Source organism: Microbacterium sp. (assembly GCF_048259935.1).
In the GTDB taxonomy this organism is placed as follows: Bacteria; Actinomycetota; Actinomycetes; order Actinomycetales; family Microbacteriaceae; genus Microbacterium.
In genome coordinates this window covers 169,344-225,703 of record NZ_JBLXHF010000003.1, presented here as the reverse complement: position 1 = coordinate 225,703, position 56,360 = coordinate 169,344, and the positions used below count along the sequence as shown (strand labels likewise).

The following is a 56,360-nucleotide window of genomic DNA, read 5'->3' as shown; positions in this document are numbered from 1 at the left end:
CACGCTGACGGTCTTCACTCCACGACCGAGGGGATCTCGAGCGGGGCCCGCCAGTTCGCAGGGTACAGGGGGTCGAGGGTGTCGCCGGCAACATCGGGCCGGCTGGCCACGACAGCCGCCATCGAGCGCGGCAGTTCGAAAGGCAGACGCCCTTCGGCTGTCACCACCCCGGTGATCGCATCGATCAGCGCCGCGTCGGACGCCCCGTAATCGGCGACGACGGCGGTCGCGAACTCGATGATCGGCGTGAGGATCGCCGGGCGGCTGAGCGTCACTGCGACGATGAGCGGCGTTCGGGCCGCCATGTCACGCAGCTCGTCGATGACCGCGACCGGGAACTCCAGCGACCCCTGCTCCATCCCACTCTCCAGGAAGAAGTGATCGCGCGCCTCGAACGGCGCCGCCAGACGGACGATCACGACGTCAGCCTCTGACGGTGCCACCGCAGCCCAACCTTCCGGCAAGGCAGATTCGTCGATTCCCCGCAGATGGGCACGCCGCGAGCCCACCAGGGGAAGGGCTTCCTGATCGCCGAGACGTCCGTTGTGAAGAACAGTGATTGCTCGGGACTGGGCGAGCCTGCCGAGTGCAACGTGTTCTCGCAGGGGCAGGTCGCGAGGGTCGCGGACCGGCGTCGTTTCGGTCGCGTCGTCCATGAGACGCAGATTCAACTCCACGACCCGTGTGGCGGCTTCCTGGACGCGCGCCGGAGAGACCCGACCGTCCTCGAGGAGCGAGACAAGAAGAGGTGTGTCGCTCTCGCCGCCAAGCTGATCGACACCTGCGTTGAGCAGTCGGGTGACGCGCTGTGCGGCATCGAGCTGCTCGACGCCCCACGCTCGGGCCGGGAAGGGCTTGCCGAACACAACCGCGTCGTGAACGAGCCCGAAGTCACTTAGCACCAGACCATCGAATCCGAGCTCATCGCGCAGGAGATCGGTGATGAGCGCTCGGTTGAAGGCGAAGCCGACTTCTTCCACTGCCCGACCGTTGCGAGTGAGGCCGACCGGCATCCCGTAGTAGGGCATGATCGCCGAGGCGCCCGCCGCGATCGCTGCTCGGAAGGGCATGAGGTGATCTTCGAATCGACCGCCCGGGTAGATCTGCTCGCGCCCGTACGGGAAGTGCGGGTCCTCGCCGTCCTTCTGCGAGCCGCCGCCCGGGAAGTGCTTGACCGTCGCCGCGACACTGTCGCCGCCGAGGACGGGACCCTGCAAGCCCTCGAGGAAGGCAGTCACAAGGCGCGAGGTCAGCAAGGGGTCGGCCCCGAAACTCTGCGCCTGGCGCGCCCAGCGGGGTTCGGTTGTCAGGTCAACCTGCGGGTGCAGCGCCATGCGGATGCCCATCGCGCGGTAGTCCTCACGCACGATCGCCGCGAACTCCCGCACGAGGTCGGGATCGTCCAGCGCCCCGAAACCCACGGGCTCGGGCCACTGCGAGACACCGTCCGCGCGGTGCGTGGCTCCCATGTTCTGCAGGAAGGAGTGACGGGGGTCAGTCGAGAAGATGATGGGCAGTCGAGACCCGTGGGTCGTGGCGATCTGCTGCAGGCCGCTCAGCACATCAGCGGTCTGCGCAGGGGAAGGGATGTCGGCGAGGCAGAAGTGGCGGATGCCGCGCTCGACGATCAGCTCTCGCGTGGAGGGGCCGAATGGTGAGGCTTGGTCTGGATCGTGGTCGGCGGTGAGGGCGACGATCGGGTGAAAGAGCAGCCCTGCGAGGTCAGGGGCGCTGAGACCGGCGACGACCTCTCGAGCGCGGCTGCGAACGCTGGGTGAGGGCGAAGCTTCGAGTGTCATGCAATTCCTTCTGGTCGGGCTCGGGTGCAGCACTGTTGAGGGCAGTTGACTGCAGAAGCGTGCGCCGCTCCGCCTGCGTCGCCGGGTCGGCGACAGGAGACGCGAGCAGCAGCCTGCGGGTGTAGGGATGAGTGGGGTTCGACGTGACGATGTCACCGTCGCCGCATTCGACGATCTCGCCGGCGCGCATCACCGCGACGCGATGGCAGAGCACGCGAACGACGTTGAGGTCGTGCGAGACGAACAGATACGCGACGCCCGTGCGCTCCTGCACTTCGAGCAGGAGATCGAGGATCCGCGCTTGCGTCGTGAGATCGAGGGCGGAGACCGGTTCGTCGCAGACAATCAGTCTCGGCTCGAGGGCGACGGCCCGCGCGATGGCCACACGCTGTCGCTGACCACCGCTGAACTCTCGCGGGAGTCGCTCGGCGGCATCGACCGGCAGATGGACCATGTCGAGAAGGTCGCGCACTTTGCGGGCCGCGTCCTTCCCGCTCACTCCACGTGCGCGAAGCGGTTCGGCCAGGGTGTCGCCGATGGTGAGCGACGGGCTGAGCGAGGAGTAGGGATCCTGAAAGATGACTTGGAGGTCGACGGACAGAGCGCGTCGCCGCGCCCGCGAGGCGTGGGCGATCTCTTCGCCGTCGAGCGTGATCGATCCGCCTGTCACCGGTGCAAGACCAAGCGTGGCACGGCCAAGGGTGGACTTGCCCGATCCGGACTCGCCCACCAGCCCCACGGTTTCGCCCGCGCGGACGTCGAGGCTCACGCCGTGGAGGATCTCGATCGGACGCTTTCGGAAACCGCGCCCGGGATAGGCGACGCGAAGATCGCGGATTTCCAGGAGCGGGTGATCTTCGGTGGGCGCGTTGGTAGCGATGTCGTTCATGGGTTCAGCGCTCCTCTTGCGGGGGCTCCGTCGAGGAGTGCGTCGAAGAGGCCGCGTGTGTACTCGTGGCGTGGATCACCGAAGACGTCGGCGACGGAGCCGGTCTCGACGATGCTGCCCGACCGCATGACCGAGACCCGGTCGGCGAGGTCGGCGACGACCCCGAAGTTGTGGGTGACGATCAGGATGGAAATGCCGGTTTCACGTTGCAGGTTGCGCAAGAGTTGGAGGATCTCCGCCTGCACCGTGACGTCTAGCGCGGTTGTCGGCTCGTCGGCGATGATGAGATCGGGCTCGGTTGCCACGGCGCCGGCGATGAGAACGCGCTGTGCCATCCCGCCGGATATCTGGTGGGGATAGGCGGCGAACGTCCGCTCAGGGTCCGGAATACCCACGCGTGCCAGGAGGGACAGGGCTCGTGCTTTGGCGTCCCGTCGAGACAAGCCCAGCGTGATCTGGAGCGGCTTCACGAGCTGGTGGCCGACGGTGTACGACGGATCCAGGTTGGACATCGGCTCCTGCGGAACGTAGCCGATCCGTCGTCCGCGCAGTTTCTGCAGCTGGCGGGAGCTCATTCCCAAAAGGTCGCTGCCCTCGAACCGGATCGCGCCCGCCACGCACCTTCCCCCCTCAGGGAGCAGGCCCAACACGGACCAGGCGGTTTGTGTCTTTCCCGACCCAGACTCACCGATCAGAGCGTGCACTTCGCCGCGGCGGACGGTGATCGAGACGTCGTCCACGACGGTCTTCCATCCACCGCTCCCTCTATAGGCGACCGACAAGCCTTCGATCTCCAGAAGAGGCTCACCCTCAGCCGGGTCCTCGTGTTGAACAGCTGCATCCGGCGGAGGGTTGGGTGCCGTCCATCGCGTCGGCCCGGCCCCCCTGTGTTCGCTGGAGTGCTCCAGGACGTCGCGCAGGGCTGTGCCGAACAGCGAGAACGCGATACAGGTGAGGGCAATCGCGATGCTCGGCCACACCATCAGCCAGGGGGTGCGCGACAGATTGTAGAAGCCTTCGCTCAGCATCCCACCCCATGTGGGAAGCGACGGGTCACCGACACCGAGGAAGTCCAGGCTGGCTTGGACGGCGATGGCTACGGCAAACAGGCCGGCGGTCAGAAGGATGACGGGCGCACGGACCGCAGTGAGAATGTGGCGTCCCACTATCCTCAGATCAGTCAAACCCGCGACGCGGGCCGCGTCGATGTAGAGCTCCTGACGCACGCTCCGGACCGAACCGTAGACGATCCGGTAATACGACGCCGACAAAACAACACCGAAGATCGCCATGATCAACCAGATCGAGGGTCCGAGTGCCGCCCGCGCGGCGAGCAGCACGACGATCGCCGGGAGCGACAGAATCACACCGGTCATCCAATTGGACGCCGTGTCGAACCACCCGCCCCGATAGCCAGCGATGAGCCCGGCGGTGATGCCGATCAAGGCCGCGACCACGACTGCGACGAGTGCGCCGAGCAGACTGATGGACGTTGCGTAGATCAGTCTCGAGAAGATGTCACGCCCGGCGCTGTCACCACCGAGCAGGTGTTCCGGGCTCGGCGGAGCGAGCACGTTGGACAGGGATGTCTCCGCCGGCCCGTAGGGAGCCAGGAACGGGCCCACGACCGCGACGAACACGAGAGCGATGAGGTAGATGGATGAGAGGAGGCCCAATGGGGTTCTCAGCAACCGCCCCGCAACCGAGCGGCGGGTGCGTGTGGACGGTGTCATGACAGTCGCACCTTCGGGTTGAGCCATCCTTGCAAGAGATCGATGGCGAGATTGACGAGGAGCACGATGACCGCCGTGAGAACAATCAGCCCCATGACCAGCGGGATGTCGCCCTGGATGGTGGCTGATACCGCGGTCTGTCCGAGCCCGGGCAGGGAGAACACTTGCTCCACCACGACCGCCCCGCCGAACATGACGATGAACTGGATGCCGAGCACACTGAGGGCTGGTCCCGCGGAGTTTCGCAGCACGTGACCGTAGATGACATGGCGATCGGGGATGCCTCGTGACCGCAGCGTGCGGACGTAGTCGAGTCGCACGGCATCGAGCATCGACCCGCGCACCTGCTGCGCGATGCTGGCGATCGCGCCGATCGAGAGGGCGATGATCGGAAGGATGATCGTGGAAAGCCAGCCGGTGATGGAGGTCTCAGCTTTGATATACCCGGTGGCGGGAACCCACTGAAGTCCGATCGCGAAGACCAGCACCAGGACGAGTGCCACGAGGAAGCCGGGAATCGCTGCCCCGACAAACGAGGTGATCTGGATGCTGCTGTCGAGCCAACCGCGGCGCGTGGCTGCAATCACACCCAGAATTGTGCCCACGACGGCGGTGAGCAGAATGGCTCCGATCGTGAGCGAGAGAGTCACCGGAAGTCGACTGGCCAGAGCTTCGGTGACAGGCTGGCCGGAGAACCACGAACGGCCCAGGTCGCCTGTCAGCGCACTGCCGAACCAGTCAAGGAACTGCACGATGATCGGCCGATCGAGCCCGAGTTCCTCCGCCTTTCGAGCGACGATCTCGGGATCTGCCGTGTCTCCGACGATGCGCCGCGCCGTGTCGCGCGCGCCGAGGTAGAGGAGGAAGAACCCGAGCACACTGATGGTGAGAACGGTGAGAACACCGGCCACGAGGCGGCGGAGGATGAATGTCAGCATTGACCTGGTGTCGCGCGCGGGGCCGGGTGTGCCAGCCCCGCGCGCGATCCTTCCTGGTTATTCGGTGGGTCGGATGTTCCAGAGGTAAGGAACGGCATTGCCGACCTGAACTGTCGCCTGAGTTCCCTCCGCTGTGATGAATGCGGACGTGGGCCGGTACAGCGGCGCGTACCAGGCCTGCTCAACAACGTAGGTGTTGAGATCCTTGGCCGCAGCATCTGCCTCAGCCTCGTCACCTGTGCGCACGACTTCTGCGAGCTGAATCACGGTCGGGTCCGCGACGTGGGAAGTGTTCCACGCGGACTCAGGCAACATCGAGAACTGGATGGTCTGCCATGAAGTGGGGTCGGTCTGAAGGAGGAACGGGAAGGCCGCCCACGACCCGCCGAGCATGCGTCCGAACAGGTCATCACCGGTCGTCTCCCACTCGACGGTGATGCCGACGGCGCCGAGCTGCTCCTTGTAGATCGCGAACACCGACTCCGGGACGAAGTTGTTGCTCGGCATCACCAGGGTGAACCCATCCGCATAGCCAGCTTCTGCAAGGAGCGACTTGGCCTGCTCCGGGTCGTACGGGTAGCGGTCGTTGAGCGACTCGTCGTACGCGGACGTGTCCGTGCCGAAGACCTGTGTCGTGACGGTGCCCAGGCCGTTGTCCAGGGCCTGAAGGAGGCTTTCGCGGTCGAGTGCGTAGTTGATCGCCTGGCGTACACGAACATCGCCGATCGCCGGGTTGATTGTCCCCTCACGATCCACGAGGAGGAAACCGCTCCAGCTTTGCTCAGATGTCTCTGCGGTGAATCCGGCGGCCTCGGCCTCGGCGATCTGCGTTGCGCTCTGCAAGTTGGCGGCATCGACCTGGCCACCCTTGACCGCGTTCATGAGTGCGGTCGGGTCCCCGTAGAACGCCATCTCGATGGTCTCGTAGTGCACCGATTCGGTGTCCCAATAGTCCGGGTTCGCGTCGTACACGTACTTGGAGCCGACGACAGTTTCGTCGGCATCGAGGACATAGGGCCCGCTGCCGATCGGCGTGGTCTGCGCGTCGGGAGAGTCGAACATGGCCGGGCTCCCCACGATGCCGGCGTTCTGACTGAGGTAGACGGGCAGGGCCGGGTCGGGCTGAGCCAGCGTGATCACGAGCGTGCTGTCGTCGGGAGCATCTGCTGCGGTCATGCCCGCGAGGAAGGAAGCATTGGAGCTGGTGCCGTCACGGAACCGAGTCAGGTTGTCGGCAGCAACCTGCGCCGTGAGGGCGGTGCCATCGCTGAACTCCACGTCGTCACGCAGTGTCAACGTCAGAACGGTCTTGGAATCGTCCCACTCCCAGGCTGTCGCCAGGCCTTCGACAATGGTCCCGTCGGGTTCGGCACGAAGGAGAGTGTCATAGACCGCCTGGAGGTACGGCGACTCGTTGGCCCACGCGGATTCCCACGGTGCGAACGAGGTGAGCTGCGTGATGAGGCCGAGACGCAGAGGCGGCTGGTCCTCTGCCTCGGGTGCGGCGGGGGAAGAGCAGGCTGTCAAGGCGAGGGCTAAAGCGAGCCCACCGGCCGTGACAACGCTTGCAAGCTTGGTGCGGTGCATCGTTGCACGTCCTTTCGGAACGAACGGGAGTGCCGACACGGAACTATGGCGACGGTGCGAACGTAGCACGAAACTCTTTTGCCCCAAAAGTTTTTTATCATCAAAGGTTTTGATATCGTGTATTGATGCCCAGAACACCAGGTCCACGCGGCGCTTACGCGAAGACGCCACAACGGCGCGCGGAGATACTCGGCGCGGCCTTCGAGGTGTTCGCGCACTATGGGTACCTGAACAGCTCGATGACCGAGATCGCAAAGCGCGCCGGCATGACCATGCCGGGGGTGACCCACCACTTTCCGACAAAGGCGGGGTTGCTCGAAGCCGTGCTTCGCGAGCGAGATCTTGACGCCGCTCGCCATCTGCAGGGGCGCCGAGGCGTGGACATGCTGAGAGGGCTCCTTGAGATCGCCGAGCGAGACGAACACGATACGGGGCTCACGCAGCTCTTCGCGATCCTGTCCGCCGAGGCGACCATTGATGATCATCCCGCTCACGCCTACTTCCACGATCGCTATCTCCTGATCCTCGGAACCGTGCGCAGGGCGTTCGAGGAAGCAGCCGAAGATGGTGATCTCCGCTCTGATGCAGTTCCATCGGAGGCAGCCCACACGTACGCCGCGCTGTCAGACGGCCTACAGCTCCAGCGACTTTACGGTGTCATCGGCGGGCGACAGACAACCGCGATTCGACGTTTCTTCGAGAGCGTCCTCACCGTCTCCGTCGACTCCTGATCCTCGATCACTCGCGCCGCCGGGGGTCGCGAGGGGAAGCGGTCAATGATGAGTAGGGCTCTTCGCTGGCCCTACGCTACAGAGCCCTACTCATGAGGCACTGGGGATCCATCGCTCAACAGCCGCGCTGACGCGGTAGCCATGTGCAGCGCCATTGCGGAGGCAGCGGCATCCTCATCACGCGCGACGAGTGCCGCATGCACCGACTCGTGTTCTGTGATCGCCATACTTGCCTCGGCGTCGTCGTGCACTGCGCGGTCCGAGTAAACCTGCAGCAGAGATCGGACCACGTGCAATTGATCGATGAGCACTCGATTGTCGGCGGCTTCGGCAAGGGAATGATGGAAACGCAGATCGGCGCGAGCGAAGGCGTGAAGGTCGCCCACGCTTGTCTGCATGTCTGCCAGGTGCGAGGCGATCTTGTCCAGGTCAGGCGCTGATGCTCTTCTCGCCGCGAGACGAGCGACGAAGATCTCCAGACCAGAGCGCAACTCCAGCAGTTCAACCGTGTTGCGTTCGCCGATGAGAAGCCCCCACCGCAGCGTCTGAGGGAGTAGCTCGCTTGCAGCTCCGCGCAAGTAGGTTCCAGAGCCCGCTCGAACGTCGACAATGCCCAGGATCTCGAGCGCCGCGAGAGCTTCACGCACCGCCGATCTGCCCACAGCCAGCGATGCGGCAAGCTGACGCTCGGGCGGGAGCCGCGTGCCGGCTTCGATTGACCCGCTGGTGAACAGGTCCATGAGCCTCCGCGCAACTTCCGATGCGGGCGTGCCGCTGGGCAGCATCCCCAGCGACGCGGAAATCTCCGCAGTGCGGTCATCGGGGTAGGCGGGCATTCCGCCAACATACCGCGAACGACGACACCGAGACTTGCATTTTGGTCAACCGGTTTGTCAATATTGAGGGAGACGCGAACACCAGAGCGTCGATCAGGATTTAGAGGAGTCAGAGTGGACACCATTCCCGTCCCGTTGGGAGCGGTCGTCATCGTCTTCAGATGGCATCACGAGGTTGTGACAGGCCGATGACGAGGCTGTGGAACGATCCGGCCGACTTCGCCGAAGAGATGATCGCGGGCTTCGTAGCCGCCAACGAACGGTCTGTCCAACGTGTCTCGGGTGGCGTGATCCGCAGCACCGTCGTGCCCGAAGGCCAGGTCGCTGTCGTGATTGGCGGTGGCTCCGGCCACTACCCCGCGTTCGGTGGATTGGTTGGACAGGGCCTCGCGCACGGTGCTGCGATGGGCAACCTGTTCGCGTCGCCGTCAACGCAACAGGTCCACGCCGTTGCCAGGGCTGCGCACCGGGGCGGCGGGGTCTTCTTGACGTACGGAAACTACGCCGGCGACGTGCTGAACTTCGACGCCGCCCAGGAGCGGCTGCGTGCGGACGGCATCGCCTGCGAGTCGGTCGCGGTGACCGACGACATCTTCAGCGCACCACCTTCTGAGAAGCACAAGCGGCGCGGTATTGCTGGCGACCTGACGGTCTTCCGCACGGCCGCGGCTGCCGCTGAGGCCGGGTATGACCTCGCCGAAGTGGTCGAAGTGGCGAGGGTTGCGAACGAGCGCACCCGCTCCTTCGGCGTCGCGTTCAGCGGATGCACTCTCCCCGGCGCGGAGCAGCCGCTGTTCTCCGTCCCGGAGGGACGAATGGCAATCGGTCTCGGCATCCACGGCGAACCTGGAATCGATGAGACTGACATCCCCACCGCCGACGGGCTCGCCGAGTTGCTCGTATCGCGGCTGCTCGATGAGGTGCCCGAGGGTGTCGAGGCCTCAGGCGCACGAGTGGTTCCGATCCTCAATGGACTCGGCTCACTGAAGTATGAAGAGATGTTCGTGGTGTTCCGGCGCATCGCCGAACTTCTCCGTGCCGCGGGCATCGAGATCGTCGACCCTCACGTCGGCGAGTACTGCACGAGCTTCGATATGGCCGGGACGTCGCTCACCCTCTTCTGGCTCGACGAAGAGCTCGAGCAACTCTGGAACACACCGGTCGACACGCCGGCGTACCGTCGCGGGTCGGTCGCCGTCACAGCGCGAGCGGAACCCACGCCCCACGCTGAGCTCGTCGACGAAGAAACCCCGCCTTCCGACGAGACGTCCCGCGCCGTCGCCGCGACCGTCGTCGCGGTTGTCGAGTCCATCGCCGCCACGATCGACGCGCACGTGGACGAGCTCGGACGCCTGGACTCGATCGCCGGCGACGGAGATCACGGAATCGGCATGCAGCGCGGGTCGCACGCCGCGCGGGACGCAGCCATCGCCGCGCAGACTGCTGGTGCTGGCGCTGAGACCGTGCTCGCCTGCGCCGCCGATGCATGGTCCGACCGCGCCGGGGGTACTTCCGGAGCGCTGTGGGGACTCATCCTCGCGGGAGTCGCCGGCAAGCTCGGCGACCAAGGCGCCCCCTCCGCGTCGGACGTGAGTGCGGGCGTCGGAGACGGAGCGCAGGCCGTGATGAAGTTCGGCAAAGCACAGGTTGGCGACAAGACACTGGTGGACGCGCTCGTGCCGTTCAGCGACGAGCTCGCCCGTGCGATCGACAGCGGCGACTCTCTCGCAGCCGCGTGGGAGAGGGCGGCGGACGCCGCCACACGGGCGGCGGCGTCCACCGCCGACCTACTCCCCCTCAAAGGGAGAGCCCGTTCGCACGGGCAGAACAGCGTCGGCACACCGGACCCCGGTGCGCACTCCCTCGCACTCATCGCGACGGCCATCGGCGCCGTCCTCGAAAGGAAATCCTCGTGACGAACGCACTTCGCCTCGTGATCGGCAGCGACGACGCTGGGTTCGACTACAAAGAGATCCTTAAGAAGGACCTTGAGGGGAACCCGGGCGTCGCGTCGCTCGTCGATGTCGGGGTCGATGCCCACGGGCACACCGCCTATCCGCGCGTGGCGATCGCCGCAGCCGAACTCGTCGCGTCTGGCGAAGCCGACCGTGCGCTGCTCATCTGCGGCACGGGGCTCGGTGTGGCGATCGCCGCGAACAAGGTGGACGGAATACGCGCCGTGACCGCGCACGACAGCTTCTCAGTCGAACGCGGCGTGCTCTCCAACGATGCACAGGTGCTCACCATGGGCCAGCGAGTCATCGGTATCGAGCTGGCTCGCCGACTTGTGCGGGAATGGCTCACGTACCGCTTCGACCCCGCCTCAGCATCTGCGGAGAAGGTCGCAGTCATCGGCGAGTACGAGAGCACCGGCAGCTGCTGATGCCCTCCGTACAGGTGGGGGTGAGCCTCAAGATGTACTTCGGTCATCGCGAGGCGCTGGACTGGTTTGCGCGGGTCGCCGATATGGTGCGCACGCATCATGCTGTGACATCAAGTGCGGTCAGTCTTTTCGTGATCCCCACCTACCCGCAGCTGATCCCCGCGGTCGCCGCGTTCGCTGGCACGCCGGTGCGCATCGGAGCGCAAGACGTCGCGACGCATGACAAAGGCGCCTTCACCGGCGAGGTGAGCGCCGTCGAACTCGCCGAAATCGGCGTCAGCCTGGCCGAGATCGGCCACGCTGAGAGGCGACGACTCTTCGGCGAAACGTCGCAGATCACTGCCGCCAAAGCCGCCGCATCTCTCAGAAACGGACTCACGCCGGTGCTGTGCGTCGGCGAGTGGGAGCGACGTGGGACGGAGGATGCCGCCGCAGCGACCGTCGCGCAAGTGTCGGCCGATCTCGCCGGCGCTGCCTCCGGTCCAGTTATCGTTGCCTATGAGCCTGTCTGGGCGATCGGCGCGCCCTCGCCTGCTCCCGTCACCCACATCAGCGAGGTCACGACGGCGATCCGGGCCGCCCTCGACTCCGATCCTCAACGTGCGGGGAGTTCGGTGATCTACGGCGGCTCGGCCGGCCCCGGTCTGCTCACACAACTCGGCGACACGGTCGACGGACTCTTCCTCGGTCGCTTCGCCCACGATCCCGACGCGCTACTCGCCGTGCTGGACGAAGCAGCGGACCTGGCGCGGAGCGACCGATGATCGGGCTGGGAACGTACGCATTCTTCTGGCAGCACTCCGAGCGAGCCGAGCATCCACTGACGCTCGTCGGTGCGCTCGAGGCGACCCGCGCCCTCGGCGTCAGGCTGTTCCAGATCTGCGACTACGCGCCGCTCGAACACATGACGGAGGTCGAGCTGAAGGGTGCCGCCTCTACCGCCCGCGACCTCGGCCTCACCATCGAGCTCGGCACCAAGGGAGTGAGCTTCGCTCACCTGACGCGGTTCCTTCGGATCGCCGACATCTTTGATGCACGGCTCGTACGCAGCATGCTGTACGGCCCCGACTCGCGGCCGAGTCTTGCTGAAGCTGAGCGTCAGCTGCGCGCTGCACTGCGCGCCTACGAGGCATCCGATGTCATCCTTGCTCTCGAGACGTACGAGCAAGTCGCAACCGCGGATCTCGTGGGACTTGTCGCTTCTTTCGACAGCGCGCACTTGGGCATCTGCCTCGATCCCGGCAACGTCGTCGCCCGGCTCGAGAAACCACGTGACGCCGTTGAACTCGCCGCCCCGCAGGTCGCGAACGTGCATGTGAAGGACTTCGCGTTTGCGCGACATGACGGCTGGGTGGGCTTCACCTACTCCGGAGCGCCGATGGGCACCGGCCTGCACGACTATCCGCACTTGCTCGAATCCGTCCGTCCGCGTGAGCGCGGGATCAACGAGATCGTCGAGCACTGGCTCCCCTGGCAGGGCGATGCCGAGAGCACAATCCGAACCGAGCGGGAGTGGACCCGCACCACACTGGAATACCTAAGGAGCACCCTGTGAGCACCGATACCTACAAGATCGCCGTCATCGGCGCCGGCGGCAAGATGGGCATGCGGGTGTCGAACAACCTCGCGAAGACAGCCCACGCTGTCTCCTACGTCGAGAACTCCCCCGCCGGCGCGCAGCGCACGATCGACGCGGGTCGCGAGTTGACGGATGCCGCCGCCGCGGTCGCCGCCGCCGATATCGTCGTGTTCGCCGTACCCGACCTGGCGCTGGCGTCCGTAACCGCCGACATGGTGCCCCAGATGAAGTCAGGCGCGATCGCGCTCACTCTCGACCCGGCCGCCGCATACGCGGGTCTGCTCACCGACCGAGATGACGTCGTCCGCGCCGTCGCGCACCCGTGCCACCCGTCGATCTTCCTGCAGCGCCAGACTCCTGAGGAATGGGCCGACACCTTCGGCGGCATCGCCGCCCCGCAGGACGCGATCGCCGCCGTCGAGTCCGACGATCCGGCTAAGGCGGCGATCGTCGAGGCCACCGTCCGCGCGATCTACGCGCCGATCATCGACGTTCACTTCGTCACCATCAAGCAGCTCGCCCAGCTCGAGCCCACTCTCGTCGAGACCGTCGCGTGCATGATCGGTGCACTGCTGAACGAGGCACTGCACGAGACCATCCACACGATGGGGGTTCCCGAAGCCGCGGCGCGTAGCATCCTGTACGGCCACACCCAGGTGGCACTGGCCAATGGTCTTCGCGGCGACAACCCGTTCAGTGATGCGTGTCTGATTGCGATGGACTACGGGCGCGAGAGCATCATCAAGGACGACTGGAAGAAGATCTTCCGCGACGACGAGCTCGACAAGAACCTCGCCCGGATGCTGCATCTCGAGCACATCGAGCGGTGAGGACGAACCCATGACCAGGCTCGAAGGAAAAACCGCCCTCGTCACGGGAGCGGCCACCGGAATCGGGTACGCCGTCGCCGCGCGCTTCGCCCGCGAGGGGGCCCGCGTCGTGATCGCCGACCGTGACGCAGAGGCCGCACAGCGCGCAGCCAAGGAGATCGGCAGCTCAGCTCGGGCATCCGTCTTGGACATCTCCGACGAACCCTCCGTCGAGGCCGCGTTCGCGCAGCTCTCGGCCGAGGGGTGGGCGCCCGATGTCGTCGTAGCGAACGCCGGTGTCCAGCTGTTCGGACAGGATGCGCCGGCGGCGGATCTGGACCTCGACGTGTGGAAGCGCACGATCGACATCAACCTCACCGGAACCTTCCTGACCGTCAAGCACGCGGTGCGATCGATGCTCTCGACGGGCACGAAAGGCTCGATCATCCTCACCGGAAGCCCGACCGGACTGAACGGCGAAGGGCGCGACTTCACCGCCTACAGTGCGTCGAAGGCCGGCATGCACGGCCTCGCCCGCACGGTCGCGGCCGCCTATGCCGACCGCGGCATCCGCGTGAACACCGTGGTACCCGGATACACCGAAACCTCCCTCGTCACGGCGATCTCATCCGACCCCGACTCCCGTGCTGCCATCATCGGTCGAATTCCCCTCGGACGGGCGGGCTCCCCCGCCGACGTCGAAGGCATCATGGTCTACCTCGCCAGCGACGATGGCGCCTTCGCGACGGGGGCGCTGTTTGCCATCGACGGCGGCATGACGACACTCTGAGGTGTCGCGGCCTGAAAGAATCCCGACATGACCTGGCTCTCGACATCCCGCTCGTGGCAGAACGGACCATGGTCTTTCGATGTCCGTGGCGACGAGATCGCCGACATCACCTACAGCGGGCGCCCTGTCTTGCGTTCCGTCCGCGCGGTTGTGCGCGACCGCAATTGGGATACCGCGGACCTCGTCGTAGACCGAGTGAGAGACTCAGGCACGACGCTCACGCTGCATGTGAGGTCGCAGGGACTGGGTTCCAGCTTTCGCGGTATCGTCCGCGTCGAAGCGCGGCACTCGCGGCTCATCGTTCTCGCCGACCTCGAGTCGGAGCGGGATTTCGCGACAAACCGCACGGGGTTGGTGGTGCTTCACCCACCCCAACTTGCCGGCGAGGCGCTGAGGGTCACCCACACAGACCGAACGGTCGAGGAGTCTGTGTTTCCGGCGCAGATCAGCCCTCACCAGCCAGTGTTCGACATCGCTCAGTTGTCATGGTTGCGCGCGGGTTCTGAGGTTTCCGTCGCGTTCGACGGCGATGTGTTCGAAATGGAAGATCAGCGGAACTGGTCGGATGCATCGTTCAAGACGTACAGCAGACCGCTCGCGATGCCATTCCCCTACTCGATCCCGGCCGGCACACGCGTCCAGCAGAGGGTATTGATCGATGTGCGCGACGTCGCCGTCGCGAACGAAGCGGCCGAGGCGGACGTGGTGCACCTCGAGCTGGGCGGCCCCGTTTTCGAGCTCGGACTCGGCGCTGCGACCGCGCCGGATCCGGATCCGGCTCCCGAAAGGGGTGAGGTCACGCCGGCCTCGGTGCTGGTAGAACTGGACCTTCGAACGTCGAACTGGCAGGCCGCCCTTGATCGCGCCGCTGCCTCCGGCGCCCCGCTCGACATACGCGTCATCGCGTCAGCGGGCGCGCCATGGGACGAGGTAATCACATCGCTGGCGCCATTCGCGGACTCGCCAGGAGTGGTGCGCGTCGGCGTTTTCGACTCGAGTCGTCACGTGACGGATGCTGCCGTCTTGAACGCTCTGCGCACGGCACAGCGTGCCGCGGGCGTCCACGTCCCCATCGTGGCCGGTTCCCGCGCACACTTCACCGAGCTGAACCGTGAGTGGGACATCACTCCGCCCGAGGTCGACGGCGTCACCTTCAGCACTACCCCGCTGTTCCACTCGCTCAGCACGGAGCAGCTCATCGAATCCGTCGCGATCCAGCGGACGATCGCACGTCAAGCCGTGCGACTCGCCGACGGGCGACCGGTACACGTCGGACCGATCACCCTGCGGCCTCGCTTCAACAGCGTGGCCACCGAACCCCCGCCCGCGCACGCCGACACCGACCTCACGCACGGTTATGGCGCCGAGCTCTCGGGTGAGGATGATCAACGCCAGAGCTCACCTGAACTCGCGGCGTGGACAGTGGCGAGCGCAGCCGCCGTGGCCGTCGACGGAGTCGCGAGCATCACCTTCTTCGAGGAGTGGGGCCCGAGGGGCGTTCGTGACGCGCGTGGCGAACCCTTCCCCGTGTCGGAAGCTGTTGCCGCGCTCTTGTCGCTCCGCGTCCCGGGCGCGCTAACCCTGTCCGGAAGTAGCCCCGACGGGCTCGTTTGGGCAATTGGCGCGCGTCTCTCCGACCGCGAGACCGTTCTCGTCGCGAGTCTTGATCGAATCACGCGGACGATCACCGTGACCAGCGACCGGTCGGCCGCCGTCGTCTCAGTATCGCCCGGCTCGTTCCGCACGATCGATCTCGAACCCGTTAGCGCCAACTGAAATGTCCGCTGACTGAGCTCAGCCGCCGAATATGGGGAGGCCTAATGCGATCGGATGCATCGACGGCGTACACCGAAGGCTCAGTACTGGGCTCGCCCTCCCGAGAGGTCATACGCGAACCCCGTCGTGAAACCTGACTCCACGGATGCCACATAAGAAATGAGCGCAGCAGCTTCATCCGGAGTGCCAAAGCGACCTACCGGGATCGATTCACGGTCCGCCAACCGTCGCTCCGCCGGAGTGTCCTTCATCATCGGCGTATCAATAGTCGCTGGGGCGATGGCGTTCACGGTAAGTCGAGTACGCGCGAACTCCATCGCCAAACTCTTGACTAGACCGATCAAGCCAGCCTTGCTGGCACTGTACGCAGCCAATGCATGATCTTCCAACTCATCGACGACCACTCCCGCTACCCCGTCGCGTCCCACGCCGCCGTCGGCGAAACCTCCCGCGGCGCCGTCCGCGTTGTCCGCCGAGCCATCAAACGCCACGGCGTCCCGCAACGGCTGCTCACCGACAACGGCCTCGCGTTGAACCCCTCACGGCGCGGCTTCATCGGACAGCTCGTCGAATACGTCTACCGGCTCGGAGTCGATCCGATCACCGGGAAGCCGTACAAGCCGACCACGCAAGGCAAGAACGAGAGATTCCATCAGACCCTGTTCCGCTACCTCGACAGCAGCGCATCGCCCGCAACCTCCGAGAGCTGCAGACCCAGATCGACCAGTTCGACCACATCTACAACACCGAACGCCCCCACCAGGCACTACCCGGCCGAATCACCCCCTTGCAGGCGTGGGAAGCGACACCGAAAGCGACACCGCCCCGGCCACGGCCCCTACCGCCACGGAAGCCTGACGAGCCGCTACCCCCGGCACCCTCCCCGAACGGTCGCGTGCTCGACGGGATCCGGATCGCGACCGTCCACCCGAACGGATCGATCAAAGCCCGCGGCTGCGTCTTCAACGTCAGCTACCCCATGCGCGGCAAGGACGTCTTCGTGCTCTACGACGCCGGCGGAATCATGGTCTTCGACGACCGCGGCACCCTCATCGTCGAACACAACTGGCCACCACCCGGCATCAAGTACGTCGGTAACGGCAAACCCCGCGGACCCCAGAAACAGGAAGTGTCACCGATGTCCTGATACACAAACCGTCACCGAAGTCCAGACACAGAACTGTCACCCATGTCCCGAGACATCACACTCGGTCTCCCTTTCTCACTTCTTTCTCGTTTGCCTCGCGGCAGCTGATCGAGACGCCATTAACTGCGGAATCTCGCGAGAGCACGAACTCGAGAGCGGCAGCGAGAAAAAAACCCTCCGTCTCCGCTGATAAAAAATGCTCAGTGAGAAACGGGGAGAATCAGCAGATCGCTCAAAAAACGTAAGCAAGTGCAGCTGGGGAAAGTGGTGCACACCCGGGAAAGGTCAAATGCGGAGACGGAGGGATTTGAACCCTCGGTCCCCTTAGAGAGGACTCCACCTTAGCAGGGTGGTGCACTAGGCCACTATGCGACGTCTCCAGGCATCTGGCTCGAAGCCACGGATGCGCTTATTCATCATAACCGGTCTGACGATGAGGAACGAATCGTGTCCCTCAGCGACGGCGACTCCTCGGACGCGGTCGGGCAGATGGGAGCGGCGGTGCCGGCACCTGCTCCCCGACCGTGTTGACGAGTTCGCCGATGCCCTCGATAACCATCCGCACCTCGTCGCCTTCGCGCAGCGGGGGCGGGGTGAGGGCCTGGTTGCGACCCCAGAGCTCGCCGAGGCATCCGCCGTTACCGACTGTGCCTGATCCGAGCACGTCGCCGGGCACCACACGCGAGTTGCGCGAGGCGTAGGCGACGAACTCTGGGAACGGCCAGCCCGCGTTCGACAGCAGGTCCTCGCCGATCAGCTCGCCGTTGACGTACACCTCGGCGCGGAGCGCCAGGAAACCGTCGTCATCGAGATACGGCGCCACCTCGTCGGCGGTGACGATCCAGGGTCCCAGCGTCGTGCCGAAGTCTTTGCCCTTCGCCGGCCCCAGACGCACCTTCATCTCACGGGCCTGCAGGTCGCGAGCCGACCAGTCGTTCATGATCGTGTAGCCGAAAATGACGGATGCCGCAGACTGCGCGTCGAGGTTCGACTCCCCCACTTCTGCGTCCGCGCCGATGACGAGCGCGAGTTCGAGCTCGAAGTCGAGCTTCTCGGTGACCGGCGGGCGCATCACGTCGCCAGGACCCGAGATGGTGTGCGGGTTGGTGAAGTAGAACGTGGGTGCGTCGTACCACTCCGCGGCGACGTCGCTCTTGCCCTCAACCCCGGCGCTCACTCCTTCGACGTGCTCCTCGAACGCGACGAAGTCCCGCACCGAGGCGGGCACAACTGGAGCGAGCAGGCGCACGTTCGCCAGCGGTTCGCCGGCGCCCTCCACTCGCTCGTACAGAGCGTGCGTCTCGGCGAGACCACGCCGCAGCACGTCGGTGACGGTGAGTCCGTCGGGGAACGGCACCACATTGTCTGCAATGATGAACCCCTCGCCGACGCCCTGTCCGCTCTCCCAGCGGGCGATTCTCATGCCTGCACCTTTCCCGTCAGCAGATCAGCGGCGTTTGCGCCCAAGATACGCGGGACGACCTCGGCGGAAAGCCCTGCGTCCTGCACGAACGCCACCGGGTCGTCGAGCCCCATGTCGAACGGGAAGTCACTGCCGAGGACAACCCGGTCAGCCCCGGCGACCTCGATCAGGTGCCGCAGAGACGTGGGATTGTGCACGACCGTGTCGAACCAGATCTTCTTCAGATAGGTCGATGGTGCCTCGGCGCAGCGCTGCGCGTCGGGCCGCACGGCCCAGGCGTGGTCGGAACGGCCGATCGCGAATGGCAGGTAGCCTCCACCGTGCGCGGCAACGATCTTCAGGTTCGGATGCCGATCGAGCACACCCGCGAAGATGAAGTGCGAGAGCGCCACCGCGTTCTCCGTCGGCTGCCCGACCGTGTTGGCCAGGTAGAAGCGGTCAAGCCGCTCGTCCAGGCTGCAGCCGAACGGGTGCAGGAAGATCACGCAACCGAGTTCGGCGGCACGTGCCCAGAACGGCTCGAGCCGCTCGTCCGAGAGCTCGACATCGCCGGCGAACGAAGAGATCTCCACGCCGGCCAGTCCCCGCCCGAGTACGGCGTCATCGAGGCACTCCACAATCCGCTCCGGATGCTGCAGCGGAACGAGCCCGAGCCCGACGAGCCGGTCCGGGGCCTCAGCCACGTGCTCGGCGACGAGCCTGTTCGCCTCGTTCGCCGTCCAGACCGCGAGACCCTCCGGCGCCCAAGGATAGAAGTGGTTCGGCGATGCGCTCACCCACTGCACCTGAACACCCTGCTCGTCCATCACGGCGAGCCGCTCGGCGACCGACGTGAGTTTCGGGATGCGGGCGCCGACCATGGGGCCGGACACCGCTGCACTCTCGGCGCCGTTGCGCTTCAGATCCAGCGCGGCAGCCTCGGCGACAAGCTCTGGTACTCGCGCCTCCACCGCCGCCTGGATCGACGGCAGCAGGACATGGGCATGCACATCTGTCACGCGGACATCTGCGGTCCGCTCGTTCTCGACGGTCATGCTGGCTCCGCCATCTGCTTCGCGATCCCGAAGATCAACCCGCCAGCGTCGGCGTCACGATTACCGTCGATCTGCCATTGCGCGAGCTGTGAAGACGCCTCGACAACAGCAGTTGCCCGCGGGAGCCTGCGGCGGTGGAACTCATCCCACAGTGCCTCGTCGACGGCATCTGCCGCGACCAGCAGCTCGGTGAGCACAACGGCATCCTCCAGCCCCTGCGCGGCGCCCTGGGCGATCGTGGGAGGGCAGGAATGTGCGGCATCTCCGATGATCACGACGCGTCCGCGGTTCCACGGGGCGTCGACGATGTGCCGCGTGAACCACGTGTAGTTCGCGTGCGCGCCCGTCTCCAGGTCGGCGCGAATAGAGTCCCACGGGCCGGCATACGCTCGAGACTCCTCGAGCATGATGCGTGTGGCCTCCTCATCGGAGTGACCGAATCGGTCCTGCGCCTTCTCGACCAGGAACGCATACATCGAGTCTTCGCCGGTGGGCGTGTAGCCCGCGATGTACACCGGTCCGCCGTAGTACAGCTCACTGCGCTCGACCTCGGCCGGACGTGACACGAACGTGCGCCAGATGCCCATCCCGTTCTGCTCGGGCTTGGTCTCGATCCCGATGAGTCCGCGGACGGTCGAGTGCAGACCATCTGCACCGACCAGCAGATCGTATGCTCCGGCGGATTCGCCATCCACGAATACCTCGACAGAGTCCGATGCGCTCGCGTCGATCGCCGTGACCTTCGCGCCGAAGACGATGTTCACGCCCGCCGCCTGTGCATGGGCGAGCAGAATGCGCGCCAGTTCGGCACGCGGCATCCCCATCGCGGCGGGGTAGTCGGGGCCACCAGTCTTGACGTCGGGAAGAGAGGCGACGATCGGTGCGTCAGGTCCGGGAGCTCGGAGGTTCAGCCCCTCGAACGCGTAGCCGGCATCCCGGATGTCGTCCCACGCGCCAAGCGCGTCGAAGCAGCGCAGCGCGTTCCCCTGCAAAGAGATGCCCGAACCGAGGCCGGTCAATTCGGGCAGGGCTTCGAAGACGTCGACCTCGACGCCCGCCTTCGCCAACTGGATCGCTGCGGCGAGTCCCGCGACGCCGCTGCCGGCGATCGCGACTTTGGATACTGCGGTCATGTCAGAACCTCTCTGTTCTGGTGTAGTGCATGGGAAAGTTAGAGAAGGGCGATGGGATTGATCGGAGAGCCGACCGCACCCGTGATGGGCAGAGGCGGGGCAGAGAGCAAGAACTCCCAGCGGCCGAGCTCTGCGCAGGCTTCCGCGAGCTCGTCGAGGTTCCACATCTCGCCGATCGTGAGGCCTATGTTCGGGATCACGACCTGGTGCAACGGCTGGAAGGCTGCGGCGTCGAATTCGTTCGGGCGCACCTCGAAGCCCCAGGTGTCGGTCGCGATGGCAGCGATCTCCGTGCGATGCAGCCAACCGGCGGTGGTGAAGGAGAGCCCGGGTGCGGGTCCCCCTGCATAGTCACCCCAACCGTCGCGGCGGGTGCGCGCGTACTGACCGGTGCGGACCAGCACGATGTCGCCGCGGCCGATGCGGGCGGAGTCGCCCTGCGCTGCGGCGGTCGCCTCGAGGTCGGCGACGGTGATCGCGTGGCCGTCGTCGAGCTCGCCCGTCTCGGGACGCAGATGCCGACCGACGTCGAGCAGCACGCCGCGAGAGACGACGACGGATGCCGCGTGCTCAATGCCCGTGACGAGGTCGCCCTCACTCGTGACAACGTCGCCGGCACGCCGACCGTTCCACGCGTTGCCGTGATCAAAGATGTGGCCGAGACCGTCCCACTGAGTCGAGCACTGCAGTGGCATAGCGATCACGTCATCCGCGCCGCCGATCCCGTGCGGGAAACCCTGATTGCCGCGTTCGGCGTCGGTGCCGGTGTCGGTCATCGTGTGCACTGGGTTCGTGCGTCGGCGCCAGCCCTTTTGCGGACCCTCGGTGTCGAAGGACTGCGCGAGCGAGATCGCCCGGCCGTCGCGAACCAGGCCCGCGGCCTGCACCCGCTTGGCCTGGTCGATGAAGTTCAGCGTGCCGAGTGCATCGTCCTCGCCCCAGCGACCCCAGTTGCGAAACGCCTCGGCACGCAGTGCGATCTCTGCCTCTGGATCCTGGCGGTCAAGGTCAGCGGGGTTCTCGGATGGAGCCGTCACGACGCATCCTCCGCGACGCAGCGGATGACCTGGGTGCCGAGGTTACCGATCGTCCCCGTCATGACGTCGCCGTCGCGCAGGAACCTCTTCCAGTGCTGACCATTACCCGCGGGGCTTCCGGTCAGCAGCAGATCACCGGGCAGCAAGGGCATGTTCTGGGATGCCGCCGAGATCAGTGCCGGGATGTCGAAGAGCAGGTCGGTGGTAGAGGCATCCTGCATCACCTCTCCGTTCAGTTCGAGTCGCACCGCCGCGTTGCCGGCATCCACGAACTCGGCCGGCACCAAGAACGGGCCAGTGGGCAGGAAGCCGGGGGCATTCTTGCCGCGGTACCAGTCGGTGCCGATGTCTTTCATGTCCTCGCGGAATACGAGGTCACGCGTGGTGACGTCGTTGACGATGGTGTAACCGGCGACGTGATCAAGGGCATCCTCGCGAGTCACCCGGAACGCTTCCCGACCGATCACTACGGCCAGCTCCAGCTCCCAGTCGTGCACCTCGCTGTAGGACGGCAGAACGAGCGGTACGTCGTCGCCGACGACGCACGCGGGCAGACCGATGAAGAAGTAGGGCTCACCGTTCACGGCCCGATCGTCCATCAGCTTGGCCGCGAACTCGCGAGCTTCTTCGATTGTGCGATCGCTGTTCTTCGACACTCCGGCGGCGACCAGTTCGATCACGTGCTGACGGTAGTTCGCACCCGTCTGCAGCACCTGACGCGGCTCGACCGGCGCGGTGAGGACAACCTCGTCCAGCGGACGCCAGGAACCATCGGTGCTTTTGGCGAGCGCGCCGAGGCGATCCCAGTCGGGGGCTGCGAGGAACGCGTTCAGCCCGGCTGCGCCGAGGTCTTCATCGTCCAACGGGCGGATGCGGTCTCCCGCCACCAGCCCGAGACGCGCAGCATCGCCGTCCCGGTAGCGGGCCAGCGCGAAGGGTGCTGTCGTGGTCGTCATCGATCGTTCTCCAGTTTCGTTTCTCAGTCTGCGGGATGGCGGGAAAGGGGTGCGGTATCACCGCACCCCTTTGCACTCACCCTTAGCCGTGCTGGGTGTACGGGTTCAGCAGCAGGTCCTTGATCTCGTCGGGCACGCCCTCTTCGGTCGCGGACGGTCCGTCAGCCGGCGGGAACGACTCGGTCATCGACATCGGCATAGAGCCGTTGCGATAGAAGTTGCTCGAGCCCTGCGACGGACGCCACGTCCGGGCTTCCCAGTCCGGAACGTAGTTGCGGTAGCCACCGGTGTTCACTTCGATACGCATCGTCGACGGCTCACGGTAGTACAGGAACGTCTGCTCACCAATACCGTGGATGTTCGGGCCGTACTCCATCGGGGTGCCATTTTCCATGAGCGTGTCTGCCGCGATGAGCAGCTCCTCACGGGTGTCGACCCAGAACGCGTAGTGATTGATGCGCCCTGCGACGCTGGAGCTGTCAAGGACGACACCGAGGTCGTGTGACTTCTCGTTCGTGGTGAGCACAGAGAACACCGAGATAGGCGCCTCGTCCAGAACGGTGCGTGCCATGAACCGGAAGCCGAGCACATCGACATACCACTTGACGAAGCCGTCGACATCGCTCGCCGCGATGGTGACGTGGTCGAGCTGGCGCGGTGCACCGGCGACCTTCGAGCGCTTCTCGGGACGGTCGGGATAGATGGATGCCGTGTCGCCCTGTGCCTGGTGACGGGTGACGTCCCAGTGCAGGGTCATGGGGTGTCCGTAGGGCCCGGTGAAGCTGTACGCCCGGCCGATCAGCGGCAGGTCGTCGATCCATTCGCCCTGCACCCCCGCGGCCTCGATGCGCTTGGCGGCCTCTTCGAGCGCCTCGGCGCTGGTCGTGCGCCACGCCATGGTTTCAAGGGCGGGCTCGTCGCCGGGCTTCACGACGACGCTGTAGGCGTAGTAGTCGCCCCAGCATCGCAGGTAGACAGCGCCGTCGATGCGGTCTACGACCGTAAGGCCGACCTGCTCCTCGTAGAACTTGACCGACGCCTCGACATCAGGCGTGGTGATCGCCACGTAGGAGAGGTGGGAAAGCAATTTAATCATCGTTGATTCCTTCTGAGATGGGGCTCGTCGTGTTCCCACTCTGCAGCGCGCCACAACTATCAGGGAATCCGAATTCAGCTATCTCCGCTATCAGCGCGGCTGATACGATGGGTGTCGGCTCGCCCCGAGCCTGTCCCACCCGAGAAAGACCCACCCGTGTCCGATCAGCCCCTGCTCTCGCGCCTCGACTTGAACCTGCTCGTGTCGTTGGACGCGCTGCTCACCGAACGCAGTGTCACCAGGGCAGCCGAGCGACTGCATCTCAGCCAGCCAGCCCTCAGCGCCTCACTCGCGCGACTGCGTACACACTTCGACGATCCGATTCTCGCCCGCCGTGGGAACTCCTACGACCTGACCCCGCTTGCCATCCGACTCACGGACCACACCACCACGGCGCTCGAAGCCGCCCGGCGAGTGTTCGAGAGTCAGGCGGCGTGGAACCCGGAGCTGTCGACACGCGAGTTCTCCATCTACGGGTCGGACTATTCCTTCGTGACCGTCGGTCGACATGTCAGCCGGTTGGCCAGAGAGCAAGCACCCGGAGTGCGCTTCCGTTTCATGCTGCACAGCCCGGCAGTCGTGGAGGATGCCGCTTCTCGGCTGCGGTCCGCGGACGCGATGCTCATCCCGCACGGCTTCCTCAGCGACCTGCCGTACGCCGATCTCTGGCAGGACCACTGGGTGGGGATCACCAGCACGCACGACACGACGATCGGTGAGCAGGCCACGATGGCCGATCTCTCTGCGCGCCCCTGGGTCTTCACCTATCAGTCCCGCGAGGCGTTCACTTCGGCGAGCCGTCAGATCCAGCAACTCGGAATCGAACCGAGGTTCGAGGCGGTCGTTGAGAGCTTCCTCGCCCTGGCCTATTTCATCGAAGACACCGATCGACTCGGCCTGGTGCACGCCTCGGTCGCACCCGCTCTCGAGCGTTCCGCCGATGTGCGCACCTTCGCGCTGCCCTTCGACGCGACCCCGGTGCTCAACGCCGTGTGGTGGCATCCTGTGCACGATCGCGACCCTGAGCACCAGTGGATGCGCGGGCTTTTCGCGCAGGCCGCGGCCGAGCTCCGCGACGCCGACTAGTCTGCACGGGGTGCTATCACCCTTATCGATAAGCACATCACAAGAAGCCCCTTTCCTGTTGCAGCGGCGTCGAGTCTCATTGCAAGAGAACAAGGGAGTTCTTGATGACGAAATCACCCGCACCCGCGCTCCGACTCATCGACGTCGGGATCGGCTTCCGCGGTGTGCGCGCGCTCGACTCGGTGACCTTCGATGTCCCCCAGGGCGGCGTCAGCGCCGTGATCGGCCCCAACGGCGCAGGCAAGACCACGCTCTTCAACTGCGTCAGCGGCATCTACAGACACGAAGGCTCGATCCTCCTTGAGGGCACAGCGCTCGACGGCAAGCGCGCGTTCCGCCGGTCGGGCGCCGGCATCGCCCGGACGTTTCAGACCCCGGTGCTGCTCGACGATCAGGACGTACTCACGAACGTGATGCTCGGTTCCTACACCGACACGCACGTCGGCATCTTCACACCCCTCTGGGCCCCCGCCGGCGCGCGCCGCGAAGAACGCGCGGTTCGCGAGAAGGCGATGACAGTCATCGAGCGCGTCGGGCTGGGTGCCCACGCGTGGACTCCGGCCGGGGCTCTCGCACACGGTGACCGACGCCGGGTCGAGATCGCTCGCGCGCTCATCGCCGAGCCCCGCTTGCTCATGCTCGATGAGCCGGCCGCTGGACTGAGCGAGCAGGAGGCGAACGCTCTCATGGATCTCGTCGTCGCGCACGGCGCCGAGACAGGGATGACGTGCGTGCTCGTGGAGCACGATGTCGCCCTCGTCATGCGTTATGCGTCCACGATCGCCGTTCTCGATGCCGGTCGGCTCCTCGCTGTCGGCGCTGCCGCGGAAATCCAGAAGAATCCCGCGGTCGTCGCGGCGTACCTCGGAAGCGACGTGGAGGTCGATGCAGCATGAGCCTTCTGAGTCTGCGCGGCGTCACCGCCGCATACGGGAAGGTCGAAGTGCTGCACGGCATCGATCTCGACATCGACGAGGGCAGCATCGTGGCGGTGCTCGGGCCGAACGGCGCCGGCAAGACCTCGCTCCTTCGAGCCATCAGCCGCACCATCACCGTCAACGGCACCCGCACCTTCGCCGGCACCGACATCGCACGGCTGCGCACGCCCCAGATTGCACGACTCGGCGTCGGGCACGTTCCCGAGGGCCGCGGCACCTTCTCCGACTTCACCGTCGAGGAGAACCTCCGTCTCGGCACCGTCGCGAGGCCGTCTGCACGGCGCACCGACAGCGCGGACGACCTCGCGCGAGTCTTCCGCTCGTTCCCGATCCTCGAGGAGTTTCGGAAGCGTCCCGCCGGAGCACTCTCGGGCGGGCAGGCGCAGATGCTCGCAATCGGCCGGGCTCTCCTGGCTCGGCCGCGGCTGCTGCTCGTCGACGAGCCCTCCCTCGGACTCGCGCCTCTGACCACCAAGGAGCTGTTCTCCCAGTTCACGGCACTGCGCACGGAATGGGACCTCACGGTGCTCCTGGCGGAGCAGAACGCACGGCTTTCGCTGGCCGTCGCCGATCGCGTGGTGCTGCTCAGCCGCGGTCGCGTCGTCCACGACGGACCGGCCGCTGAATACCAGTCGACCGATGCTCTGCAGGCCCACTACCTCGGCGGCGCAGCGTCGCCCGCCGACCAGAAGGAGGGCTCCGCATGATCGAGTTCATCCAGATCTCACTCGACGGCCTGATGACCGGGCTGGTCTACGCGGCTCTCGCACTGGCACTGAGCGTGATCTTCCAGGGAACCGGGATGCTCAACCTCGCCCAGGGAGAAATGGCCGTGCTCGCGGCGTACATCTCCTATTCGGTTCTGCTCTTCGGGCTCCCGCTGTGGCTCGCCATTCCGATCGCGATCGTCGTCTCAGCGGCTATCGGCGCCGCGATCTACTTCTTCATCGTGCGATGGGTGGACCGGCGCAACCAGACGGCGCTCACCACGCTCGGTGTCACCCTGCTACTGGGTGTCAGTGCCGTGATCAGCATGATCTGGGGCACGGATCCACACAGATTCCCCCCGCTCTTCGGAACCTGGGTCTTCCACCTCGGCGGAGTGCGGCTGACCAGCCAGCAGGTGGCAGGAGTCGTCCTCGTCGGAGGTGCGATGCTCGCCATGGCGCTCCTGCTCACCCGGACGAATTTCGGACTGCGCCTGCGCGCAGTGGCGCAGAACCAGTCATCGGCTGCACTGCTCGGGCTCTCGGGCGGCCTCTGGCTCGCAACAGGATGGGCGGTCGCCAGCGGCGTCGGCACAATCGCCGGCGTCGTGGCCGCTCCCACGCTGGGGTTGTCACCCGGCATGATGACGGTGCCGCTACTGATGGCACTGGCAGCGACGAACCTCGGCGGGATCACCAGCCGCGTGGGCGTCGTCCTCGGTGGACTGATCATCGGCGTACTGGCGGCTCTGGGCGGGCGTTACGTGCCGGGGCTGGGCGGAGACCTCAATGTGCTCCTCGCGTTCGCCGTCGTGATCGTGGTCGTGCTGTTCAAACCCGCCGGCTTGTTCGGCCGTGAGAGCACGGTGCGCGCATGATGTCTTCACTTCGTACCTGGCTGCCGCGCGGCATCGTCGCCGTGGCGATCATCGTCGGCATCCTGATGCCCTTCCTCGTCAGCGACTACGACCTGTTCTCGATGAGCCGCGTTCTCGCGGTCGCCCTCGGAGTCGTGAGCCTGAACCTTCTGATGGGCTCCTCCGGCCAGATCAGCCTGGGACACGGCGCAATCTTCGGTATCGGCGGCTACGCCGCGATGATGCTGATGCGCTACCTGGAGTGGCCGGTCGGCTTGGCCGTTCTCGGCGCAGTCGTCCTGTGCATCGTGCTCGGCATAATCCTCGGGTTCCCCGGCGTGCGTCTGGGCGGGTTCAATCTCGGTCTCCTGACGATCGTCATCGCCGCTCTGTTCCCGATCTTGCTCTACCGCTTCTCCGACTTCACTGGCGGTCAGGCCGGCATCACCCTGAGCGACGCAGGATTGGCCTCCCCCACGGATGCGCTCACTGACGCGCAATGGGCCTATCTCGTCATCCTCCTCGTGCTGCTTGTGTGCGTGGGGATGCTGCGGGTGATCGTCTCGGGACGCACAGGTCGGGCACTCGCCGCAGTACGGGCTTCCCCGATCCTGGCAGCGTCGATGGGTGTCAACGCCGATCGGCTCAAGCTGGTCGTGTTCGTCCTCAGCTCGGCTCTCGCCGGCCTTGGCGGCGCCCTCTACGCGTTCGTGCTCGGACTCGTCGTGCCCGAGTCGTATCCGCTCGTCTTCTCGATCACGCTGCTCGTCGCATCCGTCGTCGGCGGCAGCCGCTCATGGTGGGGCGCGATCGTCGGCGCCGCCGTCATCGTCTACCTGCCGACCTGGTTCAGCGAAGCGGTGCCGGGTGACACCTCGGCGTATCTCGCGCAGCTGATCTTCGCGATCGTGCTCGGCGTGTGCATCATCGTCGCCCCCGGCGGTATCGCCGGTCTGGTCTCGCGTCTGTATCGCTCGGTCTGGCGGTCTCCCGCCGCCGAACCGCATCCTTCCCTTCCCACCCAACCCGACACACAGGAGATTCGATGATGAAATCCATCCGCCGCGGTGCGCTCACGAGCGTCGCACTGCTCGGCGCCGCAGCCCTCGCCCTGACCGCCTGCAGTCCTCGAGGCGGTGACGCAGGACCGTCGTCGGACGACGGAGACAAGGCACCGATCGTCGTCGGCGTCAGCTGGCCGCTGAGCGGTCCTGCCGGTTCCGTCGCACCCGGTCTGGCCGGAATCGAGACGTACATCGCAGAGACCAATGACAACGGCGGGATCAACGGGCACCCCATCGAACTCGTCACCGCGGACGATGCGTACGACCCGGCACGTCTGGTCGAGAACCAGCGCAAGTTCGTCGAGAAGGACGACGCCATTCTGGTCGTCAACTTCGGCGGCATCTCCATCGCTGGCCGCGACTACCTCAGGCAGAAGGATGTGGCCGGTGTATCCCTGGCGGGCAACTCCCCCCTCAGCGACATCGACAACTATCCCCTCCAGCGTGCCTTCTGGCCGGATGTCGCGTGGGAGGGCGAACTCCAGGCGCAGTGGATAAAGGAGCAGAAGCCGGATGCTGTCGTCGGCTACGTCGGATTCAACAACGACCTGAGCGAGAGCCAGCTCGCGGGCCTCGCCACCGGCGGGGTGGTTCCTGCCGAGCAGGCGCTGGTCGCGCCCGGCACGTCCGACCTCAGCGCTCAGGTGAGTCAGTTCCAGGCCGCAGGCGTGGACACGCTCGTCGTCAACATCGGCGCACCGACCGTCGGCGCACTGCTCGGATACATTCACCAGATCGGGTGGGAGCCGACGCTGATGCTCGGATCGACGACGTCGGACTTCACCGCCGCCATCAACCAGGCAACGCCCCCGGCAGTCGAGGGAGCGTACGCGTTCAAGTGGTACATGGACCCGTCTGACCCGCTCTTCGCTGAGGATGAGCGCTATCTCGCGTACGCCGAGGCGATGACGGCGCAGGGCCACGAGGCCGAGATCGGTGACTCGCTGGCGTTCAGCGGATACGGGCTCGCGGCGGCGATCGTCGGCGCGCTGGAGCAGGCGGAGTCGCTCGACAGCGAAGGATTCATCGCGTCCTGGGACTCGCTGTCCGACCTGGAGAACCCGCTGACGCTCCCCGGTATCAACTTCGATTCCGGTCCTGACGGGCGTATCGTCTTCCAGTTCCAGCTGAGCCGGTTCGATGGCACCAGCTGGCAGCCCGAGGGCGAGATCGTCGACGTCCGGGAAGTCGGGATCGTCAAGTAACTGAATTGCTGAATTGATGGGGGCGCCGGCACTCAGCCGGCGTCCCCATCAATGCTGTCAGCGCTCGAAGTCGACTGCCGAATCACGAGCTCGGGCTGGAACCGAACGTTGCGCTCGTAGTCACCGTCCGGGTCATCGATGAAGCGCAGCAACAGGTCTACGGCGGTGTGTCCGATCAGCCGCGCGGGCTGGCGGATTGAACTCAGCGGCACAACGGTCGCCGCTGCGAAGTCGATGTCGTCGTAGCCGATCAGGGCGATGTCCTCGGGCACTCGCACCGTGCTGAACATGGTCAGGGCCTGCAGCACCCCCACCGCGAGCAGGTCGTTCGCGGCAAACAGGGCATCCGGGCGCTGAGATGGCTCACGACGCACGATCTCTTCGCCCGCGGTGCGACCGTTCAACACTGTCAGCGCCGGTATCTCGATCAGTTCGAGCGCAGCATCCGGAGTCTCCTCGACAGCACGCCGCGCTCCGCGCAGACGGTTCGCGACCTGCGCGATCGATGACGGTCCCCCGATGAACGCGATCCGGCGTCGACCGATGTCGATCAGATGCCGCACGGCGAGATACCCGCCCTCGACATCGTCCACCGACACCGAGCAGAAGCGACTCCCCGGCAGCTCATGGTCGACGAGGACCACCGGGATGCCGGCATTCGCTACCTGTTCGAGCTTGTTGACGCCATCGGATGCCGGGCTGATCAGCACCCCGTTGACGCGCTGCTCCCGGAACAGATCGAGATAGCCGGCTTCACGCGAAGAATCATCATCGCTGTTTCCGAGGAGCACGGACAGCCGATCCTCTTCTGCTCTGGCCTCGGCCCCGCGAGCGACATCGGCGAAGAACGGGTTGCCGGCGTCGAGTACGACGAGGCCGATGCTCCGGCTCCGCCCCGCCCGCAGCTGACGGGCGGCATCGTTACGCACGAATCCCAGTTCTTCGATCGCCGCGAGTACGCGCGTGACCGTCTCTGCCGCGACTTTGTCGGGCCGGTTGAGAACGTTCGAGACCGTGCCGACAGAGACTGATGCCGCGACCGCAACATCTCGCACACTCACTGACACCTGACACTCCTCATCCTTCACGCTGACCGCGAGTGTACGGCATCGGGTGTTCTCCTCAGCTGGGCAGCCGTTCATCATGTTGACTCGGACCGGAACGACCACCTAGCATGAAGGTTGAAACGATTCATAAATCCCACGCATCCGCGTCAAGGCCGATCGAAGGAGCATCGCCGTGACCACGCTCTCCCCCGCCATCCTCACTGAACTCGAGAAGCAGTCGATCGAGCTCCCTTCGTGGGCCTTCGGCAACTCCGGAACCCGTTTCAAGGTGTTCGGCACCCCCGGCACGCCCCGCGACCCGTTCGAGAAGATCGCGGATGCCGCGCAGGTGAACAAGTACACCGCGCTCGCGCCGGTCGTCGCGCTGCACATCCCGTGGGACATGTGCGACTTCGGTGACCTGCGCAAGCACGCGGAAGATCTCGGCGTCTCGCTCGGCACGATCAACTCCAACACGTTCCAGGACGACGACTACAAGTTCGGTGCTCTCACGCATGAGGACGCTGCGGTTCGCAACAAGGCGATCGATCACCACCTCGCGTGCATCGATGTGATGGACGCGACCGGCAGCCGTGACCTGAAGATCTGGCTTGCCGAGGGTTCGAACTATCCCGGCCAGGCCGACCTGCGCGGACGCCAGGACCGCCTGCAGGAATCGCTGCAGAAAATCTACGCCCGCCTCGGCGACGACCAGCGCCTGGTGCTGGAGTACAAGTTCTTCGAGCCGGCTTTTTACCACACCGATGTTCCGGACTGGGGCACCTCGTACGCCCAGGTGTCCTCGCTCGGCGACAAGGCGATGGTGTGCCTCGACACCGGCCACCACGCGCCGGGCACCAACATCGAGTTCATCGTCATGCAGCTGCTCCGGCTCGGAAAGCTCGGCTCGTTCGATTTCAACTCCCGCTTCTACGCCGACGACGACCTCATCGTGGGTGCCGCTGACCCGTTCCAGCTGTTCCGCATCCTCTTCGAGGTGGTGCGCGGAGGCGGGCTGAACAACCCCGACGTGGCGTTCATGCTCGACCAGTGCCACAACGTCGAGGACAAGATCCCCGGGCAGATCCGTTCGGTGCTCAACGTGCAGGAGATGACGGCGCGCGCGCTGCTCGTCGATCGGGATGCTCTCACCGCAGCCCAGAAGTCGGGCGATGTGCTCGCGGCGAATGCCGTTTTCATGGACGCGTTCTACACCGATGTACGCCCGGCGCTCGACGAATGGCGCGAGTCGCGCGGCCTCGCCGGCGACCCGATGGCGGCGTACGCGGCATCCGGCTACCAGCAGAAGATCGCAGCCGACCGCGTCGGCGGCACGCAGGCCGGCTGGGGGGCGTGATCATGACGAACCCCACCGCCGCCGCCCTCATCGAGCGCAGCAACCGTCTCGGCGCCGACCCGAAGAACACGAACTACGCCGGAGGCAACACCTCGGCCAAGGGCACCGAGATTGACCCGGTCACCGGTCAACCGGTCGAACTGCTGTGGGTGAAGGGTTCCGGGGGAGACCTCGGAACGCTCACGGAGCAGGGCCTGGCGGTGCTGCGCCTGGACCGCTTCCGCGCGCTCACAGGCGTCTACCCTGGCATCGAGCGTGAAGACGAGATGGTCGCCGCGTTCGACTACTGCTTGCACGGCAAGGGCGGTGCCGCGCCTTCGATCGACACCGCGATGCACGGCCTGGTGGATGCTGCGCACGTCGACCACCTGCACCCCGACTCTGGCATCGCGATCGCGACCGCCGCAGACGGCGAAGCGCTGACTGCGAAGATCTTCGGCGAGAAGGTCGTATGGGTGCCGTGGCGGCGCCCCGGTTTCCAGCTCGGTCTGGACATTGCCGAGATCAAGAAGCAGAATCCCGGTGCGATCGGCTGCATCCTCGGCGGCCACGGCATCACTGCGTGGGGCGACACGTCGGATGCTGCCGAGGCGAACTCGCTGTGGATCATCGACACCGCCGCCGCCTACATCGAGGAGAACGGCAAGGCCGAGCCGTTCGGCGGCGTGCGCGCCGGCTTCGAGGCGTTGCCCGAAGCCGAACGCCGTGAGCGCGCGGCTGTCCTCGCCGGCACTGTCCGCGGCATCGCATCGACGGACAAACCGATGGTCGGCCACTTCACCGACTCCGAAGTCGTGCTCGACTTCCTCGCCTCGTCGAATGCACCGCGTCTCGCGGCGCTCGGCACCAGCTGCCCCGACCACTTCCTGCGCACCAAGGTCAAGCCGCTCATCCTCGACCTGCCGACCACCGCATCCGTCGACGAGCAGATCGCGCGCCTGCACGAGCTGCACGCCGAGTACCGCGCCGACTACCAGGCGTATTACGACGTACACGCGACCGCCGAGAGTCCGGCCATCCGCGGTGCCGACCCGCTCATCGTTCTGATCCCCGGCGTCGGCATGTTCTCGTACGGTGCGAACAAGCAGACCGCGCGCGTGGCCGGCGAGTTCTACGTCAACGCGATCAACGTCATGCGCGGTGCCGAGGCCCTCTCGACGTACTCCCCCATCTCGGACGCGGAGAAGTTCCGCATCGAGTATTGGGCGCTGGAGGAGGCCAAGCTGCAGCGGATGCCGAAGCCGAAGTCGCACCAGGGCCGCATCGCGTTCGTCACCGGCGCAGCATCCGGAATCGGTAAGGCCATCGCTGTCCGTCTTGCCGCGGAGGGCGCGTGTGTCGTCATCGCTGACCTCGATCTCGAGAAGGCGAAAGCCGCGGCCGCTGAGCTGGGCAACACGGATGTCGCGATCGGCGTCGCCGCCAACGTCGCGGATGCCGATGCCGTGCAGGCAGCACTGAACGATGCCGTGCTCGCCTTCGGCGGCGTGGACCTCGTCGTCAACAACGCGGGGCTCTCACTCTCGAAGCCGCTGCTGGAGACCACCGAGAAGGACTGGGACCTGCAGCACGACGTCATGGCGAAGGGCTCGTTCCTCGTGTCGAAGGCCGCCGCCAAGGTGCTCATCGACCAGAAGCTCGGTGGCGACATCATCTACATCTCGTCGAAGAACTCCGTCTTCGCGGGCCCGAATAACATCGCATACTCGGCGACCAAGGCCGACCAGGCGCACCAGGTGCGCCTGCTGGCCGTGGAGCTCGGCGAGTACGGCATCCGCGTCAACGGCATCAACCCCGACGGCGTCGTGCGCGGCTCTGGCATCTTCGCCTCTGGCTGGGGCGCGAACCGCGCCGCGACCTACGGCGTGGAGGAGAAGGATCTCGGACAGTTCTATGCGAACCGCACGATCCTCAAGCGCGAGGTCGTACCCGAGAACGTCGCGGATGCCGTGTACGTACTGACCGGCCCCGAGCTGAGCCGCACGACGGGCCTGCACATCCCGGTCGATTCGGGCGTCGCGGCGGCGTTCCTGCGATGACCTCCCGCAAACCTGCAAAACCACGCCGAGACCGCGGCGAATCGCTGCGGTCTCGGCGTGGTTTTGCGGTCTCGATGAAGGAGGGCGTGTGATGGGCGTGCGGGCTATCGCCGCGGTCGACCTCGGCGCGACCAGCGGACGCGTCATGATCGGGCGCGTCGGACCCGACTCCTTGGATCTCGAACTCGTCTCGCGCTTCCCGAACGGCCCCGTCGAACGCAAAGACGGCCTGCACTGGGACTTCGACGCACTCTGGACCCATATCCTCGATGGCCTCGCCGAGGCTGTGCGACGCGAACCCGCGATCGAGAGCATCGGCATCGATTCCTGGGCGGTCGACTACGGGCTGCTGCAGGGCGGAGAACTGTTCGCCGAGCCCTTCCACTACCGTGACGCTCGCACCGAGCGGGGCGTCGCCGAGGTGCACGAGATCGTTCCCTTCCCCGAGTTGTACGCCCACAACGGGTTGCAGTTTCTGCCGTTCAACACGCTGTACCAGTACCGTGTCGACGGACAGCTTGCGGATGCCGACACCGCTCTGCTCATCCCTGACCTCATCGCGTACCTTCTGACGGGCACCAGCGTCGCCGAACGCACGAACGCATCGACGACGGGGTTGCTCGGTGTGCGCACGGGCGCGTGGGACACCGAACTCGCCGAGAGCCTCGGCATCCCGACGGCGGCGCTCCCCTCGCTGGTCGACCCCGGATCGGTGATCGGGATGCTGCGCCCCGAGCTCGCGGCGCAGATCGGGAAGGACCTCCCGGTGATCGCGGTCGGCTCGCATGACACGGCATCCGCCGTCGCCGCCGTCCCGCTTTCCTCGCCGAAGTCGGCGTACATCTCGTGCGGCACCTGGGGTCTCGTCGGCGTCGAGCTCACCGAACCGGTGCTGACGGATGCGGCGCGCGAGGCGAACTTCACCCACGAACTCGGCGTCGACGGGCGCTACCGCTTCCTGCACAACGTCACGGGGCTGTGGCTTCTCAGCGAGACGGTGCGGGCGTGGGAAGCCGAAGACGACGCCTCGATCGATCTGCCGGAGCTGTTGGATGCCGCGGCTGCCGTGACAGGCGACATCCCCCTGTTCGACGCGAACAACTCGTCGCTGAGCGCTCCGCGGGATATGCCGGCCCGCATCGCGGCGGTGCTGCGCGAGAACAGTACGACCGTTCCCGACAGTCGCGCCGCCTTCACACGCACGATCGTCGAATCCATCGCCGCAGCCTTCGCCACGGCAGTCCAGACTGCCGCTGATCTGTCCGGGCGCGAGATCGACAGCATCCATCTCGTCGGCGGCGGATCACTGAACCGGTTGCTGTGCCAGGCGACCGCCGACCGCTCGGGCCTTCCCGTGCTCGCAGGTCCCGTCGAGGCGACCGCACTGGGGAACGTGCTCGTGCAGGCCCGCGCACTGGGTGCCGCCCCCGCGACGCTCGAGGAACTGCGGGCGCTCGTCGCCCGTACGCACGAGCCGATCCGCTACGCGCCCCGCTAGCAGCGCGAAGCGCTCCGAGACCTACCGAACGTTGCCGTTCGAGCAGGTCTGCTGTGCAGCCGAGTTGCCCTTGATGTTGTCCGGGAGCGCGACCACGTTATCCGCCGGCGTCGCGGGAGCCTCGGTCGCCGACTCGTCAGGTGCCGGAGGTGCCGGTTCCTGAACCACGACGCCGTCGTTCTCGGTGTTCTGGTGCGTGACCTGCAGCTGCTGGTTGGCGTTGATCGCGTCCCACATCGCCTGTGCGCCTTCGGTGTCCGGGACGACCTTGTTCGGATCGTCATAGTCATCGAACGTCGGGTACTGCAGGAAGACGATGTCTTCGAACGGCACGTCCTTGACCGCGAGTGCGACCTGCACGATCGTCATGGGGTTCGTCAGCGACGTGCTCGCCTCGAGGTTGCTCAGCGCCGTGTTCGCAAGCCTGAGCATCGTCGGCACGTTGCCGAGCACTTCGCCGCTGATGAGCTTCCGCGCAAGGCTCGACATGTACTGCTGCTGGTTGCCGATGCGACCCAGGTCGCTGCCGTCGCCGACGCCGTGACGGGTGCGCAAGAACTGCAGCGCTTCAATTCCTGCCACAGTATGCGTACCAGCGGCCAGGTCGAGGCCGGTGTGCTCATCCTGGATCGGTGTCGCCAGACACACATCAACGCCACCGATCGAGTTGGTGATCTCGATCACGCCGCCGAATGTGACCGCAGCCGCGAACTCGATGTCCTGCCCGGTGAGCTCGCTCACAGTCTTGGCCACGCAGTTGAGCCCGGCATCCATATACGCGCTGTTGAGCGGCTGCTTGCGCATAGCGCCTGTGGTGCTGCCGTCGTCGCGCGTGCATTCCGGGATGGGGAGCATGAGGTCACGCGGGAAGCTCACCGCAGTGATGCGGCGCGGCTCCTCGGAGACGTGGACCAGGATGTTCACGTCGTTGAGGTTGCCTTCGGAATCCGGCCCGCTGCAACGGTCGCCGAAGTACTGAGCGTAGGCATCTTCACACGTGTCGGTGCCCACCAGCAGCAGATCGAACCCGCCCTCGAACTCGCTGATGTTCGGCGGGATCGGCTTCTGCCCTTCGAGCTCGACCGCATCCGCGGTGGCCGTGCCGTACAGATCACTGACGACGAAGGCGCCGACGCTGACACCGCTCACGAGAACGACAGCGAGTGCGATACCGAGAATCTTGAAGAACTGCCCGATCGGGCCCGGGGTGCGCAACTGACCGTGGCGGGCCACGGTCTTGCGACGGCGAATCTTCGCGCTCACTCAGTGCCTTTCATCTGCGGAGCCCTTCAGCGCTTCTGCGGAGGGCGTGGGATTCGAACCCACGAGACATTTCTGCCCACTGGTTTTCAAGACCAGCTCCATCGGCCGCTCGGACAGCCCTCCATCACCAGAAGAATCCGGTGATCAGTCGTCGAGTCTAGCTGGTTTTCATTCTGCTGCCTTGACCTGGGCGACCCCTGGATGTACGAGAAGTGCGTCGAGCGCGTCGGCCAGTCCGCCCTCTTCGACGTCAGCGGTGACAGAGCCCGCGGCATCCTTCACCTCATCGGGCGCCTGCCCCATGGCCACCGCTCGTCCTCCGAGTTCACGCGCCCACTCGAACATGCCGATGTCGTTGCGTCCGTCACCGACGACCAGGACCCGCCCGCCGTCTATGCCCAGTTCGGAATGGACCTTCGCCAGCGCGCTCCCCTTGTCGACGCCCTGAGGTGCGATGTCGAGCCAAGCCGTCCAGCCGATCGCGTACGAGACCTCGTTGAGTCCGGTCTCTGCAACGATCCGGTGGAAATCCTCTTCATCGTGCCCGGGCGAGACAACGACCACACGCGAGACGGGCAGCGCACCGAGCTCTGCGAGATCGACCTGGCGCCCGCCCTCGAGTGTCCAGTCGCCGACTTCACCGGTGAACAGCCGCATCCCGTCACCCAGCTCGACCATGTAGTGCGCTTCGGGCAGCCGCTCGGTGAGCAGTGCGAGCACCTCACTCGGATCGAACGTCTCGACGCTCCAGCGCTCCCACCCGTCGTCGACGCGGCGCATCGTGACCGCACCGTTCGAGCACACCACGTAGTCGGCGGTGATCTCGAGCTCGTCGACCCAGCGCTCGGTGGCCGGCCAGCTGCGACCGGTCGCGATGGTCACGACGTGCCCGGCATCGCGGACGCGGGCGACAGCCTCGGGTACGCCCGGGCTCATGGTCTCGTCCTGCAGGATGATCGTGCCGTCGACATCGAGTCCGACGAGCCAGGGCGAGGTCACTGGGAATCCTTCGTCTTCGAAGCACCGACCGGCTCGAGCACTTCCAGCCCGCCCAGATACGGTCGCAGCACCTCGGGCACGAGGACCGATCCGTCCTCCTGCTGGTGCGTTTCAAGCAGCGCGACGATCCAGCGCGTGGTCGCGAGGGTACCGTTCAGCGTTGCGACGTGCGCGGTCTTACCGCTCGCTGAGCCGGTCGAAGGGCGGTGCCGCACATCGAGGCGACGCGCCTGGAAGGTCGTGCAGTTCGAAGTAGAGGTGAGCTCGCGGAACGCGCCCTGCGTCGGCACCCATGCCTCGATGTCGTACTTGCGCGCAGCGCTGGATCCCAGGTCACCGGCAGCGACGTCGATCACACGGTACGACAGGCCGAGGGCGGTGAGCATCTCCTCCTGGAGCGCGACCAGGCGCAGGTGCTCTGCCTCGGCGTCTTCAAGGGTCGTGTAGACGAACATCTCGAGCTTGTTGAACTGGTGCACGCGGATGATTCCGCGGGTGTCCTTGCCGTACGACCCCGCCTCGCGGCGATAGCACGTGGACCAGCCTGCATAACGGAGCGCGCCGTCTGTCAGGTCGACGATCTCGTCCTTGTGGTAGCCGGCGAGCGCCACCTCGCTCGTGCCGACGAGATACAGGTCGTCGTCCTTGTCGAGGTGGTAGACCTCATCGGCGTGCTCGCCGAGGAAGCCGGTGCCCTGCATGATCTCCGGACGCACGAGCGTCGGCACGATCATCGGGGTGAAACCGTTCTGGAGCGCCTTGTCGAGCGCGAGGTTCATCAGAGCGATCTCGAGCCGCGCGCCGATTCCCTTGAGGAAGTAGAAGCGTGCGCCAGATACCTTCGCGCCGCGCTCCATGTCGATCGCGTCGAGCATCTCGCCGATCTCGAGGTGATCGCGCGGCTCGAAGCCGAATGCCGGCGTCTCCCCGACGCGGCGCAGCTCGATGAAGTTGGCCTCACCACCGGCGGGAACGCCGTCGATCACGATGTTCTCGATGAGGGCGAGAGCGGATGCCGCGGCATCCGCCGTTTCATTCGCCACCTGCTGCGCGCGCTTGACGCGCTCGGCAAGCTCCTTGACCTGCGCGACGAGCGCCTGCTTCTCTTCCTTGGGCGCCTTCGCGACCTGCTTGCCGAAGGCGTTCTGCTCGGCGCGGAGGTCTTCGAAGGCAGTCAGCGCCGCACGGCGCGATCGATCGGCCTCGATCGCCGCATCGACAGTGGAGGAGTCGTGGCCGCGCGCAATCTGTGAGCGGCGGACGATCTCGGGCTGGTCGCGAAGAAGGGCGAGGTCGATCATCCTCCAAGTCTAGGCCGTGGCCGTAGAGTGAACCCCATGACGAACAGCACGGCACTTCCCCGCCACGCTGCCCTCGTCTACAACCCCATCAAGGTGGACGAGAAGCGCCTGCGCAGTGCGCTGCACGACCTCTCGAGCGAGGCCGGCTGGGAAGCACCCTCGTTCTATCCGACCTCGATCGAGGATGCCGGGCAGCAGGCGGCCCGTGAGGCAATCGCCACCGGCGTCGATGTTGTGCTCGTCGCCGGTGGCGACGGCACGGTGCGCGCGGTCGCCGAGGCCATGGCCGGCACCGACGTACCCCTCGCGATCGTGCCGAGCGGCACCGGAAACCTTCTCGCGCGCAACCTCGGACTCCCCTTGCTCGACCCCGACCGGATGATCCGTGCCGCGCTCGGCAGCTTTCGGCATTCCATTGATATCGGGTGGGCAGCGCTCACGCGGGAGAACGGCGAAAGCGACGAGCACGCGTTCGTCGTGGTCGCCGGTATGGGCCTGGATGCCGCGATGATCGCGAACACCCGACCTGACCTCAAGAAGTCCGTCGGCTGGGTCGCCTACGTCGACGGAGCCGCACGGTCGCTGCCGAATGCGAAGCCGTTCCGCATCGTCTACCAGGTCGATGAGTCACGCTTGCACTCGACCAAGGTGCACAGCGTGCTGTTCGCCAACTGCGGCACCCTGCCTGCCGGCATCGCGCTGATCCCCTCCGCATCCATCACCGACGGAGCAATGGACATCGCCGTCATCCAGCCCGCAGGCCCGTTCGGCTGGTTGGGGGTCTGGCGCAAGATCTGGTGGGACAACTCCGTGCTGCGCCGTTTCCGCGCCGGCCGTCTCGTGCTGCAGCGCCGAGGGAGAAGTGCCTCCGTGCGCTATCTGCACGGGCAGACCGCCGAGGTCGCTCCGATCTCCCCGACCGCCATCGAGCTCGACGGCGATGAGTTCGGACTGGCCATTCGCATCCGCTGCCGTGTAGCCCCTGGCGCGCTGCTACTCGCTCTGCCCGAGGGGCACCCGGTCGACCAGCTCTGAGCGGGCTCAGCCCCGCAGAACGTGCACGGCCCCGTCGAGGTTGCCCCCGACGAGCGTGAGCGTGAAGTCCTCGTCGTCATCGACGTCGTCACTCATGCCCAGAAGCGTCGCCCGCGGCACCATGTCCATCGTGCAGGCGCCGTCTTCGGTCGTGAAAGTGACGGTGGCGCCAGCATCCTGCACCTCGACGTTCTCGACGATCGGCGGGCACGTCGACGAGCCCCACGTGAGCAGCACGATGCCGTCGTCATCGAACCATCCGGCGCTGGGCTCGTAGTCGGTGGCCTCGCCACCGGTTCCGGTGAGCGCCGCGTTCCCGTCGAGCTCGACGTCTTCGGTGATGTCACCGAGCGTCACGATGAACTCGACGTCCTTCGTCGGATCAACGCCTTCGGGAAGGCCGCCGATGCTCGCGCGCGGAGCGAAGTCCGCCGTGCACACCCTCTCACTGCCGTCGGCGTTCGGCGCATCAACGAGCGAGACCGTGACCTTCTGTCCCTCAGCGGAGATCTCATCGACGATGGGAACGCAGGACGAAGAACCCCACGTCACGATCGAGAACATCCGGCCGTTGTCGAGCCAGGCCGCTTCGAAGTCGTCGCCGATGTCGTCGGTGCTGTTCGAATCGTCTGGCGCCGCGCTGCTCGTCGGCGGCTGCTCGCCGGCCGATCCGGTGCACCCGACCAGGAGCAGTGCCGCGGCGAGCGCAGCCGATGCAGACAGAACCAGACGCGACGGCGTGATCATGGCTTCAGATTAGCGCGTAAGCCCTCGCAGAACGCTACTGCAGAGCCGAGGTCAACCGCGCGAGGTTGTCGAGCACGGTAGAGCGCAGCGGCTGCTTCAGCCACTCCTCGAGAGTGAGCTCGCGGCTCAGCGCACGGTACTGGTTTTCGACGGCGCGCAGCTCGTCGACGAACTCCGCACCGCGTACGAGCATCGAGACCTCGAGGTTGAGACCGAACGAGCGCATGTCCATGTTGCTTGACCCGATCACCGCGATCTCGTCATCGATGGTGAGGCTCTTGGTGTGCAGAATGTACGGCTTGCGATACATCCAGATGCGCACACCGGCCCGCAGCAGCGCCTCGTAATAGCTGCGCTGGGCGTGGTAGACGACGGCTTGATCACCCTCTTCGGAGACGAAGAGCTCGACCTGCAGGCCGCGGTCGCATGCCGCGCTCACTGCGAGCAGCATCGCTTCGTCGGGCACGAAGTACGGGCTCACGATCATGATCCTTTTCTGCGCGCCGTACAGCAGCGCGAGGAACAGACGCAGGTTGTTCTCGACTTCGAATCCGGGACCGGACGGCACGATCTGGCAGTCCAGATCTCCCGAGCCCGATGCAGGATGAGTGATGTCGATCTCGCTGAGGATCTCGTCGGTCTCGCTGTACCAATCAGAGAGGAACATCGCGTTCAGGCTCAGCACGATCGGGCCGTCGACGCGGACCATCAGATCGACCCAGTGCAGGCCTCGCTTGATGTTCTTCGGCAGGTTGTACGACGAATCGGTGACGTTCTGCGAACCGAGGTACCCGACGGTGCCATCGACGACGAGGAGCTTGCGGTGGTTGCGCAGATCAGGGCGCTGCATGCGTCCCTTGAGCGGCTGCATCGGCAGCAGCAGATGCCAGTTCGCCCCCATCGCGTCGAGCCGCTTGATGGTCTTGCGATAGTTGGGCTTCCACCGGTTGGCCCAGTGATCGAGAAGAACCCGCACCGGGATGCCGCGCGCTGCCACTTCTTCCATCGCACGGAAGAAATTATCGGTCGCCGCATCGGACTGCAGAATGTAGAACTCCACGTGCACATACTGCTCGGCGCCGCGGATCGCCTCTGCCATGGCGTCGAGTGACTCCTGGTAGTCGCTGATCAGGTGCGCACCGTTGTCACCCGAGATCGGCAGCGCCCCCAGACGCTCGTTCATCCCGACGACGGATCGCAGCCAGTCGGGCGCGTGGGGTCGCAGGGTGCCGAAGCGCAGATGGTCGCTGGTCTCGGCGATGTATTCGTTGATCTGATCCTGCTTGCGGCGGCGCGCACGAGGCAGGCGCGGGTTGCCGATGACGAGGAACAGCAGCACACCCAGGTACGGGATGAAGAAGACGGCGAGCAGCCAGGCCATCGCCGACGTGGGCCGCCGATTGCGCGGGATCACGATGATCGCTGTGATGCGGATCGAGATATCAACCACCACGGCGAGCGCGAGAACCCACCACGGCCACTGAATCGGGTTCAGATTCAGATTCATGCGCACCCCTGGCCAACGTCAACGGGCGCCGGATCAGACGCACCCCATCAGCGTACTGTGTGCCGGGGACGTTGCAATCAGGTGCGCGGCGGCAGGCCGCGCGCCGCGCGCTCTTCTGCCTCGATCTGCGAGTGCACCTTGCGTTCGGTGCGGTCGAATCGGAGGATCCCCCGCAGCACGAAGAAGAACACGACACCGACTCCCAGGGTCGGCAGAATCGACCATGCCGCTGCCGCCCAGAAGTTGTCCATGCCTCTATCGTACGCGGTCGGCACTGAGCGAAGCTCACTCGTTCTGCACAATCACGAAGTACCGATCGCGGCTGTGGATCGCCGTTCTGCGGGCGCCCGTTCGAGCACACTCTCTGCATGACCACAGTCCTGAAAGCAGCAGATTCTGCCGAGTTCCTCGGCCTCGTCCCGGCTCTTGCCGGCTTCACCCCGCGGCAGAGCATCATGCTCGTGCCGTTCGCGAGCTCCCGCGCACACGGAGCCATGCGGATCGACCTCCCGCGAGACACCGTCGAAGTCGAGGAGTTCGTCGACGCCGCCGTCGGGCTGGTCTCGCGAGTGAGCAAGACGGATGCCGTCGCCCTCGTGGTCTACACCGACGAGCCGCCGCAGTGCACGAGAGACGGAATGGTGCTTCCTCACACCGTCGTCGTCGAGGATCTGCTCTCTGTCGCGATGGACTCGGGGCTGCGCATCGTCGATGCGCTCTGCGTCATGGCATCCGGATGGTCGAGCTACCTGGATGATGAGCCGACCTTGGGCTCCCTCGACGACATCCCCGGCCCGCCGCCCGTGCCCGGCATCGCCGACGTCTCCGGCGACCAGGCCGACGGCGCGGAGCTGCCCCAGGTCGACCTCGCTGAGAAAGAACGGGTGGGGCGGGCTCTGCACGACCTCACAGAGGTTCTCGACCACGAACGCGCCCCGCGAAGCGCACGTGCGAATCCGCAGGCGATCAATGCGTCGCTCCTGCTCGATGATCTGCCGCTGTTCTTCGAGACGGCGCTCGAGCGACCCGAGAACCTGCCGCCGTTCGCTTCGGCAGCGCTGCTGTGGTGCCTGAACCGGCCGACCTTCCGTGACGCCGCGCTGGTGCAGTGGGCAACGGACCTGCCCACCGGCATCGAGATCCTCGGCGCGCAGCTCGCCTTCACGCACCACGGCACGGCGGTGCCCCCCGAGCTGGGCGAGATCTTCATCGGGCAGGGCGATGCACCCGATGCCGACCGTCTCCGGCTGGCTCTGACCCTCGCGCGCAACGTGGCCGCACGCGCACCGCGCCCCTACCGGGCCGCTCCGTTGACGGTGGCAGCGTGGCTGTCGTGGGCGCTCGGACGCTCGACGCACGCTGCGCACTACCTCGAGGCCGCGACAGAGATAGACCCGGAGTACTCCTTGGCGCAGCTGCTCAGCACGCTCATCAGCGCGGCGGTCCTCCCCGAGTGGACGTTCCGCCGCGGCTGAGTGCTACTTGACGAGCGGGAAGAGAATCGTCTCGCGAATGCCGAGACCCGTGATCGCCATGATCAGACGGTCGATGCCCATGCCCATACCGCCCGTCGGCGGCATGCCGTGCTCAAGCGCACGCAGGAACTCTTCATCGACACGCATCGCCTCGACATCACCGCGGGCTGCGAGCTTCGCCTGCTCGACGAAGCGCTCGCGCTGGATGACGGGGTCGACGAGCTCGGAATATCCTGTCGCCAGCTCAAACCCGCGAATGTACAAGTCCCACTTCTCGACGACGCCAGCGCGGGAGCGGTGCTCGCGCACCAGCGGCGAGGTGTCGACGGGGAAGTCCATGACGAACGTGGGGCGGGTCAGATCGACCTTGACGAAGTGCTCCCAGAGCTCTTCGATCAGCTTTCCGTGGGTTGCATGCGGGGGGAGGTCCACGCCGTGCTTCTCGGCGAACGCGGTGAGCTCTGCCACCGAGTCATCGACCGTGAACTCGCGCCCGGCCGCCGCAGAGAGCGAGTCGTACATCGAGACGCGATCCCACTCGCCGCCCAGCTCGTACTCGGTGCCATCGGCCCAGGTGACCGTCGTCGAGCCGCTGACGGCGATCGCCGCCTGCTGCACGAGCTCCTGAGTGAGTTCTGCCATCTGGTTGTAGTCGCCGTAAGCCTGGTAAGCCTCGAGCATCGCGAACTCCGGGCTGTGCGTGGAATCGGCGCCCTCGTTGCGGAAGTTGCGGTTGATCTCGAACACACGCTCGATGCCGCCGACGACCGCGCGCTTCAGATACAGCTCAGGTGCGATGCGCAGGTAGAGCTCGGTGTCGAAGGCGTTCGAGTGGGTGATGAACGGACGAGCGGATGCTCCGCCGTGCTGCACCTGCAGCATCGGCGTCTCGACCTCGAGGTACTCGTGCGACGCGAAGGTCGCACGAAGGCTGGCATTGACGGCTGCACGTGCGCGCACCGTCGTGCGAGCCTGCTCACGGACGATCAGGTCGAGGTAACGGCTGCGGACCCGGCTCTCCTCGCTCAGCTCGCCATAGGCGTTCGGCAGAGGCAGGATCGCCTTGGATGCGATCGTCCAGTCATCTGCCATGATCGACAGCTCGCCGCGGCGGCTGGAGATCACCTGCCCGTGCACGAAGACGTGATCACCCAGATCGACGTACTCCTTCCACCGGGCGAGCGACTCCTCGCCCACTTCGGCGAGAGAGATCATCGCCTGGATGCGCGAGCCATCGCCGGCCTGCAGCGAGGCGAAACACAGCTTGCCGGTGTTGCGGCTGAAGACGACGCGGCCGGCGATGCCGACGGTGACGCCGGTCTCTTCACCTGCTTCGAGCTCGGCATACTCCGCACGCAGCGCGGGGATCGAGTGCGTGACGGGGACTCCGACCGGAAAGGCTCCGCCGGCGGCATCCGATCGCTGCGCGATCAGGCGCTCGCGCTTGGCAAGACGAACAGCCTTCTGCTCATGAACGTCATCGCCTTCGGCGTTGTCCGGGGTGTTGTCAGCGGGCGCGGTGGACGCGTCAGTCATCGGGGCTCCTTGCAAGTCAGCTTCGAGTTTACCGGGCCCGCTTGCGGCTAACCTCGTAGCATGCGCCTCCGGTCACTCGCACTCGCGCTCATCGCTGCAGGAGTCCTGCTCGCAGGGCCCATCGCCGCGGCATCCGCAGCCTCGCAGCCCACCGATGTCGACGATTTCGACTTCTCCTCGTGGGACGCGACCTTCGAGGTCGGAATCGACGACGACGGACGGGCAACCCTGCACGTCCAGGAGACTCGTGTTGCCGAGTTCCCCGAGTTCGATCAGAACCGCGGGATCGTCGCGGGCTATCCGCTCTCCTATCGAGGCGCCAGCACCGAGCCGTCGATCCTCTCCGTTCGCGATGAGAGCGGCAACGACGTCGAGTACGAGACCGAAGAGGACGACGGCATCCTGTACGTCCTCACCGGAGGCGATGAGTTCGTGCACGGCGCGACCACCTACGTGATCGAGTACGAGATGCGTGACATCATCCTCGCCGCGACAGAGACGAAGGTCGACGAGTTCTACTGGGACCTGCTGCCCCTCGACAGCACGCAGGACATCGCTGTCTTCCGAGCCGAGATCATCTTCGATGATTCACTCACGTCCCATCTCACCGGCGACACGGCCTGTTATGAGGGCGGCTTCGGCTCCGCGACGCAGTGCGAACTGCAGGGCGACGGCAATGGCGTGTTCACCATCGAGCAGAACGACCTTGCGGCGGGTTCGGGCATCACTGTGGCGATCGCCCTGGAAGCCGGCACCATCACACAGCCGCCCGCACGCCTTCCCAACGCCGCAACCGATATCGCGCCGTACCCCTTGGGCGGCGGAGTCCTCCTGCTCTCCCTCGGCGGATGGCTCGCGACGAAGAGCATGATCCGTCGACGCCGTCGCGGCACCGGCATCGTGATCGCGCAGTACGACGTCCCCGATGACATGCCGCCGCTGCTCGCAGGCGCAATCCATCCCGATGCGAAGAACCCTATCGCTGCCGAGATCATCCACCTCGCGGTGCGCGGGTCGCTGCAGATCGAAGAGCTCCCAGACGGGAGCACCGACAAACAGCCGCGGCTGCGTCGGCGTGACGCCCCGCCCCGCGATCCCCTTGACGCGAACGCACTGCAGCTGCTGTTCGGCTCAGTGTCGAGCGGCACCGTATTCGAGCTGCCCAAGAATGATGAGTCCTTCGCCGCGCGGATGCAGAGCATGATCGCGAGTGGTCCGGCCGCGGCCGCCGAGCGCGGGCTCACGACGAAGGCATCGAGCACGGTGGCACGCGTCATCCAGGTCATCGCGATCGCGGTGTTCGCAGCCCTTGCCGTGCTGCTGCTGTGGAGCATGTTCACCGGTCGAGAGTCCGCGGGTCCGGTGTTCTTCATCACGCTCGCCAGCGGAATACTCCTCGTGATCACGACCGTTTCAGCGTTCCGCACGCACACCGTGCTGACGAAAGAGGGGGCGCTGCAGCTGGAGTATCTCGACGGAGTGCGCGAGTTCATCCGCGTCGCCGAAGAAGATCGTCTGCGGATGCTGCAGTCCTACAGCGGCGCCGATCGCCGCAGCGACGGCAGCGTCGATGTCATCCACGTCTACGAGAAACTGCTCCCCTATGCGATCGTGTTCGGGCAGGAGCGCGAGTGGGGCGAGGTGCTCGAGCACAGCTACCGCCAGGCGAATCAGCAGGCCGCCTGGATGGGCAGTTCCAACGTGGGCTTCCAGTGGTACGCACTGGGCGCGTTCTCGTCGTCGGTGCACTCCGCGTCGACGTACTCGGCCCCTTCGACCTCGAGCTCGTCCGGCTTCGGCGGCTCCTCCGGCGGAGGATTCTCCGGCGGAGGAGGAGGCGGCGGCTTCTCCGGCGGGCGCTGACCCCGTTCTTTTCGTCGAGAACCTGCTCAGTCGGATGCTTCGCGCAGCGCCGTCTCGACCGTCGACTGCACGAGCGCCGACAGGTATCCACCCGGGTTGTCGATGCCGATGCCGCGCAGCAGCGAGGTCGACTGACCGATGATCGCGCGTGAGAATTCGGATGCCGTGGCGATCGCCTCTGCGTAGGCTGCGCGGTCCTCTTCGCTGATCACGACCGGTTCGCAGCCGAGCTCGACAGCGAGGGCTTGAGCGATCGGCAGCACCGGGGCGGGAGCGGTGACCGCGGCAAAGCTCGCCTGCAGCTGGCGCAGGTCGATCGAGGTGCCGGTGAACGAGATCGCCGGATGCACAGCCAGCGGAATGACGCCCGCTCGCTGCGCGGGCTCGAGCACGCCGATGCCATAGGCAGGATCGGTGTGCAGCACGAGCTGTCCTGGCTGCCAGGCGCCGACTTCGGCGAGGCCCCGCACCAGGCCGGGCAGCTCGTCGTGCGGAACCGCCAGAATCACCAGCTCGCTGCGCCGGAGCACTTCTTCGGCATCGAGCACGGGCACATCGGGGAGAACACCGGCGACTCGATCGTCATCGGAGCCGCTCGTGATTCCGACCACCGCGTGACCTGCGCCGCCGAGAGCCGCACCGATCACGGGGCCGACTCGGCCTGCGCCGATGATGCCGACTCCGAGCCGACCATCACGATTCATGCGGCTCCTCTGGAGTTGCCTCTTCTGCCCAACGGTGACCGTGATCGCGCTGCACGGCAGACGCGGCGCGATGCGCGATGTCATCGAGCGATTCGTTCACGTGCGCGCTCTCGATACCGACGACGTCGCCGAGCACGGGACCGGTGACGCTGTGCGCCTTGAGGGCTCCGACGCGCTGCGCTCGATCGATCGGTCCCTGCTCCGCAGAGATGCCCTGCAGCCGCACGAGCGGGAAGATCGCCAGCTTCCGCCAGAACACCCCGCGGCGCAGCAGCAGTGCGAAGTCGGTGACGGCGAACCCGTGCCGCTTCCACGAGAAGGGACGTCGCCACCATGCGCGACGGGCCATCACCCGGTACGGGTCTGTGTCCGGCTGCGGCCCCCGGATGCCGTGCTCCCACACCAGCGGCAGGTCGTCTGCCGGCAGATCGGGCACGATGAGCTCGAGCACCCGCTGCACGTCGGCTGCGATGCCGACCGGCAGCACGATGTTGAACTGCTGCGCGGTGCTGGACTGCTGCTGCGAGAGGCTCTTGCCGCTCATCCGGTTGATCTTGATCGTCCACCATCCGAACGGACGCCACAGCAGCGACTGCGTGACCTCGGCCGCGAAGATCCGCCCCGGGGGGATCGTCTCGGTGATCGTCGTGAACAGTCCGTAAGTGATGCGGATGCCGTCGGCGGTCGGCGCGATCGAGTAGCGCAGCGACTTCGAGATCTGCGCCCAGGTGATCGCAACAGTGGCGATCACCAGCGGAATTCCGACGCCGAGCGTGACTCCGAGAATCGCGAAGGTGGCCTCCGGTCCCGATGTATCAGAGAGGATCGCGGGAACGGTGAAGGCCAGCATGATGGCGAAGAGGATCATGAAGAACCCGAACCACAGCACACCGGAGAGCAATTGAGATCCGACGAGCCTGCCGGTCGGGATCTTCACGACGCTCTCAGGCGCGACGTCATCGAGGTCCACCCCGCCGATGATGCCGCTGACGCCGTCGTTCACCGACCCGACCAGTTGCGAGCGCATAGTCTGCGCCACGCCGCTCTCAGGGTGGCCGCTCTGGTCCACGCGACCGCTCTGGCGCACCGCACGCGCGGCTCGCGCGCCCGATGCCAGTCGGAGGATGTCCGTGCGCACCGTCTCGGCCTTCGGAGTCGAGAGGTATTCCAGCGGCACGTTCGCATCGGTTCCGGCACCGACGACCTCGAGCTTGGCCATCCCGATCAGACGGGCGGGGAAGGGCCTGGTCAGGTTGACGCCCTGCACGCGGTCGAGCGGCGCGCGGCGCTGAGAGCGGAAGATGATGCCCTTGCGCACTTCGACGTACTCGTCAGAGATGCGGAACTGCTGGAACCGCCACACCAGCCAGAACCCCACGAGGAGGATCACCAGCACCCCGAGCACGATGAGCATCGCGACCAGGATGAGGTTGTTCTCCAGCACCCAATCGACGGGGTCGCCGCCGCCGAAGTCTTCGACGTGCGCTTCTTTCGGCGCGAAGAGACTGACGAGCCAGAAGATGATCCGCTCGCGGAAGTTGTTCAGAACGATGCCCGCGACGATGATGAGCACCAGGCCGCCCTTGAACAGCGGCGTCAGCGGGTGCAGTCGGTGCCATTCGCCGTCGGCGAGGTCACTGGTCTCGGCGACCGAAGCCGCCGGCTGCAGGTTCGGGTCGTGCTGTTCCGGCGTGCTCACAGGCCGGTCCGGCGGGTCTCGGCGACGTCGATGAGCGTGTCGCGGAGCGATTCGGCCGCGGCCTGCGTGAGACCGGGGATCTGCACGCCCGTGGCAGCGGCCGCCGTGACCATCTTCAGCTGAGAGACGCCGAACGCGCGATCGAGCGGCCCGTGGGTGATGTCGACGAGCTGCATGCGTCCGTAGGGGACGGCGATGATGCGCTGCCACAGAATGCCCCGGCGGAAGACGATGTCGTCATCGCGCAGCATGTAGCCGATGGCCTTCGCCTGACGCGGCAGGATCACGAGCGTCCCCACGATCAGCACAGCGACGATACCGCCGGGAATCCACACCCACTGCTGGTGCAGCACGAATGCGACCACCAGCACCACGGCGATCAGGAGAACGAGAAGGATGCCGTTCTGCACGAACTGCGACGCGACATAGCGCGGAGAGATCTGATGCCACCGGCCATCGAGTTCGAGACGGCCCGCTCCACGGGGCTGGCGCAGCTGGTCGTAGGAGCCGTGATCCAGCACCGGGTCGGCGGAATGTGGAAGCTCAGTCCCCTGCGGCTCCGGCGGGGTCATCTGGCTGTCGGTCATCAGGATCCTTTGGAAGAGTGCAGAACTGTTCGGCGACGAGAGCCGCGACCACGAGAACAAGCGAACTCGCGACCAGCACCGTCATGGCCACAATCGACCCTACCTGGGGACCCACGGGGCGCGACAGGAGGAACGCTGACAGCCCTGCTCCGAAACCGGTGACGATCGCACCGAGCAGGCTGGATGCGCGCGCCAGTGTCGCTGCTCGCATCGCGCGGAAGGGATCGATGCGTGCATGCCCGCGCACGCTCCGCCGCACCGGCCAGGCCAGCGCGAGCACTGCCGCGGCGAGCAGCAGAAGCAGAACGGGCAGAAGGGTCGATGGCGAGAAGGTCGCGCGGCCGCCGATCGTGAGCAGATGATCGACGAGATAGCCGATGCCTCCGCCCGCAATGGCGAGCAGAATCAGGACGAGCGGAGAGGTGCGCTTCATCTTCGCAGCGCCTCGACGAGGTCGGCGACCCGGCCAGCGCCCGCAATCTCCGCATCCGGATCGAGGCTCAGCCACGGTTCGAGAACGAACAGCCGCTCGGCTGCCCGGGGATGCGGCAGCAGCACGTGAGGATCATCGGAGACCACATCGCCGTAGACGATGAGATCCAGATCGAGGGTGCGGTCGCCCCAGCGTTCCGCGCGCACTCTGCCGTGCTCGTCTTCGATCGCATGCAGGAGCCCGAGCAGCACCTGCGGCGCAAGCCGCGTCGTCAGCACCGCCACGGCGTTCACATACGCCGGGGCATCGGGGTCCGGCCCGTCGAGGCGGACGGCAACGCTCTCATGCAGCTCGGACAGCCGCAGATCTTCAACAAGCGGAAGCCGTGCGATGCGTTCGGCCGCCTGACGGATCGTCGCGGCACGATCTCCGAGATTGGCGCCGAAGGCGACGACCGCGCGAACAGCATCCCGGCCAGGGCGAGGATCGGGCGTCGGAATCGGAGGCATCCGGACCATCAGCGGGCCGCCGTCCTGGCGCGGCGGATGGTGACCGACACATCGGCGAAGGTCAGCGGGATCGGTGCATGGGGCTTGTGTACTGTGACTTCGACCTCGTGCACGCGCTCGTCGCCCAGGGCGGCGTCCGCAATGCGCTGCGCGAGCTTCTCGATGAGGTTCACCGGGTCGCCGGCGACGACCGCGGCCACCTTCTCGGCCAGCTCCCCGTAATGCACGGTGTCGGTCACGTCATCGGATGCCGCGGCAGCCGACAGATCGACCAGAAGACGCAGGTCGATCGTGAAGTCCTGTCCGTCTTCGCGTTCGTGGTCGAAGACGCCGTGCCGCCCGAACACGGTCAGGCCAGTGAGGCGGATCTCATCCGTGGTCGACATGCTCATCCTTCCCATGCCCGCGCGATCGCGATCGCGTCGCGCGTCGCGCCGACGTCGTGCACACGGACTGCCCAGACGTCGTGGCGAACAGCGAGAGCGCTGGTGACCGCGGTTGCGAGGTCGAGACGATCCTGAGATGCGTCTGTCCCTGATCCCTGAGCCTGTCGAAGGGCCGCGCTCAGGAACCGCTTGCGCGAAGTGCCGATAAGCACGCGGTAGCCCAGGGCCGTGACATCAGCGAGTCCGCGCAGCACATCCCAGTTCTGGTCACCTGTCTTGGCGAAGCCGATTCCTGGATCGACGATGATGCGCGCCGGTGCGATGCCGGCCTGGGCTGCTTCGCCAATGCGTTCGCGCAGCTCTGCCGCCACCTCACGCGAGGCGCGTCGGTACTCGGCGCGGGCGTACATGTCCAAGGACGGGCCGCGCCAGTGCCCGATTGCGAAGTCGGCGCCGGACTCGGCGACCGCCGCGCGCATGTCAGGGTCGGCGAGTCCGCCGGACACGTCATTGACGATGCGCGCGCCCGCACGCACCGCAGCGGCCGCGGTCGATGCGTTGAGCGTGTCGACGCTCACCGCGACCCCGCGCTCCGCGAGCGCCTCGATCACCGGGACGACGCGCTGCTGCTCGATGGCAGGGTCCACACGCTCAGAGCCTGGGCGGGTGGACTCACCGCCGATGTCGAGCACAGTTGCCCCGGCAGCGTGCAGCATCAGGCCGTGCGCGATCGCATGATCGCGGTCGATGTAGCGTCCGCCATCGCTGAACGAGTCAGTGGTGACGTTGACGATCCCCCAGATCCCGGTCATTGATCCGGTCCCTGAACATGCAACTCCGGTCCCTGAGCCTGCAACTCCGGTCCCTGAACATGCAACTCCGGTCCCTGAACATGCAACTCCGGTCCCTGAACATGCAACTCCGGTCCCTGAGCCTGTCGAAGGGTCCCGCCGATCAACGCGATGAGCTCCGCACGCGACGCCGGTTCGCGGTACTCACCACGTGCCGCGATCGTGAGCGTCGAGGCATCCGTCTGACGTCCTCCGCGCATAGTCACGCAGCCGTGCACAGCATCCAGAACGACGAGGACACCACGGGTGTCGAGGTGCTCGTCGATCGTGTCGGCGATCTGCTCGCCGAGCCGCTCCTGCACCTGCGGACGAGCGGAGAGGATCTCGACGACCTTCACGAGCGCGCCGAGACCGACCACCTGCTCACCGGGCAGGTACGCGATATGCGCGTGACCGGCGAACGGCAGCAGATGATGCTCGCAGACAGAGCGGAAGCGGATGTCACGCAGCAGCACAGCGCCCGACGCCAGCGTCTCGGGTGCGGGGCCGCGCGAGACGCTGATCGTGCGAGAGAGGGGGGCGGCAGCGTCTTCGCCCACTCCAGCGAAGAGCTCGGCGTATAGATCTGCCATTCGGCTCGGGGTCTGCTTGAGTCCCGGTCGATCGGGATCCTCACCGATGGCCTCGAGCAGCTCGCGGGTCAGCCGTTCGACCCTTTCCCGGTCGATGGCCATGGTCAGGCCGTCGCCGGGCGCGCCTGCCCCGATGCCGGGGCGCCGCCGGTTGCGCCAAGGGATGCCGCAGCATCCGCTGAGCCTTCGACAGAGGCCGCGGCATCGGCAGGGATGACGCGCTTCGGCATCTCGATCGGAGGGCGATCCGACACCGGGCGCTCGCTGCTCGAGAGCCACAGCGGACGCTCGGGAAGCTTGCGCACGTCGGAGAAGATCTCAGCGATCTCGTTGTGGTCGAGGGTCTCCTCCTCGAGCAGCGCGAGCGCAAGACGGTCGAGGATGTCGCGGTTGTCGCTGATCACCTGGTACGCCTCGTCGTGCGCCTGCTCGATGAGCGCCCGCACCTCGACGTCGACGCGTGCGGCGACCGTCTCGGAGTACTCGCGCCCGCGGCCCATGTCGCGGCCGGCGAAGGGCTCTCCGCCCTCAGAGCCGAGCTTGACCGGGCCGAGCTCGGTCGTCATACCGTATTCGATGACCATCTTGCGGGCGATGCTCGTCGCCTTCTCGATGTCGTTGGATGCGCCCGTGGTCGGGTCGTGGAAGATGAGCTCTTCGGCGACGCGTCCGCCCATCGCGTAGGTGAGCTGATCCTGCAGCTCGTTGCGGGTGACCGAGTACTTGTCATCCAGCGGCATCACCATCGTGTAACCGAGGGCCTTGCCTCGAGGCAGGATCGTGATCTTGGTCACCGGGTCGGTGTAGTTCATCGCTGCCGCGGCGAGCGCGTGACCACCCTCGTGGTACGCGGTGATGAGCTTCTCGCGGTCCTTCATGACGCGCGTACGTCGCTGGGGGCCTGCGATCACACGGTCGATGGCCTCATCGAGCGCGCGGTTGTCGACGAGCTGCGCGTTGGAGCGCGCAGTGAGGAGTGCTGCCTCATTGAGGACGTTCGCCAGGTCTGCACCGGTGAAACCGGGAGTCTTGCGGGCGACGACCTCGAGGTCGACGCTCTTCGCGAGCGGCTTGCCCTTGGCGTGCACCTGCAGGATGTGCAGGCGGCCCTTCAGTCCCGGAGCATCCACACCGATCTGACGATCGAAGCGGCCGGGGCGAAGCAACGCGGGGTCGAGGATGTCGGGACGGTTGGTCGCCGCGATCACGATGACGTTCGCGTTCGGGTCGAAGCCGTCCATCTCGACGAGCATCTGGTTCAGCGTCTGCTCGCGCTCGTCGTTTCCGCCGCCCATGCCGGCACCGCGGTGGCGGCCGACGGCGTCGATCTCGTCGATGAAGATGATCGCTGGCGCGTTCTCCTTGGCCTGGCTGAACAGGTCGCGAACGCGGGATGCTCCGACACCGACGAACATCTCGACGAAGTCTGACCCCGAGATCGAGTAGAACGGAGCGCCGGCCTCGCCGGCGACAGCGCGGGCGAGGAGGGTCTTTCCGGTTCCGGGAGGGCCGTACAGCAGCACGCCTTTCGGGATGCGGGCGCCGATGGCCTGGAACTTCGCAGGATCCTGGAGGAACTCCTTGATCTCTTCGAGCTCTTCGATAGCCTCATCGGCACCGGCGACGTCGGCGAAGGTGACCGTCGGGGTCTCCTTGCTGACGAGCTTCGCCTTGGACTTGCCGAACTGCATGACCTTGCCGCCGCCACCCTGCATAGACGAGAGCAGCCACCAGAACAGCAGACCCAGCAGCACGAGCGGAAGAAGGAGCGAGAGGATGCCGTCGAACCAGGTGGCCCGCGGCACGACGTCGTTGAAGCCATCCTTCGGGTCAGCGGAGCTGATCGCCGTGACGACCTCGTCGGCGCGCGCCTCCAGGTAGTAGAACTGGACTTCCTTCGAGTCTTCGAAGGCCTTCGACAGCGTCATGTCGACACGCTGATCGCCGTCGGTGGTCGTCACCTCGGTGACTGTTTCGCCCGCGAGCAGGTCGAGTCCCTGCTGCGTGGTGATCTGCTTCGGGGCGCCGAGGTTCGAGATCAGCAAGAATCCGCCGAACAGCAGGACACCGATCAGCACTACATACAGCAGCGGGTTTCGGGTGATCTTCTTCACGTCCATGGTCCGTTCAGCGTATCGCGCGCGTCCTTGGGCCTCGCTGTGATTCGCCCCTGGCGTACCCTTCGACAGGCTCAGGGATCGTTCGACAGGCTCAGGGATCGTTCGACAGGCTCAGGGATCGTTCGGCAGGCTAAGGGACCGGCGTTCAGCTGTAAACGTGCGGCGCGAGCACTGCGACATCGCGCAGGTTGCGGTAGCGCTCGTCGTAGTCGAGGCCGTAACCGACGACGAACTCGACCGGGATGTCGAAGCCGACGTACTTGCAGTCGATCTCGACTTTCGCAGCCTCTGGCTTGCGCAGCAGCGCCAGCACCTCGATCGACTCCGGTCCGCGGGACTCGAAGTTCTCGAGCAGCCAGCTGAGGGTAAGGCCCGAGTCGATGATGTCTTCGACGATGAGCACATGCTTGCCGTGCAGGTCGGTGTCGAGGTCCTTGCGGATCTGGACGACACCGCTGGACTTCGTGCTGGAACCGTAGCTCGAGACAGCCATCCAGTCCATCGGAGCATGGAAGGGCAGTGCGCGGGCGAAGTCCGCCATCACCATGACAGCACCCTTGAGCACGCCCACGAGGAGGATGTCTTTGCCCTCGTAGTCCTTCGCGACTCGGTCGGCGAGCTCTTGGAGCTTCGCCTGGATCTGTTCCTCGGTGACAAGGATCTCTGCAAGGTCATCCTGAATCTCAGCCGCGCGCATGAATTGATTTTAGGTGACGGATGCTGTGGGTTCGGTAATACTGTGGGGACTGAGCGGGCGGATGCCCCGACGGAAGGATCTCCCATGGCTCTTGACGACATTCTCAAGCAGGTTCCGATCGACGACATCGCCGCGAAGCTCGGGGTCTCACCTGCCGAGGCCTCGAAGGCCGTCGAACAGGGCGGCGCCGTGCTGCTGAGCGGCCTCGCGAAGAACGCGCAGACCGCTGAGGGTTCGACTGCGATTCAGAACGCTCTCAAGCGCCACGAGGGAAAACCCGGCGCGAACAAGGTCGACGACATCGATCAGACCGACGGCGGCAAGATCGTGCAGCACGTGCTCGGAAGCGACGCCGGCGAGGTTGCCGCGAAGCTCAATGCCTCCGAGAAGACGCCTGGCATCGACTTCGGCAAGCTCCTGCCGATCCTCGCACCCATCGTGATGGGGCTCATCGCCAACGCGACCAAGGGCAAGGCTGACTCGGGTGCCGCGTCCGGTGAATCCAGTGGCGGGCTCGGCGACATCATCGGCGGCCTGCTCGGCGGCGGCGACTCGTCCGGCGGTGGCGGCATCGGCGACATTCTGGGCGGAATTCTCGGCGGC

At 65.9% G+C, this 56,360-nt stretch carries 52 protein-coding genes, 2 tRNA genes and 2 pseudogenes (1 of these 56 only partly in view); 23 read left to right on the top strand and 33 right to left on the bottom strand.

The window, feature by feature from the left end:
* Positions 1–14: 14 nt before the first annotated feature.
* From ACN0RC_RS06710 to ACN0RC_RS06690, 5 genes are read right to left on the bottom strand one after another with little or no spacing between them, the layout of a single operon-like run.
* Positions 15–1,799, bottom strand: a complete 1,785-nt coding sequence (locus tag ACN0RC_RS06710; RefSeq protein WP_417510051.1) for a glycoside hydrolase family 3 protein — start codon at positions 1,797–1,799, stop codon at positions 15–17.
* Positions 1,723–2,688, bottom strand: coding sequence for an ATP-binding cassette domain-containing protein (locus tag ACN0RC_RS06705; protein ID WP_417510049.1), 966 nt, complete (start codon positions 2,686–2,688; stop codon positions 1,723–1,725). Before ACN0RC_RS06705 ends, ACN0RC_RS06710 begins: the two co-directional genes overlap by 77 nt.
* Positions 2,685–4,421, bottom strand: a complete 1,737-nt coding sequence (locus tag ACN0RC_RS06700; RefSeq protein ID WP_417510047.1) for an ATP-binding cassette domain-containing protein — start codon at positions 4,419–4,421, stop codon at positions 2,685–2,687. Before ACN0RC_RS06700 ends, ACN0RC_RS06705 begins: the two co-directional genes overlap by 4 nt.
* A complete protein-coding gene (locus tag ACN0RC_RS06695) occupies positions 4,418–5,359 on the bottom strand; it encodes an ABC transporter permease (RefSeq protein ID WP_417510045.1) in 942 nt (313 codons plus the stop codon). Before ACN0RC_RS06695 ends, ACN0RC_RS06700 begins: the two co-directional genes overlap by 4 nt.
* Before the next feature lie 57 nt (positions 5,360–5,416).
* The gene (locus tag ACN0RC_RS06690) at positions 5,417–6,946 is read right to left on the bottom strand and encodes an ABC transporter substrate-binding protein (RefSeq protein ID WP_417510043.1); all 1,530 of its coding nucleotides are present in this window, start codon (positions 6,944–6,946) and stop codon (positions 5,417–5,419) included.
* A 125-nt stretch (positions 6,947–7,071) separates the two neighbouring features.
* Between ACN0RC_RS06690 and ACN0RC_RS06685 the strand changes: the two genes are divergently transcribed.
* The gene (locus tag ACN0RC_RS06685; RefSeq protein ID WP_417510042.1) at positions 7,072–7,677 is read left to right on the top strand and encodes a TetR/AcrR family transcriptional regulator; all 606 of its coding nucleotides are present in this window, start codon (positions 7,072–7,074) and stop codon (positions 7,675–7,677) included.
* 86 nt (positions 7,678–7,763) lie between these two features.
* Here the strand turns inward: ACN0RC_RS06685 and ACN0RC_RS06680 are convergent, their stop codons facing one another.
* Positions 7,764–8,513: a FadR/GntR family transcriptional regulator gene (locus ACN0RC_RS06680; protein WP_417510040.1), complete on the bottom strand. Its 750-nt coding sequence runs from the start codon at positions 8,511–8,513 to the stop codon at positions 7,764–7,766.
* Between the two features lie 188 nt (positions 8,514–8,701).
* Between ACN0RC_RS06680 and ACN0RC_RS06675 the strand changes: the two genes are divergently transcribed.
* From ACN0RC_RS06675 to ACN0RC_RS06645, 7 genes are read left to right on the top strand one after another with little or no spacing between them, the layout of a single operon-like run.
* Positions 8,702–10,429, top strand: a complete 1,728-nt coding sequence (locus tag ACN0RC_RS06675; protein WP_417510452.1) for a dihydroxyacetone kinase family protein — start codon at positions 8,702–8,704, stop codon at positions 10,427–10,429.
* Positions 10,426–10,896, top strand: a complete 471-nt coding sequence (locus tag ACN0RC_RS06670; RefSeq protein ID WP_417510038.1) for a ribose-5-phosphate isomerase — start codon at positions 10,426–10,428, stop codon at positions 10,894–10,896. The genes ACN0RC_RS06675 and ACN0RC_RS06670 overlap by 4 nt, the downstream gene beginning before the upstream one ends.
* Positions 10,896–11,660 carry a triose-phosphate isomerase family protein gene (locus ACN0RC_RS06665; RefSeq protein WP_417510036.1) on the top strand — a complete coding sequence of 255 codons (765 nt, stop codon included), beginning with the start codon at positions 10,896–10,898 and terminating at the stop codon, positions 11,658–11,660. Before ACN0RC_RS06670 ends, ACN0RC_RS06665 begins: the two co-directional genes overlap by 1 nt.
* Positions 11,657–12,451 carry a sugar phosphate isomerase/epimerase family protein gene (locus ACN0RC_RS06660; RefSeq protein WP_417510034.1) on the top strand — a complete coding sequence of 265 codons (795 nt, stop codon included), beginning with the start codon at positions 11,657–11,659 and terminating at the stop codon, positions 12,449–12,451. The genes ACN0RC_RS06665 and ACN0RC_RS06660 overlap by 4 nt, the downstream gene beginning before the upstream one ends.
* Positions 12,448–13,305 carry a phosphogluconate dehydrogenase C-terminal domain-containing protein gene (locus ACN0RC_RS06655; RefSeq protein ID WP_417510032.1) on the top strand — a complete coding sequence of 286 codons (858 nt, stop codon included), beginning with the start codon at positions 12,448–12,450 and terminating at the stop codon, positions 13,303–13,305. The genes ACN0RC_RS06660 and ACN0RC_RS06655 overlap by 4 nt, the downstream gene beginning before the upstream one ends.
* Positions 13,306–13,315: 10 nt before the next feature.
* On the top strand, positions 13,316–14,074 hold the full coding sequence (locus tag ACN0RC_RS06650) for an SDR family NAD(P)-dependent oxidoreductase (RefSeq protein WP_417510030.1): 759 nt from the start codon (positions 13,316–13,318) through the stop codon (positions 14,072–14,074).
* A 27-nt stretch (positions 14,075–14,101) separates the two neighbouring features.
* Entirely contained in the window at positions 14,102–15,850 is a 1,749-nt protein-coding gene (locus ACN0RC_RS06645; RefSeq protein WP_417510028.1) for a hypothetical protein, read from the top strand.
* An 80-nt stretch (positions 15,851–15,930) separates the two neighbouring features.
* Here ACN0RC_RS06645 and ACN0RC_RS06640 read toward each other — a convergent pair whose 3' ends face one another.
* The gene (locus ACN0RC_RS06640; RefSeq protein ID WP_417510026.1) at positions 15,931–16,353 is read right to left on the bottom strand and encodes an SDR family NAD(P)-dependent oxidoreductase; all 423 of its coding nucleotides are present in this window, start codon (positions 16,351–16,353) and stop codon (positions 15,931–15,933) included.
* Between the two features lie 68 nt (positions 16,354–16,421).
* Between ACN0RC_RS06640 and ACN0RC_RS06635 the strand changes: the two are divergent.
* A pseudogene (locus ACN0RC_RS06635) lies at positions 16,422–16,589 on the top strand (hypothetical protein); the annotation flags it as partial.
* Positions 16,590–16,745: 156 nt separating this feature from the next.
* Complete coding sequence (locus tag ACN0RC_RS06630) at positions 16,746–16,997, top strand: hypothetical protein (RefSeq protein WP_417510460.1); 252 nt, start codon at positions 16,746–16,748, stop codon at positions 16,995–16,997.
* A gap of 292 nt (positions 16,998–17,289) precedes the next feature.
* On the opposite strand, the gene ACN0RC_RS06625 is transcribed toward ACN0RC_RS06630, so the two are convergent.
* From ACN0RC_RS06625 to ACN0RC_RS06595, 7 genes are all read right to left on the bottom strand, one after another.
* A tRNA-Ser gene (locus tag ACN0RC_RS06625) sits at positions 17,290–17,377 on the bottom strand.
* 74 nt (positions 17,378–17,451) lie between these two features.
* Complete coding sequence (locus ACN0RC_RS06620; protein ID WP_417510025.1) at positions 17,452–18,420, bottom strand: fumarylacetoacetate hydrolase family protein; 969 nt, start codon at positions 18,418–18,420, stop codon at positions 17,452–17,454.
* The gene (locus tag ACN0RC_RS06615; protein ID WP_417510023.1) at positions 18,417–19,454 is read right to left on the bottom strand and encodes an amidohydrolase family protein; all 1,038 of its coding nucleotides are present in this window, start codon (positions 19,452–19,454) and stop codon (positions 18,417–18,419) included. Before ACN0RC_RS06615 ends, ACN0RC_RS06620 begins: the two co-directional genes overlap by 4 nt.
* A complete protein-coding gene (locus ACN0RC_RS06610) occupies positions 19,451–20,587 on the bottom strand; it encodes an FAD-dependent monooxygenase (protein WP_417510021.1) in 1,137 nt (378 codons plus the stop codon). Before ACN0RC_RS06610 ends, ACN0RC_RS06615 begins: the two co-directional genes overlap by 4 nt.
* A gap of 38 nt (positions 20,588–20,625) precedes the next feature.
* The gene (locus ACN0RC_RS06605) at positions 20,626–21,624 is read right to left on the bottom strand and encodes a cyclase family protein (protein WP_417510019.1); all 999 of its coding nucleotides are present in this window, start codon (positions 21,622–21,624) and stop codon (positions 20,626–20,628) included.
* Positions 21,621–22,580, bottom strand: coding sequence for a fumarylacetoacetate hydrolase family protein (locus tag ACN0RC_RS06600; protein WP_417510018.1), 960 nt, complete (start codon positions 22,578–22,580; stop codon positions 21,621–21,623). Before ACN0RC_RS06600 ends, ACN0RC_RS06605 begins: the two co-directional genes overlap by 4 nt.
* Before the next feature lie 82 nt (positions 22,581–22,662).
* Positions 22,663–23,676 (bottom strand): VOC family protein, encoded by a 1,014-nt coding sequence (locus ACN0RC_RS06595; RefSeq protein ID WP_417510016.1) that lies wholly within the window; start codon positions 23,674–23,676, stop codon positions 22,663–22,665.
* Positions 23,677–23,832: 156 nt separating this feature from the next.
* Between ACN0RC_RS06595 and ACN0RC_RS06590 the strand changes: the two genes are divergently transcribed.
* The 6 genes from ACN0RC_RS06590 to ACN0RC_RS06565 all read left to right on the top strand — a co-directional run bounded on the left by ACN0RC_RS06590 (position 23,833) and on the right by ACN0RC_RS06565 (position 29,533).
* Positions 23,833–24,762: a LysR family transcriptional regulator gene (locus ACN0RC_RS06590; protein ID WP_417510014.1), complete on the top strand. Its 930-nt coding sequence runs from the start codon at positions 23,833–23,835 to the stop codon at positions 24,760–24,762.
* A gap of 104 nt (positions 24,763–24,866) precedes the next feature.
* The gene (locus tag ACN0RC_RS06585) at positions 24,867–25,658 is read left to right on the top strand and encodes an ABC transporter ATP-binding protein (protein WP_417510012.1); all 792 of its coding nucleotides are present in this window, start codon (positions 24,867–24,869) and stop codon (positions 25,656–25,658) included.
* Positions 25,655–26,407 carry an ABC transporter ATP-binding protein gene (locus ACN0RC_RS06580; protein WP_417510011.1) on the top strand — a complete coding sequence of 251 codons (753 nt, stop codon included), beginning with the start codon at positions 25,655–25,657 and terminating at the stop codon, positions 26,405–26,407. The genes ACN0RC_RS06585 and ACN0RC_RS06580 overlap by 4 nt, the downstream gene beginning before the upstream one ends.
* Positions 26,404–27,285 carry a branched-chain amino acid ABC transporter permease gene (locus ACN0RC_RS06575; protein ID WP_417510009.1) on the top strand — a complete coding sequence of 294 codons (882 nt, stop codon included), beginning with the start codon at positions 26,404–26,406 and terminating at the stop codon, positions 27,283–27,285. The genes ACN0RC_RS06580 and ACN0RC_RS06575 overlap by 4 nt, the downstream gene beginning before the upstream one ends.
* Positions 27,282–28,313: a branched-chain amino acid ABC transporter permease gene (locus ACN0RC_RS06570; RefSeq protein WP_417510007.1), complete on the top strand. Its 1,032-nt coding sequence runs from the start codon at positions 27,282–27,284 to the stop codon at positions 28,311–28,313. The genes ACN0RC_RS06575 and ACN0RC_RS06570 overlap by 4 nt, the downstream gene beginning before the upstream one ends.
* Positions 28,310–29,533 (top strand): ABC transporter substrate-binding protein, encoded by a 1,224-nt coding sequence (locus tag ACN0RC_RS06565; RefSeq protein ID WP_417510005.1) that lies wholly within the window; start codon positions 28,310–28,312, stop codon positions 29,531–29,533. Before ACN0RC_RS06570 ends, ACN0RC_RS06565 begins: the two co-directional genes overlap by 4 nt.
* Positions 29,534–29,565: 32 nt before the next feature.
* On the opposite strand, the gene ACN0RC_RS06560 is transcribed toward ACN0RC_RS06565, so the two are convergent.
* Positions 29,566–30,600 carry a LacI family DNA-binding transcriptional regulator gene (locus ACN0RC_RS06560; RefSeq protein WP_417510003.1) on the bottom strand — a complete coding sequence of 345 codons (1,035 nt, stop codon included), beginning with the start codon at positions 30,598–30,600 and terminating at the stop codon, positions 29,566–29,568.
* Between the two features lie 172 nt (positions 30,601–30,772).
* Between ACN0RC_RS06560 and rhaI the strand changes: the two genes are divergently transcribed.
* The 3 genes from rhaI to ACN0RC_RS06545 all read left to right on the top strand — a co-directional run bounded on the left by rhaI (position 30,773) and on the right by ACN0RC_RS06545 (position 35,473).
* Positions 30,773–31,936: an L-rhamnose isomerase gene (gene rhaI / locus ACN0RC_RS06555; RefSeq protein WP_417510001.1), complete on the top strand. Its 1,164-nt coding sequence runs from the start codon at positions 30,773–30,775 to the stop codon at positions 31,934–31,936.
* A gap of 2 nt (positions 31,937–31,938) precedes the next feature.
* Complete coding sequence (locus ACN0RC_RS06550) at positions 31,939–33,975, top strand: bifunctional aldolase/short-chain dehydrogenase (protein ID WP_417509999.1); 2,037 nt, start codon at positions 31,939–31,941, stop codon at positions 33,973–33,975.
* Between the two features lie 91 nt (positions 33,976–34,066).
* Complete coding sequence (locus ACN0RC_RS06545) at positions 34,067–35,473, top strand: rhamnulokinase (RefSeq protein ID WP_417509997.1); 1,407 nt, start codon at positions 34,067–34,069, stop codon at positions 35,471–35,473.
* A gap of 21 nt (positions 35,474–35,494) precedes the next feature.
* Here the strand turns inward: ACN0RC_RS06545 and ACN0RC_RS06540 are convergent, their stop codons facing one another.
* The 4 genes from ACN0RC_RS06540 to serS form a co-directional block, all read right to left on the bottom strand.
* Positions 35,495–36,736, bottom strand: coding sequence for an LCP family protein (locus tag ACN0RC_RS06540; protein WP_417509995.1), 1,242 nt, complete (start codon positions 36,734–36,736; stop codon positions 35,495–35,497).
* Positions 36,737–36,774: 38 nt separating this feature from the next.
* Positions 36,775–36,859, bottom strand: a tRNA-Ser gene (locus ACN0RC_RS06535).
* Between the two features lie 45 nt (positions 36,860–36,904).
* On the bottom strand, positions 36,905–37,735 hold the full coding sequence (locus ACN0RC_RS06530) for an HAD family hydrolase (RefSeq protein ID WP_417509993.1): 831 nt from the start codon (positions 37,733–37,735) through the stop codon (positions 36,905–36,907).
* Entirely contained in the window at positions 37,732–39,036 is a 1,305-nt protein-coding gene (serS, locus tag ACN0RC_RS06525; RefSeq protein WP_417509991.1) for a serine--tRNA ligase, read from the bottom strand. Before serS ends, ACN0RC_RS06530 begins: the two co-directional genes overlap by 4 nt.
* 36 nt (positions 39,037–39,072) lie before the next feature.
* Between serS and ACN0RC_RS06520 the strand changes: the two genes are divergently transcribed.
* Positions 39,073–40,071, top strand: a complete 999-nt coding sequence (locus ACN0RC_RS06520) for a diacylglycerol/lipid kinase family protein (RefSeq protein ID WP_417509989.1) — start codon at positions 39,073–39,075, stop codon at positions 40,069–40,071.
* A 6-nt stretch (positions 40,072–40,077) separates the two neighbouring features.
* On the opposite strand, the gene ACN0RC_RS06515 is transcribed toward ACN0RC_RS06520, so the two are convergent.
* The 3 genes from ACN0RC_RS06515 to ACN0RC_RS06505 form a co-directional block, all read right to left on the bottom strand.
* Positions 40,078–40,818 (bottom strand): hypothetical protein, encoded by a 741-nt coding sequence (locus ACN0RC_RS06515; RefSeq protein ID WP_417509987.1) that lies wholly within the window; start codon positions 40,816–40,818, stop codon positions 40,078–40,080.
* 34 nt (positions 40,819–40,852) lie between these two features.
* Positions 40,853–42,325: a cardiolipin synthase gene (gene cls, locus ACN0RC_RS06510; RefSeq protein ID WP_417509986.1), complete on the bottom strand. Its 1,473-nt coding sequence runs from the start codon at positions 42,323–42,325 to the stop codon at positions 40,853–40,855.
* A gap of 77 nt (positions 42,326–42,402) precedes the next feature.
* Positions 42,403–42,576 carry a hypothetical protein gene (locus tag ACN0RC_RS06505; RefSeq protein WP_417509984.1) on the bottom strand — a complete coding sequence of 58 codons (174 nt, stop codon included), beginning with the start codon at positions 42,574–42,576 and terminating at the stop codon, positions 42,403–42,405.
* 117 nt (positions 42,577–42,693) lie between these two features.
* Here ACN0RC_RS06505 and ACN0RC_RS06500 point away from each other — a divergent pair, with 117 nt between their 5' ends.
* Entirely contained in the window at positions 42,694–43,800 is a 1,107-nt protein-coding gene (locus tag ACN0RC_RS06500; protein ID WP_417509982.1) for a DUF4192 family protein, read from the top strand.
* 3 nt (positions 43,801–43,803) lie between these two features.
* Here ACN0RC_RS06500 and lysS read toward each other — a convergent pair whose 3' ends face one another.
* Positions 43,804–45,336, bottom strand: coding sequence for a lysine--tRNA ligase (gene lysS / locus ACN0RC_RS06495; RefSeq protein ID WP_417509980.1), 1,533 nt, complete (start codon positions 45,334–45,336; stop codon positions 43,804–43,806).
* Between the two features lie 60 nt (positions 45,337–45,396).
* Between lysS and ACN0RC_RS06490 the strand changes: the two genes are divergently transcribed.
* Positions 45,397–47,199: a DUF2207 domain-containing protein gene (locus ACN0RC_RS06490; protein WP_417509978.1), complete on the top strand. Its 1,803-nt coding sequence runs from the start codon at positions 45,397–45,399 to the stop codon at positions 47,197–47,199.
* A gap of 26 nt (positions 47,200–47,225) precedes the next feature.
* Here ACN0RC_RS06490 and ACN0RC_RS06485 read toward each other — a convergent pair whose 3' ends face one another.
* The 10 genes and pseudogenes from ACN0RC_RS06485 to hpt form a co-directional block, all read right to left on the bottom strand.
* Positions 47,226–47,903 (bottom strand): DUF2520 domain-containing protein, encoded by a 678-nt coding sequence (locus tag ACN0RC_RS06485; RefSeq protein WP_417509976.1) that lies wholly within the window; start codon positions 47,901–47,903, stop codon positions 47,226–47,228.
* The gene (locus tag ACN0RC_RS06480; protein WP_417509974.1) at positions 47,893–49,602 is read right to left on the bottom strand and encodes a PH domain-containing protein; all 1,710 of its coding nucleotides are present in this window, start codon (positions 49,600–49,602) and stop codon (positions 47,893–47,895) included. The genes ACN0RC_RS06485 and ACN0RC_RS06480 overlap by 11 nt, the downstream gene beginning before the upstream one ends.
* The gene (locus ACN0RC_RS06475) at positions 49,599–50,189 is read right to left on the bottom strand and encodes a PH domain-containing protein (RefSeq protein WP_417509972.1); all 591 of its coding nucleotides are present in this window, start codon (positions 50,187–50,189) and stop codon (positions 49,599–49,601) included. The genes ACN0RC_RS06480 and ACN0RC_RS06475 overlap by 4 nt, the downstream gene beginning before the upstream one ends.
* The gene (locus ACN0RC_RS06470; protein WP_417509970.1) at positions 50,146–50,622 is read right to left on the bottom strand and encodes a DUF3180 family protein; all 477 of its coding nucleotides are present in this window, start codon (positions 50,620–50,622) and stop codon (positions 50,146–50,148) included. The genes ACN0RC_RS06475 and ACN0RC_RS06470 overlap by 44 nt, the downstream gene beginning before the upstream one ends.
* A complete protein-coding gene (gene folK / locus ACN0RC_RS06465) occupies positions 50,619–51,131 on the bottom strand; it encodes a 2-amino-4-hydroxy-6-hydroxymethyldihydropteridine diphosphokinase (protein ID WP_417509968.1) in 513 nt (170 codons plus the stop codon). The genes ACN0RC_RS06470 and folK overlap by 4 nt, the downstream gene beginning before the upstream one ends.
* A gap of 8 nt (positions 51,132–51,139) precedes the next feature.
* Complete coding sequence (gene folB / locus ACN0RC_RS06460; RefSeq protein WP_417510450.1) at positions 51,140–51,517, bottom strand: dihydroneopterin aldolase; 378 nt, start codon at positions 51,515–51,517, stop codon at positions 51,140–51,142.
* 2 nt (positions 51,518–51,519) lie between these two features.
* Entirely contained in the window at positions 51,520–52,329 is an 810-nt protein-coding gene (gene folP, locus ACN0RC_RS06455; RefSeq protein WP_417509966.1) for a dihydropteroate synthase, read from the bottom strand.
* A gap of 134 nt (positions 52,330–52,463) precedes the next feature.
* Positions 52,464–53,042, bottom strand: a pseudogene (gene folE / locus ACN0RC_RS06450) (GTP cyclohydrolase I); the annotation flags it as partial.
* A 2-nt stretch (positions 53,043–53,044) separates the two neighbouring features.
* On the bottom strand, positions 53,045–55,060 hold the full coding sequence (ftsH, locus tag ACN0RC_RS06445; RefSeq protein ID WP_417509964.1) for an ATP-dependent zinc metalloprotease FtsH: 2,016 nt from the start codon (positions 55,058–55,060) through the stop codon (positions 53,045–53,047).
* A gap of 145 nt (positions 55,061–55,205) precedes the next feature.
* A complete protein-coding gene (gene hpt, locus ACN0RC_RS06440) occupies positions 55,206–55,757 on the bottom strand; it encodes a hypoxanthine phosphoribosyltransferase (RefSeq protein ID WP_417509962.1) in 552 nt (183 codons plus the stop codon).
* Between the two features lie 84 nt (positions 55,758–55,841).
* Here hpt and ACN0RC_RS06435 point away from each other — a divergent pair, with 84 nt between their 5' ends.
* On the top strand, positions 55,842–56,360 hold the 5' portion of the coding sequence (locus ACN0RC_RS06435; RefSeq protein ID WP_417509960.1) for a DUF937 domain-containing protein. Its footprint extends 66 nt past the window's final position; 519 of the gene's 585 nt are visible here — the first part of the coding sequence; it begins with the start codon at positions 55,842–55,844; its stop codon lies off the right edge, out of view.

Bases quoted from the DNA above. Each gene is read 5' to 3' on its own strand.
- ACN0RC_RS06685 (WP_417510042.1), top strand. From the start codon at position 7,072: ATGCCCAGAACACCAGGTCCACGCGGCGCTTACGCGAAGACGCCACAA.
- ACN0RC_RS06545 (WP_417509997.1), top strand. From the start codon at position 34,067: ATGGGCGTGCGGGCTATCGCCGCGGTCGACCTCGGCGCGACCAGCGGA.
- ACN0RC_RS06690 (WP_417510043.1), bottom strand. From the start codon at position 6,946: ATGCACCGCACCAAGCTTGCAAGCGTTGTCACGGCCGGTGGGCTCGCT.
- ACN0RC_RS06470 (WP_417509970.1), bottom strand. From the start codon at position 50,622: ATGAAGCGCACCTCTCCGCTCGTCCTGATTCTGCTCGCCATTGCGGGC.
- ftsH (WP_417509964.1), bottom strand. From the start codon at position 55,060: ATGGACGTGAAGAAGATCACCCGAAACCCGCTGCTGTATGTAGTGCTG.
- ACN0RC_RS06565 (WP_417510005.1), top strand. From the start codon at position 28,310: ATGATGAAATCCATCCGCCGCGGTGCGCTCACGAGCGTCGCACTGCTC.
- ACN0RC_RS06665 (WP_417510036.1), top strand. From the start codon at position 10,896: ATGCCCTCCGTACAGGTGGGGGTGAGCCTCAAGATGTACTTCGGTCAT.
- ACN0RC_RS06500 (WP_417509982.1), top strand. From the start codon at position 42,694: ATGACCACAGTCCTGAAAGCAGCAGATTCTGCCGAGTTCCTCGGCCTC.
- ACN0RC_RS06675 (WP_417510452.1), top strand. From the start codon at position 8,702: ATGACGAGGCTGTGGAACGATCCGGCCGACTTCGCCGAAGAGATGATC.
- hpt (WP_417509962.1), bottom strand. From the start codon at position 55,757: ATGCGCGCGGCTGAGATTCAGGATGACCTTGCAGAGATCCTTGTCACC.
- ACN0RC_RS06515 (WP_417509987.1), bottom strand. From the start codon at position 40,818: ATGATCACGCCGTCGCGTCTGGTTCTGTCTGCATCGGCTGCGCTCGCC.
- ACN0RC_RS06660 (WP_417510034.1), top strand. From the start codon at position 11,657: ATGATCGGGCTGGGAACGTACGCATTCTTCTGGCAGCACTCCGAGCGA.
- ACN0RC_RS06575 (WP_417510009.1), top strand. From the start codon at position 26,404: ATGATCGAGTTCATCCAGATCTCACTCGACGGCCTGATGACCGGGCTG.
- ACN0RC_RS06680 (WP_417510040.1), bottom strand. From the start codon at position 8,513: ATGCCCGCCTACCCCGATGACCGCACTGCGGAGATTTCCGCGTCGCTG.
- ACN0RC_RS06485 (WP_417509976.1), bottom strand. From the start codon at position 47,903: ATGAATCGTGATGGTCGGCTCGGAGTCGGCATCATCGGCGCAGGCCGA.
- ACN0RC_RS06595 (WP_417510016.1), bottom strand. From the start codon at position 23,676: ATGATTAAATTGCTTTCCCACCTCTCCTACGTGGCGATCACCACGCCT.
- ACN0RC_RS06585 (WP_417510012.1), top strand. From the start codon at position 24,867: ATGACGAAATCACCCGCACCCGCGCTCCGACTCATCGACGTCGGGATC.
- lysS (WP_417509980.1), bottom strand. From the start codon at position 45,336: ATGACTGACGCGTCCACCGCGCCCGCTGACAACACCCCGGACAACGCC.
- ACN0RC_RS06650 (WP_417510030.1), top strand. From the start codon at position 13,316: ATGACCAGGCTCGAAGGAAAAACCGCCCTCGTCACGGGAGCGGCCACC.
- ACN0RC_RS06600 (WP_417510018.1), bottom strand. From the start codon at position 22,580: ATGACGACCACGACAGCACCCTTCGCGCTGGCCCGCTACCGGGACGGC.
- cls (WP_417509986.1), bottom strand. From the start codon at position 42,325: ATGAATCTGAATCTGAACCCGATTCAGTGGCCGTGGTGGGTTCTCGCG.
- folB (WP_417510450.1), bottom strand. From the start codon at position 51,517: ATGTCGACCACGGATGAGATCCGCCTCACTGGCCTGACCGTGTTCGGG.
- serS (WP_417509991.1), bottom strand. From the start codon at position 39,036: ATGATCGACCTCGCCCTTCTTCGCGACCAGCCCGAGATCGTCCGCCGC.
- ACN0RC_RS06490 (WP_417509978.1), top strand. From the start codon at position 45,397: ATGCGCCTCCGGTCACTCGCACTCGCGCTCATCGCTGCAGGAGTCCTG.
- ACN0RC_RS06505 (WP_417509984.1), bottom strand. From the start codon at position 42,576: ATGGACAACTTCTGGGCGGCAGCGGCATGGTCGATTCTGCCGACCCTG.
- ACN0RC_RS06610 (WP_417510021.1), bottom strand. From the start codon at position 20,587: ATGACCGCAGTATCCAAAGTCGCGATCGCCGGCAGCGGCGTCGCGGGA.
- ACN0RC_RS06700 (WP_417510047.1), bottom strand. From the start codon at position 4,421: ATGACACCGTCCACACGCACCCGCCGCTCGGTTGCGGGGCGGTTGCTG.
- ACN0RC_RS06645 (WP_417510028.1), top strand. From the start codon at position 14,102: ATGACCTGGCTCTCGACATCCCGCTCGTGGCAGAACGGACCATGGTCT.
- ACN0RC_RS06550 (WP_417509999.1), top strand. From the start codon at position 31,939: ATGACGAACCCCACCGCCGCCGCCCTCATCGAGCGCAGCAACCGTCTC.
- folP (WP_417509966.1), bottom strand. From the start codon at position 52,329: ATGACCGGGATCTGGGGGATCGTCAACGTCACCACTGACTCGTTCAGC.
- ACN0RC_RS06705 (WP_417510049.1), bottom strand. From the start codon at position 2,688: ATGAACGACATCGCTACCAACGCGCCCACCGAAGATCACCCGCTCCTG.
- ACN0RC_RS06570 (WP_417510007.1), top strand. From the start codon at position 27,282: ATGATGTCTTCACTTCGTACCTGGCTGCCGCGCGGCATCGTCGCCGTG.
- ACN0RC_RS06475 (WP_417509972.1), bottom strand. From the start codon at position 50,189: ATGACCGACAGCCAGATGACCCCGCCGGAGCCGCAGGGGACTGAGCTT.
- ACN0RC_RS06520 (WP_417509989.1), top strand. From the start codon at position 39,073: ATGACGAACAGCACGGCACTTCCCCGCCACGCTGCCCTCGTCTACAAC.
- ACN0RC_RS06710 (WP_417510051.1), bottom strand. From the start codon at position 1,799: ATGACACTCGAAGCTTCGCCCTCACCCAGCGTTCGCAGCCGCGCTCGA.
- ACN0RC_RS06620 (WP_417510025.1), bottom strand. From the start codon at position 18,420: ATGAGAATCGCCCGCTGGGAGAGCGGACAGGGCGTCGGCGAGGGGTTC.
- ACN0RC_RS06695 (WP_417510045.1), bottom strand. From the start codon at position 5,359: ATGCTGACATTCATCCTCCGCCGCCTCGTGGCCGGTGTTCTCACCGTT.
- folK (WP_417509968.1), bottom strand. From the start codon at position 51,131: ATGCCTCCGATTCCGACGCCCGATCCTCGCCCTGGCCGGGATGCTGTT.
- ACN0RC_RS06580 (WP_417510011.1), top strand. From the start codon at position 25,655: ATGAGCCTTCTGAGTCTGCGCGGCGTCACCGCCGCATACGGGAAGGTC.
- ACN0RC_RS06615 (WP_417510023.1), bottom strand. From the start codon at position 19,454: ATGACCGTCGAGAACGAGCGGACCGCAGATGTCCGCGTGACAGATGTG.